Here is a 57,671-nt window from a genome sequence, read left to right as displayed (position 1 = left end):
CCGGCCGCACGACGGGCGACACGGCGTGGCGTCTGCCGGTCGAGGAGGCGTATCAGGAGCAGCTCAAGTCGAACTTCGCCGACATGGCGAACATCGGCGGGCGCCCGGCCGGCAGCGTGACCGCGGCGTGCTTCCTGTCGCGCTTTACCGAGAAGTATGAGTGGGCCCACCTCGACATCGCCGGGACGGCATGGAAGAGCGGTGCGGCCAAGGGGGCGACGGGCCGTCCGGTGCCGTTGCTCACGCAGTTCCTGATCGATCGCGAAGCCCGGTGACGCGCGTCGATTTCCACACGCATGTGGCGAACCGGCTCGAATACGCGTGCCGGTTCGCGCGCAAGGTCTACGGCGCTGGGCAAACGCTCGTGGTCGTCGGTGAGCCCGACGTGCTGCGCGCGTTCGACCAGACGCTCTGGACGTTCTCGCCACTGGAGTTCGTGCCGCATTGCTTCACCCGCGACCCGCTTGCCCCGCAAACGCCCGTCGTGCTCGCCGCCCCCGATGAAGCGGCGCAGCACCACCAGGTGATGCTGAATCTGGCGGGCAGCGTGCCGACGCACTTCGCGCGTTTCGAACGCGTGGTCGAGATCGTGGGCGACACGCCGGAGGCATTGTCCGGCGCCCGCGAACGCTATCGCTTCTACCGCGATCGTGGCTATACCCTGAACAATTACGACCAGAGAGGCGGATCGTGACGAACGAGCCCGAGCGCACCGATCCCGGCATTCCCACGCTGACCGAAGTGCTCGCGCCCGGCGAGGCAACTGCGTTGCCGGATGCCGAACGGGCCGCGTCGGCCGTCGAGCAGGGCGTGCCGGCCGATGTCGCGGTGTTTGCCGAGCGCGTGAGCGCCCGGCTCACCCTGCAACTGGCCGATGAAATCACGACGATGGTGGAGCGCCGCTGTCACGACGCGCTGATCGACCAGACCTCATGGCTGGTGCAACTGATCGGCAAGCAGGTCGCCGATGCCTTGCAAGTGCAATTGCCCGACCGCATCCGGCAGGCGGTGATCGAGGAAGTCGCGAAGCAGGTTCGCTCGCAAGGTTAGGGCCTCGGTGGTGCTGTGACGCCACTGCGCACAGGAAACGCCGGTTGACCGATGCGACCGCTTATCGCGCCATGTCGAGAATCCAGCGTGCCAGACGCATTGCCTCGTCCGGGGCGACCTGGGGGCTGGCGGGCATCGGAATGCTTCCCCACTTGCCATGACTGCCATTCTCAATGGAACGTGCGATGTCGTTGGCAGCACCGGCCTGCCCGGCGTAACGCCTGGCGATATCCCGGTAGGACGGGGCGATCAGCCTACGGTCGGTGGCATGACACGTCATGCAATTGCGCTCGCGGGCGAGCTTCTCGAGCACGCGCGCATCCGAGGCGCCGGCGGGCGACGCGCTCGTCTGCGAGAGCGCGGCACCTGCCGCAACCATGAGCCAAGCACCGATCGTCACCCTGGCTGACTTTCCGGAGAATTCCTTCATTCGATGTTTGCTTTCGCAGAGTGGTTGGGACGTCTGGCCGCAATATAGCACTTGTCTACCCGTCGCCCGGGCACCGCTACCCGCCGCGACGCGGCGAAGCCGACGGACTAGTCGATCGCCCCCGTCGCAAGCGCGAGCGCCGCTGCAGCAGACAGCGCATTGCTGTAACTGTCCGCGTACGCGTTCTTGGCGACCAAGAGTTGATTCTGGGCGAGCAGGGCATCGGTGACCGAGCCGACACCGTGTTTATAGGCGTCGAATGCGGCGTCGTAGGTCGTTTGCGCCGCCGTCAGCAACGCCTTCGCCGCTTCGTTGGCCGTCAAACTGTTCTGAAGTATGTTCTGCGCGCCGACGATCTGTCGCACCGCTTCTTCACGGCTGCGCTCGAGGCGGGTGCTCGCGCTGTCCGCGTCGTTTCTCGCCCGGGCGAGGGCTGCCGAGCGCAGGCCGCCGTCGTAGATCGGGATCGAGACGCCGATGACCACGCTGCCACCGTAGCGGCCGCCGCTCAGGTTGACCGTGGGCAACTGCTGTCCGATGGCGGGCACGGCCGACAGGGAGGAACTGCCGGCGTTGTAGACGCCGGACGCCGACAGAAAGACCTTGGGCTTGAACTCCGACTCCGCGGCCTGAATCTTCGCGAGGTTCGCGCGCTCGGCGGCGTAGGCGCTCAGTACGTCCGGCCGACGTGCAATCGCGGTCGCAACGATCTGCTCGACCGGCTGACGCAGCGTGGGCGCGAGCGCGCGCACCGGCATGTCGGCAATCTTCGGCTTCGAGAGCGGCGAGATGCCCATCGCAGAGATCAGCGTCAGGTAGGTGTTGCGCTGCGCGCCTTGCGCTTGCACCAATGTCAGCCTCGCCTGCGCATAGTTCTGGTTCGCCTGCGCCACTTCGATCACGGTGCCGATGCCACGCCGGTATCGTGACTTGGCGGCATCTACCACAGCGCGCGCATTCTCAAGGCCTTGCTCGGCCGTCGCGACTCGCGCGCGCACCGCCTGATAGGTGTAAAAGGCGACGCTGACGTCGTACACCACTTGCTGATGAGCCGCCGTGAACCCGATATTTGCCATCACGGTTGCCTGCGACGCAGCCTCAACGCGAGCGGCCCGTCCACCGAAGTCGAACAGCAGCCATTGCAGCGCCACCACCGACGTCAATCCATGCGTAGACGCGCTGGCCGACGAATCGCCCAGCACGCTGGATGTCGAATTGTGGGCGGCGGCGTACTGTCCCATCGCGGCCAGCGACAGTTGCGGCAGATAGGCGCTTTTCGCGACGCCTGCCGTCAGCGCAGCGTTGCGCGCCTCGTTCCAGGCGATGCGTGTTGTGGGGTTCGACGCCTGCGCCAGATCGATGAGTTCGGGCAGCGTGTAGGCGTGGTCCGGCGCCAGTGGCGGCGGTGGCGAGACGGTGGCCAGTGCCGGGTTGGCGGGCAGCCGGTAAGTGCCATGGTACTGGCTCGCCAGTACCGATGCGCCGGGCCGGATCGCGCCCGATGCGTCGGTGTCCGGTTGCCACGGACGATCCGGACGCTCAGGCGCCATGTCGAGCGACGACGTTGCGCATCCCGAGAGCACAGTCATCGTCAACACGGCGGTGACGGCCATCACGGGGATCAAGGTGGGCGGATCAAGCCGACGCATGGGGAACACGCTCCTTCGCCGCATCATCCTCGTGCGCGGCATGGTCGAGCTGGATGAGGCGCGCGTCGCCAAGCATCAGCAACGACAGACGCTCCTGATCGGCGGGCGATGAAGCCGGTGCCGTGGGTGCCGTCGCAATCGTACGGCGTGTCGCGATGCTGGCGCGTCGATCGGCGTTGACGTCGAGCCGTTTCAACCAGGCGTCGATGCCCGTGTCAGCGGTATGCCGCTCACTCAGCAGCGTCATCGGAACTTCGAGCACCTCGAGTTCTGCCAACATACGTCGATGTGCCATCTTCCAATCTTGCGAAGGGCTTACCCACGACGGTTCGTAGTGCGTCCACGCAACGTCGTTCTGTAACGCCCGTCGACGGGCCATCGCGCTTGCGGCCTGCGCACGCTGGAGGCGGGTGGATGACATCCCCGTCAGGGCTCGCCAACGTTGCTGCAACTCGACAAGGGCGGCGTCGACTCGCCCGGCGACGCTCACGGGCCACACGCGGGTAAAGATCAGGTAGACGACGACATTGCCCAGCAGGATGCCGATGGTGCGATCCCGCGCAATCGTCAGATCGAACGCAGGTGCCGGGCCCTGCACGACGCAAAGGAAGAAGGCAAACGCCATCTGAAAACCCGCATACGCAATCCGTGGCGACCCAAACGCGATCCACGCCGATAGCCACGCACCGATGGCAACCACGCTCAGCAGACCGGCAATCGTGCTGAGTCCGGGCATCACGAATACGATCATCGCGGTACCTGCCAGCGCGCCGGCGATACACCCGGCGATGCGCAGCGTCAGTTTCTCGACGGTCTCTGCGGTGGTGCCGAGCGACACAATATAGACGGTGATGAAGCAGGTATGAATGCCGGGCCAGTCCAGCAGCGAGTACAGCAGGTAGCAGACCATGGCGGCGACCGTGGTTTTGAGCGCATATCGCATGTGGTCCGGATTGGAGAATGCGTCGGGCAGGAAGAATTGGCCGCGCGCCGATGGTATGGCGTCGGGCGTCGCCGCTGGCGCGACCACAGTCGTGAAGTCTTTGATGGCGTCGCTCAGATGGCCGACGGCGACGCGGGCGAGCGGCGCGAGCGCATCGGATGGCGGCAGCGCCAGATCGGAGGGCGCAATGTCGACCGGATAGCCGCCTGCCTCGAGCATTCGCGCCATGCGTTCGAGTGTGCTCGCCAGTGGCTCGGCAAACGTTGCGGGCAGTTGCGCCGCCGGTTCACGGCCGACCAGATCGGCAGCGACGAGAATGGCAAACGTGGCCGATGTCGCCTGTCGCAGCGCTGCGGCGTCGGCGCGTGCCGACGAGCCTTCGAGCACCGAGCGTTTAAGCCACTTTCCGATTTCCTCATCGCCGGCGCTCAGACAGTCGTCGAGCGCGTCGTGTGGGACATCGGGATCGCGCAGCACGCGGGCGGCAATTCGCAGTCGTCTCGCGAGTTCGTTGCCGGCGAGCTTGCGCGGCGAGGGGCCGATGGCAAGTTGCACGCAGACGGCGGCGCCAATCGGAATCGCGACCATCAGCCAGGCGTACAGCAATGCGCGCGTGGCGACTTCGCCAAGCGGCACGCTACCCAGCTTGTCGAGCGCGAAGCCGACGATCATCGCGATAATCGCGCCTGCGGGGCGGAGCTTGCTGGCGGATGTGATGAAAAGCAGCATTGCCGAGAGTCCGGCGATGGAGGCGACCCGCGCCATGGGGTTGTCGAGCACGAGCGTGGCGACGAACAGCACGAATCCGATGACAAGGCTCACCAGTACGAGCATCGCCAGGCTCGTGACAATGCTCGTGACACGGTCTGGCCGGATGAGGAAAAAGACCACATAGGCCGAGAGCGCCGCCTCGGGCGTGCCATAGGCTATTGCAACGAGTGTCGTTAGCACGCAGATGATGGCGACCCGTGTTGCCGTTGTGGCGCGCCCCGGAAATGGGGCAAGCCAATTCAACAGATCGTCGAACCCCGGACGCTGCGGGTCAGCGGCAGGCCGCGCCATGTCTGATCTCCACGACTGCGCTGGCACCGATTCGGACCAGCGCTTCAGCTGGCTCATGCAGTTCAACGCGCACCGGGAATCGCTGCGCCACGCGTACCCAATTCACCGACGACTGCACAATCGGTAGTGTGCGCGGCAAGGTGATGCGTCCGGCGTCGGAGATGCCGGCGCCGATCCCAACGACCTTGCCCGTAATGGCCTGACTTCGATCGATCATCGAGTAGACCGTTGCGCAATCGCCCACCTGGATATGCGAGAGGGCGCCTTCACGGAAGTTGGCGACGGCAAACCACTCGTCCGCGTGCACCAGTGTGAAAAGCGACTGACTGGGTGCGACGGTTTCCCCCGAGAGTACCGAAAGTCCCGTCACGTAGCCGTTGTGCGGTGCGCGCACGACGGTGTCTTCGAGGTTGTGCTGCGCGAGAGCGACAGCGGCTTCGCGCGCACGAACCGTCGCCAGCGCGCCCGCCTCGTCGCCGACGCTCTGTGCGCTGGCCGCCTTCTGAGCCTTCGCCTGCCTCATCGACAGTTCTGCGTCGCGTTGGGCGACCTGTGCCTGATCGAGCTGTTGTTGCGACACGTAGCCCTTGGCAGCGAGCGGCGTAAGGCGCTCGAGGTTGCGGGTCGTGAGCGCGTAGTTATGCATCGACTTGCTGGTCTGATCATCCGCAATCGAGGCGTTGGCCCGCTCGTTGTAGATGGTCTTCTGCCGGGTGTCGAGCGAGGCGCGCGCCAGTTCGAGATCGGCTCGGGCCTGCGCGAGCACAAGTCGATAGGGGACGGGGTCGATTTCGTAGAGAACCTCGCCCTTGGCGACGCGCTGGTTCTCCTGCACGGCAAGCTTGACGATGCGTCCGCCAACGGGTGTCGCGACGTGGACGACGTCGGCATCGATGGTCGCGTCGTCGGTCGATGGGAATTGCGATGCGCGGTAGCCGGCGTAGCCGGCGACGATGACGCCGATCAGGATGATCGCCAGCGCGATCAGCCGCCCTTTGCGCGGGGCGTTGCTTTTACCAGCCATTTTCATAGCAACTGTCCTGTTCCCACGAGCCAGACGAGTCCGGCCACGGTGACACCGATCGACAGACAGACCGAGAGCTGGAGCGGCAAGATTTGCGACCATCGCATGGCGACGCTGAGGCGGTGCGCCAGCAATGCGCCGACCAGGCCGATGATGCCGGCCAGAAGCCAGAGGGGGAAGTAGGCGCCGAAGATCTCGCGGGAGGGCGCGCCATGCAGTGTGCATCCCTGCAATGGAATGCCGAGGGCCAGCGCCACGGCGTATGTCGCGCGGATGTTGCTCGGCTTCGGGCGGTGCGGTGCGGTCGGCTTATGCGGCATAGGAACACTTCACGTTAGTGAAAATGCGTCAAGCTGCGAAACGACACTCAGGTACGCAGGCGCAAAAACCACGTCACAGACGCGGCCGGCACCCGGCTGACCACGCGCCCGAATGCGCGGATTGTAGCGCGTTCCGCGTGCGCGGGCCATGCGTGAGAAAACGGCACGTCTTTGCCGGCCAGACATGCCGTCATGCGCGGCGCGACCGGAATCAGCCGGTCGTACCCCCCTTGTTCGCCGGCTGCGCCAACGCGGCATACTTGGCCATGACGCCCCGCGTATAACGCGGGGCGGGCGCCTTCCATGCGGCACGACGCCTTGCCAGTTCGTCGTCCGACACATTCAGTTGCAGCAGCAGTTTGTGCGCGTCGATGGTGATAGAGTCGCCCTCGTGCACGAGCGCGATCGTGCCGCCCACGAACGCTTCCGGTGCCACGTGTCCGACCACCATGCCCCACGTTCCGCCCGAAAACCGGCCGTCGGTGATGAAGCCGACTGTTTCGCCGAGTCCTTTGCCGATGATCGCCGACGTGGGCGCGAGCATCTCCGGCATGCCCGGGCCGCCCTTGGGGCCGAGATAGCGCAGCACGAGCACGTCACCGGCCTGGATCTTGTCGGCAAGGATCGCGTCCATCGCACTTTGCTCGTCGTCGAACACGCGCGCCGGGCCGGTGATGACCGGGTGCTTCAGACCGGTGATCTTTGCGACCGCGCCATCTTCGGCCAGATTGCCCTTGAGGATAGCGAGATGGCCTTCCTTGTAGAGCGCGCGGTCGATGGGGAAGATCACGTGCTGGTCGGCACGCGGCACCGAAGGCACGTCCTTCAGTTCTTCTGCAAGCGTCCTGCCGGTGATCGTCATGCAATCCCCGTGCAGCAGACCGGCGTCGAGCAGAATCTTGAGCACTTGCGGAATGCCGCCGGCCTTGTGCAAGTCCGTCGCCACGTACTTGCCCGACGGCTTCAGGTCGCACAGGACCGGCACGCGCTCGCGAATGCGCTCGAAGTCGTCGATGTTCCAGTCGATGTCGGCGGCGTGCGCAATGGCAAGATAGTGCAGCACCGCGTTGGTGGAGCCGCCCGTGGCCATGATGAGCGCCACCGCGTTCTCGATGGATTTGCGTGTGATGATGTCGCGCGGCTTGAGGTCTTTCTTGACCGCTTCGACCAGCACGCGCGCCGATTCAGCCGCCGAGTCGACCTTTTCTTGATCGGGATTGGCCATTGTCGACGAATACAGCAGCGACATGCCCAGCGCCTCGAACGACGAACTCATCGTGTTGGCCGTATACATGCCGCCGCAGGAACCGGTCGACGGACAGGCGTTCTGCTCGATGCCCTTGAAATCGGCCTCCGTCATGCGCCCGGCGGTGAATTCGCCCACGGCCTCGAACGACGAGACGATGGTGAGATCCTTGCCTTTCCAGTGCCCCGGCTTGATGGTGCCGCCATAGACGTAGATACCCGGCACGTTGATGCGCGCCAGCGCGATCATGCCGCCCGGCATGTTCTTGTCGCAGCCGCCGATGACAACCACGCCGTCCATCCACTGGCCCTGCACGGCGGTCTCGATACAGTCGGCAATGACTTCGCGCGAGACGAGCGAATACTTCATGCCCTCCGTCCCCATCGACATACCGTCGGAAATGGTGGGCGTGCCGAACGTCTGCGGATTGGCCTGATGGGTCTTGATGGCGTCGACGGCGGCGTCGGCCAGCCGTTGCAGCCCCGCGTTGCACGGGGTGATCGTCGAATGGCCGTTGGCCACGCCGATCATCGGATTGTCGAAGTCTGCTTCCTTGTAGCCCAGTGCGTAGTACATCGAGCGGTTGGGCGAGCGTGCCACGCCTTGCGTGACATTTCGCGAACGACGATTGAATGCCATGACGGTCTCCTGTGGGGATGCACCACGCCACAGGCGACTGCAGCGTTGCGCACAAGCGTTGTTGTATCACGCTGTCATGCCGGCGGCACATGCGTCATCCGGGCGCGCCGCTCAAGGCCATTGCTGCTTCACTACTGCGTCACTGTACGGCAAGTCCTGCGCGGGAGCGGCCGCACGCGCGGCCACCCCCGTGTTTCACGCCGATCGCTTCGATCGGCCCACTCGTCGCATTATCCGCGTTTGGCCAGCTTCAGTTGCGACAGGTCGCGCACCGCGCCACGGTCGGCCGACGTGGCCAGCGCGGCATACGCTTGCAGCGCCTGCGAGACCACGCGCTCACGATTCACCGGCTGCCACGCCTCGTCGCCACGGGCTTCCATGGCGGTACGACGGCGGGCCAGTTCGTCGTCGGGCACGGCCAGATGCATCTTGCGCTGGGTGATGTCGATCTCGATCACGTCGCCATCTTCCACCAGACCGATGACGCCGCCTTCGGCAGCTTCCGGCGAGGCGTGGCCGATCACCAGACCCGACGAGCCGCCCGAGAAGCGGCCGTCCGTGAACAGGGCGCAGGTTTTGCCCAGGCCCTTCGACTTCAGGTACGACGTCGGGTACAGCATTTCCTGCATGCCCGGGCCGCCCTTCGGGCCTTCGTAGCGGATGACAACCACGTCACCCGCCTGGACCTTGTCGCCCAGGATGCCGTCGACGGCGTCGTCCTGGCTTTCGAACACGCGCGCGCGGCCCGTGAAGACCCACTGCGATTCGTCGACACCGGCGGTCTTCACGATACAGCCCTTCTCGGCGAGGTTGCCATACAACACGGCCAGACCGCCGTCTTTCGTATAGGCGTGCTCCTTGCCGCGAATACACCCGGTCTCACGGTTCAGGTCGAGCGACGGGTAGACCGACGACTGGCTGAACGCGATGGTCGTGGGCACGCCGCCGGGGGCGGCGCTGTAGAACGTGTGCGCCTTGTCGCCCGCGTCGCCGGCCACATCCCACTGGGCGATGGCGTTGCCGAGGGTGCCGCTGTGCACGTTGCCGCACGACGTATCGAGCAGCCCGCCGCGCGCGAGCTCACCCAGAATGCCGATGATGCCGCCCGCGCGGTGCACGTCTTCGATGTGGTACTTGTCGGTCGCGGGGGCTGCTTTGCACAGGCACGGAACCTTGCGCGAGATGCGGTCGATGTCCGACATCTTGAAGTCGACGCCGGCTTCCTGTGCGGCGGCGAGCAAGTGCAGCACGGTGTTGGTCGAGCCGCCCATGGCGACGTCGAGCGCCATGGCGTTTTCGAAGGCGGCCTTGGTCGCGATGTTGCGCGGCAGCACCGAGGCGTCGTCCTCCTGGTAATAGCGACGGCACAGGTCGACCACGAGGCGGCCGGCCTGCTCGAACAGCCCGCGACGCCAGGCGTGCGTGGCGACGATGGTGCCGTTGCCCGGCAACGCGAGACCGATGGCTTCAGTCAGGCAATTCATTGAGTTGGCGGTGAACATGCCCGAGCACGAGCCACACGTCGGGCAGGCGCTGCGCTCGATTTCTGCGACTTCGGCGTCGCTCACCTTGGGGTCGGCCGCCTTGATCATGGCGTCGATCAGGTCGATCTTGGCGATGACCTGGCCGTCGCCCGACTTGACCTTGCCCGCCTCCATCGGCCCCCCCGAGACGAACACGACCGGAATGTTCAGGCGCATGGCGGCCATGAGCATGCCCGGGGTGATCTTGTCGCAGTTCGAGATGCAGACCATGGCGTCGGCGCAGTGCGCGTTGACCATGTATTCCACCGAGTCGGCGATCAGCTCGCGCGACGGCAGCGAGTAGAGCATGCCGCCGTGGCCCATGGCGATGCCGTCGTCCACGGCGATGGTGTTGAATTCCTTGGCCACGCCGCCGGCCGCTTCGATTTCCTTGGCCACCACGGCGCCCAGATCGCGCAAGTGGACGTGACCCGGCACGAACTGCGTGAAGGAGTTCACCACGGCAATGATTGGCTTGCCAAAGTCGTCGTCTTTCATGCCGGTGGCACGCCACAGGGCGCGGGCGCCGGCCATGTTGCGGCCGTGGGTCGAGGTGCGGGAACGGTATTGAGGCATGGTCGTCTCTGGAACGCTGTGCTTGTGGGATAAACGAAAAAGCGGGGCCGCCTGGCCTGATTCGAACTGGACTCGCGCGGTTGCGGGCAACGCCCTCAACGCCACGGGGCACGCCAGTTTCAGCCGGACGTCAAGATTCGTCTTTCCTTGCATGCTTGTCAAATATATTATTTGACTCGGATTGAGTCGAAAAACATATCATGGACCTCCGTCAACTCCGGTACTTCGTTGCCGTGGCCGAAGAGCGGCATTTCGGTCGCGCCGCCCAACGCCTGTCGATGACCCAGCCGCCGCTGTCGCAGCAGATCCGGGCGCTGGAGGCGTCGCTCGGGGCGCCGCTTTTCGTGCGAACCAACCGTTCGGTGGAGCTGACGGCCGTCGGCCGGCAACTGCTGCCCGAGGTACGGCGCATTCTGGCTGACGCCGAAGCGTTGCCGGCGTTCGCACAGGGACTGGCGCACGGGGAGGTGGGCACGCTCTCGCTGGGTTTCGTCTCGACGGCGGACTACGGCATCCTGCCGCCGCTGCTGCGCGAGTTCGGCGAGCGGTACCCGCGCGTGCGCCTGCAACTGCTTGAAGCGACGAGCGACGTGCAGGTCGAGGCGCTCATGGATGGGCGCATCGACGCCGGCCTCTTCATCCCGCCGGTGCCGGCGCGTTACGCCAACGAACTGTCCTACCTGCCGATCGTGCGCGAACCGCTGATGCTGGCGGTGCCGGCCGGACGGGGGATGCGCGCCGGCGCAGACAGCGTTGGCGATACCGGGCCGGGCGACCCGGTGAGTCTGGCCGATTTCGCCGACGAGCCGCTCGTCATCTTTCCGCGTCGGGTGGCACCGGCGTTCTACGACATCATCATGGGCTGCTATGCGGCGCTGGGTCTCACGCCGCGCGTAGGGCAGGAAGCGATCCAGATGCAGACCATCGTGAGCCTGGTGTCGGCAGGCATGGGTGTCGCCTTGGTGCCGCAGTCGCTATGCCATCTGCGGCGCACCGGCGTGGCGTATCGCGCGCTCATCGAGACGAGCACGCTCATCGAGACGGGCTTGCTCTGGCGCACGGCTGAAGTCACGCCGGTGCTCAAAGGCTTTCTCGAAACGGCGCGCGGCGTGGCCCATACGCCACCGGGGGCGACATTGGCCAACTGAACGTAAGAATGGCGACGTCTGCCCGCGCGCCGCGACAGGGGACGCTCGTGGTATCGTGCTGCCCATCCCAAGGCATGCCGGGCCGATTGCCTCGGCGTGCTGTGGCTGGCGCGTCACTCGGCGGTGGCAATGGGTTGCACTGGCCGGTCATTCGCCCTCTGACGGAACTTTTGTTCACGAATCGATTCTTCTGATCCATGCTGATTCATCCTCAATTCGACCCGGTCGCGATTCACCTCGGCCCGCTCGCCATCCGCTGGTACGGCCTGATGTACCTGGTCGGCTTCATTCTGTTCCTGGTCGTGGGGCGCGTGCGCGTGCGCCAGCCGTCCATTGCCGCACAAGGCTGGAAGGTACAGGATCTCGACGACATGCTGTTCTACGGCGTCCTTGGGGTGATTCTTGGCGGACGTCTGGGCTACGTGCTCTTCTATAAGCCATCGTTTTATCTGGCGAATCCGATCGACATCTTCAAGGTGTGGGAAGGCGGCATGTCGTTCCACGGCGGCTTTCTCGGGGTGCTCGTCGCGATGTGGCTGTTCACGCGCCGTCGCGGACACTCGCTGCTCGAAGGCACCGATCTCATCGCACCGATGATCCCGCTGGGGCTTGCCGCCGGACGCCTGGGCAACTTCATCAACGGGGAATTGTGGGGGCGTGTGACGTCCCCCGATTCGCGCTTCGCGATGCTGTTCCCGCAATCGGCGGGCGAAGACATCCAGTGGGCGATGGCGCATCCGCAGGCGATGGCCGATCATGCGATGGCGGCGGTGTTCTCCCAATTCCACGGACTGCCGCGCTATCCGTCGCAGTTGTTCGAATTCGCACTCGAAGGCGTGGCGCTCTTCCTGCTGTTGTGGTTCTTCTCGCGACGCGCGCGTCCGGTGGGCGCGGTGTCTGCCATGTTCCTGGTGGGATATGGCGTATTTCGCTTCCTCGCGGAATTCACGCGCGAACCCGATGCGTTCCTCGGCTTGCTTTCGTTTGGCCTGTCGATGGGGCAATGGCTGTCGATGCCGATGATCGTCGCGGGCGTCATCATGCTCGTGTGGGCCTATCGGCGCCGGCCGGCGGCATCTCGCGCATAAGGCGACGGCAAGCGCCGCGCCACAGCGAGTCAGGCAAACGGGCCGCCGGGGGTATTTCCTCCGGCGGCCCGTTTGCCTGGCGGTCAGGTTCAGCTCGCCTTGCGCTCCAGCGCGCGCAAGGAGGCCATCAGGTCGGCGAAGCGCTCACCCTGCACGGTGACGTGCGCGCGAAGGTGTTCCGATGCGGCGTCGGCGTTGCCCGCCTCGATGGCGCGAAACACGGCGTCATGTTCCGAGAACGAATGTTGCGGCCGGTCGCGCACGCGCAACTGCAAACGCCGGTACACGCGCAGCCGCCGGTGCAGCTGCAATGCCGTCTCCTGAAGGTAGGCGTTGTGACTGGCCTGATAGATCAACGCATGGAAATGCGCGTTGACTTCGTAATACGTGTCGATGTCCCGCGCCTCGGCCGCCGCCCGGCTGGCCTCGTGCGTCGCGCGCAACTCGGCCAGTTCGTCGTCGGTGATGCGACGCGCGGCGAGGCGTCCGCACATCGATTCCAGTTCGGCCATGACTTCGAACATCTCGCATAGCCGTTGCGGATCGATCTGCGCCACCACGGCGCCCCGGCGCGGCCGTATCTCGATCACCCCCGACGACGCCAACTGAATCAACGCCTCGCGCAGGGGCGTGCGCGACACGCCGAACGTGCTCGCCAGTTCGACCTCGTCGAGCCGCATGCCGGGCGGGTACTCGCCCACGGCAATCTTCTCCTCGATCGCCTGGCGCAGCGCTTCCGATCGCTTCGGTTTTACGGTCATGACGCTCTCGCTCGGTCGTGTTTCGGTCCCGTCGCGCGGGGCTCAATGGGATGCATGGTTGCCAAAGTACCGCTTGCCGCCGGCGTTGAAGATCGGGGTATACGCCAGAATTGTATTTTTTCGATGGCTCAATTGTATACACCGTGCTGGATTGACTATAGGATTTCATCCCGAGAGCGGCAACTCGCGCACTCGACACACGCAAAATCAAAGCAGTCATCCGTACATGCAGTGCCGGCGAGCCGGCGGTGCACCCGTTGCGAGTCGTGAGACCTGCAACGGGCGATGTCAGGCACCGGGCTTCGCTGGTTCACCACTGACAGAAGTGACAGGAGACGCCATGGAGACAAATCATTCCCCGCTGCGGCGGCAACTTATGCTCGGTGCCGCATCGGCACTCGTCACCGGCGGTCTGGCCAGCCCATGGGGTAGCGCGTTTGCGCAGTCCGGCCCGCTCAAGATTTCCCATCAATTCCCCGGCGGTACCCTTGCCGAAGGCGATTTCCGCGACCGGTTGTGCCGGAAATTCGCGCAGGAAGTCGAGAAGCGGACCAACGGCGCGCTGAAGTTTCAGGTCTATCCGGGCAGCTCGCTCATGAAGACCAATGCGCAGTTTTCGGCGCTGCGTCGCGGGGCCCTCGATCTCTCGCTGTATCCGCTGCCGTATGCAGGCGGAGAAGTGCGCGAACTCAATATCGGTCTGATGCCGGGGCTGGTGACGTCCTATGCGCAGGGTGCGGCCTGGCGCCATGGTGAGGTTGGCAAGGTGCTCACCGATGTGCTCGCGCAGAAGAACATCGTGATCGTGAGCTGGGTCTGGCAAGCGGGCGGCGTCGCGAGCCGTACCAAGGCGCTCGTCTCGCCGGACGACGCCAAGGGTCTCAAGGTGCGCGGCGGCAGCCGCGAGATGGACATGATGCTCAAGGAGGCCGGCGCGGCCGTCATTTCGCTGCCGTCGAACGAACTCTACGCCGCCATGCAGACAGGCGCGATGGACGCGGCGATGACCTCGTCGACGAGCTTGATGTCATTTCGTCTCGAAGAGGTGTCGAAGCATTTGACCACCGGGCGCAACAAGTCGTACTGGTTCATGCTCGAACCACTGCTGATGTCGAAGCTGGTCTTCGACAAGCTGCCCAAGGATCAGCAGCAGGCGATCCTGCAAGTGGGCGCGGAACTCGAGTCGTTCGGCATGGAAGCGGCCAAGGCCGACGATGCGCAGATCGCGAGCGTCTATACGAAGGCTGGCGCGAAGGTCTACGACCTCGACGAGGCGACGGTGATGAAGTGGCGCGACATCGCACGGCGTACCGCATGGAAGGACTATGCGGGCCGATCCGACACGTGCGCGAAACTGCTCGCGCTTGCCGATAAGGTGCCTGCGTGAGTGGGGCCGTCGTGAGCGCGGAACCGGTGGCGGCGCGCACCCGCCTGCTGCGGCGGCTCGACGCCCTGTTACAGGGCGTGAGCCGTCTGCTCATGGTCGTGTGCATGCTGGCGCTGGTCGGTGCCGCGCTGGTGCTCAGTTACAGCGTGTTCGCACGGCACGTGCTCAAGCTCGCCACCGACTGGCAGGACGAAGCCGCCGTGTTCCTGCTGGTCGGCGCGACCTTCGTCTCTGCCGCGCATGTGCAACATCTGCGCGGGCATATCGGCATCGAGGCCATCACGACACTGCTCTCACCGCGGGTGAACCGAGTGCGGCGCTGGGTCGTCGATATCGTCTCGTTCGCGTTCTGCGGCTTCTTCGCATGGAAGTCGTGGACGCTGTTCTGGGAAGCCTACGTCGAGGGCCAGACGAGCAGTTCGACCTGGGGCCCGCCATTGTCAATCCCGTATGGCCTGATGGCCTTCGGCATGACGTTGCTCACGGTGCAATTGCTGCTGCAAGCGGCGATTGGCGCCTGCGAGATGGGAACGCCGGCGGGCCACGAGGCATCGCTCGCATCGGATCGTACGGGAGGTCACGCATGAGCGAACTCGGCATCGGATTGCTCTACGGTGGCGCGACGCTCGTCGCCATGTTCTCGGGCATGCCCATCGCGTTTGCACTTGGGGCCGTGGCGGTGGCGTTCATGCTCGGCTTCATGCCGGTATCGTCGCTCGATACGATCACGCAGAACGTCTATGAGGAAATGGCCAGCATCACGCTGCTGTCGATTCCGCTTTTCATCCTGAAGGGCGCGGCCATCGGCAAATCGCGCGCGGGGCAGGACCTGTATCTGGCCCTGCACGCGTGGATGCGCCGGATTCCGGGCGGCCTGGGCATCGCCAATGTCTTCGCGTGCGGGCTGTTCGCCGCGATGGCGGGATCGAGTCCGGCGACGTGCTCCGCCATCGGCAGCGCAGGTATTCCGGAGATGCGCCAGCGCGGCTATTCGCCAGGATTCGCCGCCGGGATCATCGCGGCGGGCGGTACGCTGGGCATTCTGCTCCCGCCGTCGATCACGATGATTCTTTACGCGGTCGCGGCGGAGCAGTCGCTGGGGCGACTGTTCCTCGCGGGAATCGTGCCAGCGCTGCTGCTGGTCGGGCTGTTCTCATGCTATGCGGCCTGGCGCTACCGGCGCGAGTACGTCTGTGCGCAAGTGGCGCTCGCCCGCGACGGCACGCCGTCGCCGTTCCCGAGCGAGCCGCCGGCCACGATGCGCGAGAAGCTGGCGCTGCTGCCGCGCGTGCTGCCGTTCGTGACGCTGCTCATCGGCGTGATGGCGGCGCTCTATGGCGGGTACGCCACGCCGTCGGAGACGGCCGGCCTCGGCGGCCTGCTGGCGCTGGGTCTGATCGCCGTGATTTACCGGATGTGGAACCCGCGTCAGCTCGCGCCGATCCTGACCGGCACGTTGCGCGAATCGACCATGCTCATGTTCATCATCGGCATGTCATTGCTCTACTCGTACGTGATGAGCTATCTGCACATCAGCCAGTCGGCGGCGCAATGGATCGTGGGGCTGCATTTATCGCGCTGGGTGCTGCTCACGGCCATCCTGCTGATGGTGGTCGTGCTCGGCTTCTTCCTGCCACCGGTGAGCATCATCCTGATGACCGCGCCGATCATCCTCCCGCCGCTGCGGGCGGCCGGCTTCGATCTGGTGTGGTTCGGCGTGGTGATGACGATCGTCATGGAATTGGGGTTGATTCATCCGCCCGTAGGACTCAACATCTTCGTCATCAAGAACACCGCGCCGGATATCGCGTTGCGCGACATCGTGTGGGGCGTGATGCCGTTTGTGGTGTTGATGGTGCTGGCCGTCGTCCTCATCTGTGCGCTGCCCGGCTTGTCGCTGTGGCTGCCGGATCGACTGATGGGATGAGGCAGGGGGCGTCGATGAACTGCGGCAACGATCACCGAGCGATGCGACACGCCTGTTCAGCCGGTGTTTTTGCCCGTCCGGGGGGCAATGCGAGGAAGCCATGAAGGATGAGCCGATCATGTCAGCCATGTCCGTTTCCGTATCGTTGCGTCCGTCGACGACGGCTGCGTCGTCCACGTCATCGCCCTCGCCCTCACCCGGGCGCGGCGTGCCCGAGCGCGTGGCCGACGTGAGCGCACCGGTACCGTCTCCCAAGCGCTCGCTCGGCGCGCGGCTGGGCCAGTGGTTCGGTCGCGGCGCGGGCAAGTCGGGCGGGCCCGGCGGCGGGCCGAAGGATGGCAAAGATGGCAAAGGGGACGGCAAGGTCGCGCCGGCCCCCCTGTCGCCGCGTGCGCAGAGCGCGCTGCGGCGGCAGTTGACGCAGTGCCTGTCGGCGCGTCTGACGGACTCCGCCGCCAACGACGCCGCGCGCGACTTCATGACGCGCTACGCGGCGGCGTCGCCCGACCTGCAACGGGCATGGCTCGCTGTCGTCGCCGATATCTGTGCGAGCGATGGCAATTCGGGCGCCGAGGCAGGCAAGGACGGCGACGGTGCCAGTGCCAAGCGCGCGGCCAGCGGGTTGGCGGGGGCGCTGGGCAGTGCGCGTGTGCGCTTTCTCAAGCGCTTCAACGCGCTGCCCGACGGCCTGCCGTTTCTCGTGCGCTGGCGCGCGGACATGCTGGAACACCGGGCGGCGTTGCCCGGACTGGCAGCCCTCGAGGAGGATCTTGGCAGTCTCTTTTCGACATGGTTCGACGTCGGCCTGCTGGAGTTGCATCCGATCACGTGGGATTCGCCGGCGTCGCTGCTCGAAAAGCTCATGCGCTACGAAGCGGTGCACGAGATTTCGTCGTGGGCCGACCTGCGCAACCGGCTCGATTCGGACCGTCGGTGCTACGCGTTCTTCCATCCGCGCATGCCGCGCGAGCCGCTGATCTTCGTCGAAGTGGCGTTCGTGCCGGAGATGGCGGCCGACGTGCATTCGCTGCTCGACGAGAAGGCCCCGCTCGAAGACCTGCGTCGCGTGCGCTGGGCCATCTTCTATTCGATCTCGAACACGCAGCCCGGACTGCGCGGCGTGAGCTTCGGCAACTTCCTGCTCAAACGAGTGATCGACGAGTTGCAAGTCGATTTTCCGAAGCTGCGCAATTTTGCGACACTCTCGCCGATCCCGGGTTTCAACGACTGGCTCAAGTCACTGTCGGCGCAGGCGCTTGCGCAAGTGCTCGGCCCGAAGCGGGCGAAGCTGCTGGCGCAGGAGGCATCGCTGGCCCCCGATGTCTCGGGGGCGCAGATGATGGCGTGGTTGCAGGCGGGCGCCGAGCGCAAGGCCGTGCAGGCGTTGCAGCGCAGCCTTGGCGAAGCACTGGCCGCGCACTACCTGGCGCGCGAAACCGCGCGCGGACAGCCGCGCGATCCAGTCGCCCGGTTCCATCTGGGCAACGGCGCGCGCGTGGAGCGCATCAACTGGCATGCCGATCTCTCCAGGAAGGGCGCGAAGCAGTCGTGCGGGATGATGGTCAATTATCTCTACGAACCCGACGAACTCGACGCCAATCTGCAGCGCCTTCTCGATGGCGAACCGGCCCTCGGGCGCGCGGTGGCGCGCCTGGTCTGAACCTGACCATGACGACGCCTCGGTATGCAAACCCCTATCCACGCCTATCAACCCCAGGGAGGGACGCGTGAGTGAAGTTCTGCGCGATGACCGTTCGCTAGACGACGGGTGGGTCACACTGACGCTGTCGAATCCCGGCAAGCTCAACGCGATTTCGGTCGCCATGTGGCGCGCTCTGCGCGCGCATCTGCAAGCGCTCGACGAGGACACGCGCGTGCGCGCCATTGTCATTCGCGGGGCACAAGGCCACTTCGCGGCGGGGGCCGATATCGAGGAGTTTCCGATCGAGCGCGGCAGCTACGACGCGCTGCGTCGCTATCACGGCGAGATCATCGGGCCGACGCTCGACGCGCTGGCGCGTTGTCGGCATCCGAGCGTCGCGCTGATCGAGGGGGTGTGCGTGGGCGGCGGCCTGGAGATCGCGGCGCATTGCGACCTGCGCATTGCCGGTGAGGGCGCTCGCTTCGGTGTGCCGATCAACAAGCTTGGTTTCCCGATGGCGCCAGGCGAACTGCGCGGCGTGCTCGCCTTGGCGGGACGCGCGGCAACGCTCGAAATCCTGCTGGAGGGTCGCGTCTTTGGCGCGGCGGAGGCGCGCGAGAAGGGACTGCTCACGCGCGTGGTCGCCGACGACGCGGTGCAAGAAGAGGGCTACGCGTGCGCGCGACGTCTCGCTGCCGGGGCGCCGCTCGCTGCACAACTGAACAAGTGGCTGATCGCCCGGCTGGCACCGGCCGTGCCGCCGTTGTCCGAGGCCGAATGGCAAAATGCGTTCTCGTACTGGGACTCGCACGATCACCGTGAAGGGGTGGCGGCATTCCTCGAGAAGCGGCCGCCTGACTTCCGGGGGCGCTGAGCGACGCCGCGCGCCTGCCTGGCCTGCTTGATCTTATTCAGTCGACGCATCCACTGTTTCAAATTCCATACTGTTCATGACGCAAGACACCAACCTCTACCGACTTTTTGCCGAGCGCTTTCCCGCCGATAAAGCGGCGTGCGCGATCGAGACCCTCGAAGGACACTATTACAGTTGGGACGACATCGAGCACGCGAGCGCGCGCATGGCGAACCTGCTCGCGAGCCTCGACCTGACGCCGGGCGCACGCGTTGCCGTGCAGGTCGAGAAGTCGCCTGAAGCGCTGTTGCTTTATCTCGCCACCTTGCGCGCGGGGTTCGTCTATCTGCCGCTCAATACCGCCTACCGCGAGGGCGAGATCGCGTACTTCGTCGAGAACGCCGCGCCGGATGTGGTGGTGTGCAGTCCGGCGAACTTCGGCTGGGTCTCGAAGATTGCGTTCACGAACGGCGCGAAGCATGTCTATACCCTGGGCGATGACCGTACCGGCTCGCTGCTGGAGCGCGCGGCGTGGTTCGACGACACTTTCGAGACGGTGCCGCGTGCACCTGACGATCTCGCCGCCATTCTGTACACCTCGGGCACGACGGGTCGCAGCAAGGGCGCCATGCTCTCGCACGGCAACCTCGCGAGCAACGCGCGTGTGCTGCACGAATTCTGGGGCTGGGGCGAGCGCGAGGGGGGCGACGTGCTGCTGCACGCGCTGCCGATTTTCCACGTGCACGGGCTGTTCGTCGCGAGCCATGCGGCGCTGTATTCCGGCAGCAAGATGATCTGGATGGCGAAGTTCGATGCCCGCGACGTGCTGCACCAGCTTCCGCGTGCGACGGTGTTCATGGGCGTGCCGACGTATTACGTCCGGCTGCTGGCGGAGCCGGGGCTCGAGCGCGAGGTGTGTCGCAACATGCGCCTGTTCATCTCGGGCTCGGCGCCGCTGCTGAGCGAGACGTTCGAGGCTTTCCGCGAGCGTACCGGCCATACGATCCTGGAGCGTTACGGCATGTCCGAGACGGTGATGCTCATCTCGAACCCGTATCACGGCGACGCGGCGAGCATGCGCCGCGCGGGCACGGTTGGCGTGCCGCTGCCGGAGGTGACGGTCCGCGTGGTCGATGATGACGCGCAGCCAAGCCGGCCCGGCGAGATCGGCCACATCCAGGTCAAGGGGCCGAACGTGTTTGCCGGCTACTGGCGCATGCCGGAGAAGACCGCCGAAGAGTTCACCGACGACGGCTTCTTCAAGACGGGCGACGTCGGCAAGTTCGATGAGCACGGCTATGTGCACATCGTCGGCCGCTCGAAGGATCTCATCATCTCGGGCGGCTACAACGTCTATCCGAAGGAGATCGAAGGTTTTATCGACGAGATGGACGGCGTGGCCGAGTCGGCCGTGATTGGCGTGCCGCACCCGGATTTCGGCGAGGCGGTGGTGGCCGTCATCGTGCCGCGCGCCGGGGCACAGGCCCCCGACGAGCGCACCGTCATCGACGCGCTCAAGCAACGCATCGCCAATTTCAAAGTCCCCAAGCGCGTGCATCTAGTCGCCGAATTGCCGCGCAACACGATGGGCAAGGTGCAGAAGAACCTGTTGCGTGAGCGCTTCAAGTAAGCGCCTTGCGGCATGACTTTCCCGTCCAGCGCGACGGGGGCAGTTCAGAATGGGGCGGCATTTTCATTGGGCCGGGGACCGGCGTGAGACCCGCGCCCCGGGCGGTGCGGCTTACTTCATCTGCACGGTGCCCGAGACCGTCACGGTCACTTGCGTTTTGCCACCTTCGAGCTGCATTGGCGGCGCGGCGTCGGCGGCGGCGCTCATGGTCATCGCCTTCATCGCATACGGACGCGGCATCATCGGCGCATTCGCGCCAACCTGCACCTGGCGGATCGTGTAGCTGCTGTAGCCGAAGGCCTTTGTGTTGCTCTGCGCCTGATCGCGGAACGCCTGGATGGCCTGCTGTGTCAGCTCGGCCTGCGTCTTTTCCTGCGCTTCACGCGAGAGCGAGAACGACACACCGTCCATCTGCATCTGGTTCGAGATCTGGCTCGCGAGGCGCGATGCGGCCCCAAAGTCCTTCGACGTCATTTGCAGTTCGGTGCGGCCTCGCCACGCGGTGATCTTGCCGTCGCGGTTGGTCGTCGGATAGAGCGAGACGCTGCCGGTCTGCACCTGCACGGCATTCTGGCCCTTGGCCACGGACATCGCGCTGTTGGCCTTTTGCGTGAGGTTGCGCGACACGGTCGCGGCATCCGCGCCTTGCTCCTGCGCGGACATCGTGATGTGCACGGTGTCCTGCTCGACTTCCTTCGTGGCGTGGGCTTCGAGGCCCAGCACACCCGAGACCTGGCGGTTGGCATCGTCACCCGGCTGGGCGTAGGCGGCATTGGCGGCGGTGGCGATCAGCAGCGCCGCGGCGAGGGATTTGCGCATCGTGTTGTCCTTTTTCGAGTGTGTGTTCGCCTGTGCGCGGCGAACGTTTTGACCGGTCGCCCGCACGGCCTTCGCGACATGTCGCCCGCGAAATGGCGGAACGGCATGCCCCAACGGGGGACAGCCTATGCGCGTGTCGGCAACCTGATACTGACGCGATCGCAACAAGGTTGGTTCCCCCGGCACCTTCAGGCCTCAACTAAATGCTGGGTGATGAACTTCCAGTGTTTGGGCGACACGGGGGTGATCGAGAGACGGTTGCCGCGTGCGAGGACCTGCATGCCGTCCAGTTCGGCCATCTGGCGCATTTCCGTGAGCGGCACGAGACGCGTCTTGCGATCCAGCTTGACGTCGACCAGCAGCCAGCGCGGCGATTCAGGCGTTGACTTGGGATCGAAATAGGGACTCTTGGGGTCGAACTGGGTAGGATCGGGATAGGGCGTCGACGCCACCGTCGCGAGTCCGGCGATACCCGGCACCGCACAGCTCGAATGATAGAAGAGCACGCCATCGCCCTCGTGCATCTCGTCGCGCATGAAGTTTCGCGCCTGGTAGTTGCGCACGCCGGTCCATGCCAGGGTCTGGTGCTTCGCGCTGGCGAGATCGTCGATGCTCGCCTCCTCGGGTTCGGATTTCATCAACCAGTAACGTTGTGTCATGCCGTTCTAGCGTCAAAATTAATGTAATGGGGGCAAACATCGCTCAAATTATCCGGAATTCGATGCATTTGTAACGGAAGTTTGCCGTGCTGTGAGTGTTGGCCAAATCCTATACTATGCATTTGTGATCGTCGTGTGGCGTTTGATGTGAATGGCTGGACGCGTCGCCTGTCCGATACCGCAGGGTGCGGCGCGGCACGGGCTCGTCAATCCGCCATTCACACCGGTCGCGCGTCCGTGCCTGAGCGATGCATGTTCAACCCCCCCTATGCCGATAGGAGAGTGTGTCATGGCAGCAGAGCCGTCTGTTCGAACCAATGCGTTCATCTTCTATTCCCTTGCCACGGTGTCGTTCATCGAGACCAGCGTGCCGGAGTTCGTCTCCACGCTCAACCAGATGTATGGCGACGATGATGAGATGAGAACGTGGCTGCGCGATACCTGGCTGCCCGAGGAGGTCGAGCACGGGCGTCTTGCCAAGGACTACATCGCGCGCGTGTGGCCCGAATTCGACTGGGCGCCGGCTTATGACGCCTTTCTGGCACGCTACAAGCCGCGCTGCGACGTGCAGTACATGCGGCCGTCACTGGCGCTCGAGGCGCTCTCACGCTGCGTCACCGAGACGCAAACGGCCATGATCTATCGCTGCCTGGAATCCTATATGCCGGTCGAGGAACTCAAGCAGATGATGCACAAGCTGAGCAACGAGGAGGTCGGCCACTATCGCTATTTCCGCAGGACGTTCGACCGGTACAACGCGGTGGAGCGGCGCGGGGTGATCCGGCGGTTGAGGACCATGGTGGCGCGCAGTGAACTGGTGCGCGACGAGGACATTGCCTTCGCGTTCGAGCCGCTCAATCGATTCTGGCGAACCCCGCCGCCGTTCGAGACGATGACCTGGGGCGCGTTCCTCGCCATGTCGGGGGATGTCATGAAACAGTACATGCCTGTCGAGGCGGCCACGCGCATGATGTTCAAACCGCTGGAAACTGGATCGTGGTGGCGTGACCGCCCGGTCAAGGCGCTGTTGACCTTCATGGTGAGGCGACAATATCCGCAACTGGGCAGCGAGGCCTGACGTTACCCGTCGCCAGGGCAGGGCGGCGGATTCGGTCGCGGCAGGCGAAAAAAAACCCCGCCAAGGCGGGGTTTTCGTAGTCGGTGAACCTTATTACTTGTTCGTGCCGACGACTTCGACTTCCACGCGGCGATCCGGTGCCAGGCACTTGATCAGCTGACCGCGGTTCTTCTGGTTGCAACCGGTCGTGACCGGGTTGCGCTTGCCCTTGCCTTCCGTGTAGACACGGTTGGCTTCGACGCCCTTGCTGACCAGGTAGGCCTTCACAGCTTGAGCGCGACGCAGCGACAGACGGTCGTTGTACTTGTCCGAACCGATACGGTCGGTGTAGCCCGTGGCAACCACGACTTCCAGGTTCAGTGCTCGAACCTTGCCAGCCAGGTCGTCCAGCTTGGCCTTGCCTTCCGGCTTCAGGATGGCCTTGTCGAAATCGAACAGGGCGTCGGCTTGGTACGTCACCTTCTGCGAGACCGGAGCTGCCGGAACCGGAGCCGGTGCCGGAGCCGGTGCCTGGGCGATGATCGAGCCGTCGCACTTGGCATTGGCCGTGGCCGGGGTCCAGTAGGCATCGCGCCAGCACAGTTCATCCGAGCCGTTCTTCCAAACCCACTCGCCGCTGCCGTTAACCCAGTTGTCGTTGACAGCTTGTTTCGAGGCCGCGATCGGACCCGGAGCGGTCTGGACATAATTTTGAGCCATAGCCGAAGCAGCCATCACTGCGGTAGCTGCAACGATCGCGAGCTTAGCGAATTTATTCATATTTCTCCTCTCGAAATGAGATTACCGCAGGGTTACTGCGAGCCTAGACGACGGTACCAAAGTCTTACATCGCTCGAAGTATAACATCGGCAATTGCGCCAAAGCATGACCCATGCACTTCGAATAATGTCTAACTTATGCCACGGCATTTTGCCATAGCGCTTCCGCCACCCGCGAGCAAAACCCCAAGTTTGCCGCCCGTCGTGGCGCAGTTGTGGTTTGAGCGCAACACCTTTTGAGGCCCCTCGCCAACCGTCTCATTCGTCGTTGTCGTCTGTCGTTTTGGCATGCCAGACATGTCTAGTGCGTTGCATCACGCTCGTTTCGGATGCCAATGACGGGCATGTTAGAATCTTATGATCATATCGCCGGCAGCCGCCTATCGCGATTAGGGTTTGATAGACACGAATAATGGATCAGTTCGCCAAAGAAACTCTCCCGATTTCGCTTGAAGAAGAAATGCGGCGGTCGTATCTCGATTACGCCATGAGTGTGATCGTCGGCCGCGCCTTGCCGGACGTTCGCGACGGCCTGAAGCCGGTTCACCGCCGTGCGCTGTTCGCCATGCACGAGTTGAATAACGACTGGAACCGGGCATACAAGAAATCGGCACGTATCGTCGGTGACGTCATCGGTAAGTACCACCCGCACGGCGACGCCTCTGTATACGACACCATCGTCCGTATGGCGCAGCCGTTTTCGCTGCGCTATATGTTGGTCGACGGGCAGGGGAACTTCGGCTCGGTCGACGGCGACAACGCCGCTGCCATGCGGTACACCGAAGTGCGCATGGCCAAGATCGGCCACGAGCTGCTCGCGGACATCGACAAGGAAACCGTCGACTTCGGTCCGAACTACGACGGCAGCGAGAAAGAGCCGCTGATCCTGCCGGCCCGCATCCCGAACCTGCTGCTCAACGGTTCGTCGGGGATTGCCGTCGGCATGGCCACGAACATCCCGCCTCACAATCTCAATGAAGTCGTCGAAGGCTGTCTGCATGTGCTCAAGCACCCGGATGCCACCATCGACGAACTGATCGAGATCATCCCGGCCCCGGACTTCCCGACGGCTGGCATCATCTATGGCATTTCCGGCGTGCGCGAAGGCTATCGCACCGGCCGCGGCCGCGTGGTGATGCGAGCGAAGACTCACTTCGAAGACATCGATCGGGGCCAGCGCGTGGCGATCATCGTCGACGAGCTGCCGTACCAGGTGAACAAGCGCTCACTGCTCGAGCGTATTGCGGAACTGGTCAACGAGAAGCGTCTGGAAGGGATTTCCGACATTCGCGATGAATCCGACAAGAGCGGCATGCGCGTCGTGATCGAACTCAAGCGCGGCGAAGTGCCCGAGGTTGTACTCAACAATCTCTATAAGCACACCCAACTGCAGGACACGTTCGGCATGAACATGGTGGCGCTGGTCGACGGCCAGCCCAAACTGCTGAACCTGCGCGAAATGCTGGTGCACTTCCTGGCGCATCGCCGCGAAGTGATTACTCGCCGCACGGTCTATGAACTGCGTCGCGCCCGTGAGCGTGGCCATGTGCTTGAAGGCCTGGCGGTAGCGCTCGCCAACATCGACGACTTCATCGCGATCATCAAGGCAGCGCCGACGCCGCCGATCGCGAAGGCCGCGTTGATGGAAAAGGCGTGGGATTCCTCGGTCGTGCGCGACATGCTCTCGCGTGCCGAGAGCGATACGCAAGGCGGCTATGCGGCGTACCGTCCGGAAGGGCTCGACGCCGACGTGGGCATGCAGGCCGATGGGCGCTACCGTCTGTCGGAGACGCAGGCACAGGAAATCCTGCAGATGCGTCTGCAGCGCCTGACCGGTCTGGAACAGGACAAGATCGTCTCGGAGTACAAGGACGTGATGGCGCAGATCGCCGACCTGCTCGACATTCTGGCGCGTCCGGCCCGCGTGACGGCGATCATCAGCGACGAACTGACGGCCGTGCGCGCCGAGTTTGGCGACGAGCGTCGTTCGACCATCGAACACAACGCCACCGAACTCGACACGGAAGACCTGATCACGCCGCAGGACATGGTGGTCACGCTGTCGCACTCGGGGTACATCAAGTCGATGCCGTTATCCGAGTATCGTGCGCAGAAGCGCGGCGGGCGTGGCAAGCAGGCTGCGGCGACCAAGGACGACGACTGGATCGACACGCTGTTCATCGCCAATACGCACGACACGATCCTTTGCTTCTCGAACCGCGGCCGTGTGTACTGGATCAAGGTTTATGAAGTGCCGCAGGGGTCGCGGAACGCGCGCGGACGTCCGATCGTCAATATGTTCCCGCTGCAGGACGGCGAGAAGATCAACGTCGTGCTGCCGGTCAAGGAGTACACGGAAGATCGCTTCGTGTTCATGGCAACGAGCCTGGGCACGGTCAAGAAGACGCCGCTGGCGGCCTTCAGCCGTCCGCTCAAGAAGGGCATCATCGCGGTGAATCTCGATGACGGCGACGTGCTGATCGGCGCGGCCATCACCGACGGCGCGCACGATGTCATGTTGTTCTCGGATGCCGGCAAGGCGGTGCGTTTCGACGAGAACGATGTGCGTCCGATGGGCCGTGAAGCGCGGGGTGTGCGCGGCATGCAGCTTGAAGACGGCCAGACGGTCATCGCGCTGCTGGTGGCCGAGAATGAGCAACAGTCGGTGCTTACGGCGACCGAGAACGGCTACGGCAAACGCACGTCGATCACTGAATATACGCGCCACGGCCGTGGCACTAAGGGTATGATTGCGATCCAGACGAGCGAGCGCAACGGCCGGGTGGTCGCGGCGACGCTGGTCGAGCCGGATGACGAGATCATGCTGATCACGACCGGCGGGGTACTGATCCGTACGCGCGTGTCGGAAATTCGCGAAATGGGCCGGGCCACGCAGGGGGTGACACTGATCAGCCTGGACGAAGGCACGACGCTTTCGGGCCTGCAACGCATCGTCGAGACCGATGTCGAAATCGCTGAGAATGGCGGTGACGCGCCGGATGGCGGCGAGACGCCAGAAGCGGATGTCACGGCGTCATGACTGGCGTAACTCGATGTAAGCGGCCGGTGCATTGCCCCAAAAAGTCAGTAGAATCTGGCTCGATGCAGTGAAGTGCCCAGGCGAGGATGCATCTATTTATCGCCGGACAAAGCCGGCGAACTTTGGAGTGACTATTACTATGCAACATAACGTCAAGAAGTGGATGTGGCTGCTGCTCGCAGCGCCGGCAATGGCGATGGCTCAACAGAGCGCCCCGATCGACGCCGACAAGAAGGCCGCCATCAAGGACCTGCTCGACGCCATTGACGCGAACAAGCTCGTCGCCGCCATCGGTGACGGCGCCCAGGCGCAAGCCAAGCAATTGGCCCCGCAAGTGCTCTCGCGTCAACTGGAAGCGAACAAGACGTTGAGCAATGCGCAGAAGCAGGCCATCGTGCCGACGCTGCAAGACCACTCCGTGCCGAAGCTCGTCGAAGGCGCCGGCAAGGTCTTCGTTTCCGACGCGTTCAAGAACGATGCTGTCCAAGCCCAATATGCGGCTTACGGCAAGTACTACACCACCGACGAAATCAAGGGTCTGACGGCGTTCTACAAGAGCGCGGTCGGCCAGAAGTACATCAAGGTGCAGGATCAGGTCGGCCAGGAAGTCGTTGGCGGCTTGATGCAGAAGTACATGCCGCAAGCGATCGACGCGACCAGCAAGCAGGCCGACGCCGAGATCGCCACCGCTGCCAAATCGGCACCGAAGGCACCGGCCAAGAAGTAAATTTCGGCCGGTTCTGCCGAGATTGACCGATAATGGCCGTTTGCGAGTGATCGCAAACGGCCATTTTGCATGGATGGCGTAAATCGGCAGCTTCCGCTCGGAATTTTCCGGTAAAGCCTTCATCCTGCGGCGGAATTGCGGTGGACCCCCGTACGTGGGGGGGCAACTGGCGGTATAGTGGGTCTTTGCTGTCGCCGCGCAACCGAATTCATCGCCAGATGTGAAACGCAAGCCGCACGGGTCCCTGTCCGCCGGCTTGCGTTTCACTTTTAATGCGGCAAAACGATTATGACGCGCGCTTTCAATTTTTCCGCCGGTCCGGCGGCGCTGCCTGCCGAGGTGCTCGCACAGGCTGCCGAGGAAATGCTCGACTGGCACGGGGCCGGCATGGGCGTGATGGAGATGAGCCATCGCGGTCGCGAGTTCATGAGTATTCTGGCGCAGGCGCAGGCCGACCTGCGTGAGCTGCTTGCCGTGCCGGACAACTACCGCATCCTGTTCATGCAGGGCGGCGCGCTTGCCGAGAACGCGCTCATCCCGATGAACCTGCTGGGCGGCGAGCGGGCGGGAGAGCGTCGGACCGCGGACTACGTCGTTACCGGCTCGTGGTCGGTGAAGTCGCAAAAGGAGGCGCGCAAGTATTGCGACGTCAATATCGCCGCGAGCACCGAAGCCGACCGGTTCACCCGATTGCCGACGCTGGACGAGTGGCGGATGTCGAAGGATCCGGCTTACGTGCATATCTGCACGAACGAGACCATTCACGGCGTCGAGTACTTCTGGACGCCCGATCTGGGCGCCGTCGGCCTGCCGAATGTGCCGCTCGTGGCGGACGTCTCGTCGCACATCCTTTCGCGTCCGATGGATGTGTCGAAGTTCGGCGTGATGTATGGCGGTGCGCAGAAGAATATCGGTCCGTCGGGGCTGACGGTGGTCATCGTGCGCGATGACCTGCTCGGCCGCGCGTTGCCGGTCACGCCCAGCGCGTTCGATTGGAAGATCGTCGCCGAGAACGACTCGATGTACAACACGCCGCCGACCTATGCGATCTACATCGCCGGTCTGGTGTTCCAGTGGCTAAAGCGCCAGGGTGGCCTGGCGGCCATGGAGGCGCAGAACAAAGCCAAGGCCGAATGCCTGTATGGCTATCTGGACAGCAGCGGCTTTTACCGCACGCCGGTCGCGAAGGATTGCCGCTCGCGTATGAACGTGCCGTTTTTCCTGCACGACGACGCATTGAATGAGACTTTCCTGGCCGGCGCTCGTGAGCGCGGCCTGCTGCAACTCAAGGGCCACAAGTCCGTGGGCGGCATGCGCGCCTCGATTTACAACGCGATGCCGCTGGCCGGCGTCGAGGCGCTGGTCGACTATCTGCGCGAATTCGAGCGCAGCCACGGCTGACGAAGGCGAACGGCATCGCAATGCCGAGGCGCCCGCCCCTGTCCCACCGTATGAAGACAATACGCTCCATGGAAGACGATCTGAACGCATCGCTGCGCCCCCTGCGGGAGAAAATCGATGACATCGACGCGCAGCTTCTGAAACTGCTCAATCAGCGCGCGGCCATCGCCCTGGAAGTCGGCGAGGTCAAGAAGCGTTTCGGCGCGCCGGTGTTTCGGCCCGAGCGCGAGTTGCAGGTGATTTCGCGCCTGCAACAAACCAACGATGGCCCGCTGTATGGTGACAACCTGGCGTCGATCTGGCGCGAGATCATGTCGGCCAGCCGCGCGCTGGAGAAGGTCATGACCGTCGCCTACCTGGGGCCGGCCGGCACCTATAGCGAACAAGCGGCATTCACCTACTTCGGTCAAAGTGTGAAGGGCTTGCCGTGCCCGTCGCTCGACGAGGTGTTCCGCGCGGTCGAGGCCGGCAGCGCGGACTTTGGTGTCGTGCCGGTGGAAAATTCGACCGAAGGCGTCGTATCGCGCACGCTGGATCTCCTGCTGCAGAGTCCGTTGACCATCAGCGGCGAAGTGGCCTTGCCGATTCATCACAATCTGATGTCGCTGACGGGCACGCTCGATGGTGTGACGCGTATCTGCTCGCATGCGCAGTCGCTCGCCCAATGCCAGCACTGGCTCACGGCGCACTTCCCGCGGCTGGAGCGCCAGGCGGTGTCGAGCAATGCCGAGGCGGCGCGCATGGCCGCGGCCGACCCGACCATTGCCGCGATTGCCGGCGAGTCCGCCGCGACCCAGTACGGACTGCAAGTCGCCTACGCGCATGTACAGGACGATCCGCACAACCGTACGCGTTTCGTCGTCGTCGGCACGCAGGACCCGGCGCCGAGCGGCCACGATCAGACGTCGCTGATTCTCTCGGTGCCGAATCGCGCGGGCGCCGTGGTGGCGCTGCTCGAACCGCTCGCGAACAATGGTGTGTCGATGACACGTTTCGAATCGCGTCCGGCCAAGAGCGGTGCGTGGGAGTACTACTTCTACGTCGATTTCGAAGGCCATCGCGACGACCTCAATGTCGCCAAGGCGCTGGATGCGCTTCGCCAGAACGCGGCCTATTGCAAGGTGCTCGGGTCATACCCGCGCTCCGCATAACGCGGTGGTGGGCGATACACCATGAGTCTGAACAAACTCGTCATCTGCGGCGTTGGCCTGATTGGCGGCTCGCTCTCGCGCGCGCTCAAGGCGGCGGGCGCCGTGAAGGAAGTCGTGGGCGTCGGGCGCAGCGAGGCGTCGCTGGCGCGGGCGTGCGAACTTGGCGTGATCGACCGCGCGGCCGTGTCGATGGCCGAGGCTGTGGCCGGTGCCGATATCGTCGTGCTTGCCGCGCCGGTGGCGCAAACGCCCGCGTTGCTTGCCGCGATGCGTCCGTTTCTTGGCGGCGATACGATCGTGACCGACGCGGGCAGTACCAAGACGGATGCCGTGACCGCCGCCAGGGCGGCGCTGGGCGACGACGTCTGGCGCTTCGTGCCGGGGCACCCCATTGCGGGGGCGGAACTGTCCGGTGTGGATGCCGCGAAAGCCGATTTGTATCGCGACCGTCGCGTGGTGCTTTGTCCGCAGGCAAACAATCGCCAAGTGGACGTCGCACGCGTGCGCGCCATGTGGGAGGCGGCGGGCGCACGCGTGTCGGAAATGTCCGAGACGCAGCACGATCGCGTATTCGCGTCGGTGAGCCACCTGCCACACGTGCTGTCATACGCGCTCATTGCGCAGATTCTCGAAGCCCCTGACGCCGCGTCGAAATTCGGTTTCGCGGGCGGTGGTTTTCGCGATTTCACCCGCATCGCCGCCTCCAATCCGGAAATGTGGCGCGACATTTGTGTGGCCAATCGCGAGGCGCTGCTTGCGGAACTCGATGGCTACGTCGCGACGCTCGGTGCGCTGCGTCAATTGATCGACGCCGGTGACGGCGCCGCTCTCGAGGCCGTGTTCGCGCGCACCAGCCAGGCGCGCACGGACTGGGCCAAGCAACAGGAAAAGTAATGGAAACGCTCGATCTCGGACCGTACCGCCACGCCGAAGGCACGCTGCGCCTGCCTGGCTCGAAAAGTATCTCGAACCGCGTACTGCTGCTTGCCGCGCTATCGCACGGCACAACCCGCGTGCGCGACCTGCTGGCGTCGGACGACACGAAGGTCATGCTCGACGCATTGTCGACGCTTGGCGTCAAATGCACACAGGTGGGCGACTCGCGCGATTTCATCGTCGAGGGCTGCGGCGGTGTGTTTCCCGTCAAGACGGCCAAGCTGTTCATGGGCAACGCCGGTACGGCCATTCGCCCGCTGACGGCGGCGCTCTCGCTGAGCCACGGTGACTACGAAGTCTCTGGCGTGGCGCGCATGCACGAACGCCCGATCGGCGATCTGGTCGACGGCTTGCGTCAACTCGGTGCCCATATCGACTACCTCGGTCAGGCCGGCTATCCCCCGCTGCATATCAAGCCGGCCGACGTGGCCGCCCCTTCCTCGCCCATTCGTGTGCGTGGCGACGTGTCGAGCCAGTTCCTCACGGCGTTGCTGCTCACGTTGCCGCTATTGCCGTCGGCGACGGGCGAAATCGTCGTCGAAGTCGAGGGAGCGCTGATTTCCAAGCCGTATATCGACATCACGCTGCGCCTGCTGCGGCGCTTCGGTATCGACGTGCGGCAGGACGGATGGTCACGCTTCACGTTGCCGGCGGCGGATGCCGGCGGTGCGAAGTATCGGAGTCCGGGCGAGATCCGGGTCGAAGGTGATGCATCGTCGGCGTCTTACTTCCTCGCCGCAGGGGCCATCGGTGGGGGGCCGCTGCGCGTGGAAGGCGTCGGCCGCGACAGCATTCAGGGCGACGTGCGTTTCGTGGAAGCGCTCGAGGCGATGGGCGCGCGCGTTACGCTGCTCGATGATGCCATCGAAGTCCATGGCGTCGACACGCCGAGCGGCAAACTGCGGGCGCTCGACATGGATTTCAATCACATTCCCGATGCGGCAATGACGATTGCCGTGGCCGCGCTCTTCGCGGACGGCACGACCACGCTGCGCAATATCGCAAGCTGGCGCGTCAAGGAGACGGATCGCCTGGCCGCCATGGCGATCGAACTCCGCAAGGTGGGGGCGACGGTGGAAGAGGGCGCGGATTATCTGCGCGTCACGCCGCCGGTCGCGCTGACACCGAACGCGGCCATCGACACCTACGACGATCACCGTATGGCGATGTGCTTCTCGCTCGTGAGCCTGGGCGGCGTGCCGGTGAGGATCAACGATCCGAAGTGCGTTGCCAAGACGTTCCCGACCTACTTCGCCGAGTTCGCGCGCGTCGCTTCGTAGCGCGCGCGGGCAGTTTTTTGCTCACGTGCCGTGGCTCCGCGCGGGCGGAACGGACGGTTGGCGAGCCCATCGTTCCCTGATTATCCGGAACCCCCTCGGGGATCGTTCACGCCGCCCGCTCGCTGAGCCGGGGCCTTGGCGCGTGACCGACCGTCTGTTTCGCCCGATCCTTCTCCAGTCAAGATTGACCCACCTGCCGCTCGGCGTGGGGTAGGTGGGCCGGACACACCGCGTCCCGCCTGACGATCGGCCAACCCGCCAACGCGCCCACGCGGTTCAACGCGACTTCGTCGACGCCGGCTCGCACAGACGCTTCCGGCGCGAGCGGGCCGGGTGTCACTTTTTCCAGCCACCTGGCGGCGCATTTGTGCGGATTCTCGCGCAACCTGCGCGTCGCGACCGGCGGAAACCGTGCTGGATCAAGCCATTGCCTGCGTTGGCGTGGCTGGCATGCGACTTGCATGATGTTCTCCAAACAATCGAATAACGATTATCAGGAGACATGCCATGACATTCACCCTTTCCCACATTCGCTGACGGGCCGGGTCTAACCGGCCCGGTCCCCGGCTGTCGTTTTCCGTTCGCTTCCCACGTAGCAGAACCCTGACCACGTGCGTCATTACGGCTGTCGCCGTGCGGCGTGGACAGGTCTTGATGTCAAAACGATCCAGAGGAGATTTCGATGCACACGCGACTGACCCGTAAAACCGCTACCTCGCTGAAAGTGACTGCCGCCGCGATTGCCTGCGCGTTCGCCAGTCTTGGTGCGCAAGCCGCACCTGCGCCCGCACAGCTCAGTATTGGTACGCTCTATGCAAGCACTGGACCGTTCGCGGTGGCTTCCCAGGGGCAATACGAAGGGCTGACGTTCTGGGCCGACACCGTCAACAAGCAGGGCGGGGTGTTCGTCAAGGCATTCGGCAAGAAGATTCCCGTGAAAATCGTCGCGTACGACGACCAGAGTTCCACCTCGACGGCCACCACGCTGTATAACCAGTTGATCACGCAGGACAAGGTCGACATACTCGTGGCCGACTTCGGCTCGGTGCTGACGTCGGTCGCGGTGCCGCTCGCGGCTGAACACCATATGCTGCTGATCGACCCGACCGGCTCGGGCGCGAACTTCTTCACACAAAAGACCGATTACCTCGCCGACGTGAGTATTCCGTCGTCGACGGTGTGGCCGGTTCCGCTGGCAAACTTCCTCCTCAAGCAGAAGATCAAGCGCGTGGCGATCGTCTACGGAGCGAACGATTTCGATGCGTCGCAAGCCGAAACGATGAAAGCAGAACTGGCGAAGGGGGGCGTGACGCCGGTGTTTTATCACAGCGTGCCCACAACGGAATCGAACTACAACGTGCTGCTGCATACGGCGAAGGCGGCCAATCCGCAGGCGTTGCTCGAGTTCGGCTACCCGCCGAACGACATCGCTTTTCTGCGCGCATTGTCGCAAAGCGGCTTGCATTTCGACATGACGTTCACGATCTTCCCGGGGCAACTGCTGAAATTGCTCACGAAGAACGCGGGCGTCGACGCCCTTGCTTACACCTATACGTACCCCACGCCGCCGCTGGTCAAGTACGACAAGGTCACCTACGGGATGAACACGGCACAGTTTTCACAAGCCTTCCAGGCCGCGCAACACAAGGATCCGACTTTCCTCGACTCTGCCGGCTACAACACGGGGATCGTCATGGAGAAGATGCTCGGCGATGCGCCGACGTTTGCGCAAGGCGCCTTCCACCAGGCATTGATGGACATGTCCGGCAAGACGACGACGTTGCTTGGACCGTTCCAGATCAATGCGAACGGAGCACAGCTTGGACAACCGTTCCCGGTGGCCCAGATGGTGCCGGACGGCAACAAGGGTCTGAAGTTTGTCGTCGTGTATCCCGACGACCATGCGACCGGCAAGCCGGTGTATCCGGCGCCGGCGCACTGACCGCCAGCCGCATCGACTGATCAGGAACCGGCCGGCGCCGTCTGATGGCGCCGGCGACGACATCCTCGCTTGCGAAGGGACGAACGTGGAACTTCTTGCTTATGCCGTCGTGGGCGGCATTCTGTACGGTATTTTCTTCGCGCTGGTCGGCCTGGGACTCAACCTCGTGTTCGGCGTGATGCGAATCATCAATCTCGCCCACGGGCAGTTCATCGTGCTGGGCAGCTATGCCGCATGGTTGGTCTCGCATCATTTCGGCCTGAATCCCTTATGGGCGATTCCGGTTTCGGTGGCCGGGGCAACGATCATCGGATGGCCCATGTATCGGGCCGTCGTGCCGCGACTGCAGCGCAGCGACGACCCGGAAATGCTGTCGTTCATCCTGTTCTTCGGCATTGGCCAGATGCTCGAGGCGTTGACGGTGCTGCTGTTCGGCGCCGACCAACGCTCGCTGCCCGACGATGCCCTCGGCAGTGGCAGTCTGGGCGTGTTTGGCCAGCAGTTTCCCGATAGCTGGTGGTGGGCCGCCGGCATCAGCGTGGCGGCGCTGGTCGTGCTGTGGCTGTACTTCTCGCGCACTCGGTTCGGTTACGCGACCCGTGCGGTGATGGCCAATCGCGACGAGGCCGTTGCCACCGGTATCGACGTGCGCCGCGTGTCGACGATCGCGTTCGTCGCAGGCCTCGCGCTCGCGGGTATTGCGGGCGTGTTCGTGCCGTATCTTCTCGGCTCGGTGTCGCCCGATCTGGGCGACAACCTCACCACGACCGCTTTCGCGATCGTGGTCATCGGTTCGCTCGGCAATCCGCTCGGCACGATCGCCGGCGGGCTCGTGTTCGGCCTCGGCACGATGCTGATGCAAACCTATTATTCGTCGTGGTCGAACGTAGTGCCGTATGTACTGCTGTTGATCATTGTGCTCATTCGTCCCTCGGGCTTGCTCGGAAAGGCGGTGCGTCTTGCTTGATCCCACTCTGAACGCTACCGGACTGGCGGCGCCGCGGCGCTTGCGGGCACCGGCCATCTTGCTCGCCGTCGTTGCCGCGATCTTCCTCGTGGCCCCTCATCTGTATGGCAACCAGTCGCTGCTGTTCACGATCATGACGTTTATCGTGCTGGCACAGGGACTCAACCTGCTGTACGGCTTCACTGGCTATTTGCCATTCGGCTATGTAGGATTTTTCGGCAGCGGTGCCTATGCAACGTCGCTGCTCGTCATGCATACGCACTTGCCCGTACTCGTGTGCGTCGCCGGGGGTGGCCTCGCGGCCGCACTGCTCGGACTGGTGCTTGGGCCGCTGCTGCGCCTCTCGGGCGCGTACTTCTCGATAGCGAATCTGGCCGCATCGCAAATCATCTACTTCGTCGTGTCGAACCCGAACCTGTCCGACATCACCGGCGGCCCCTACGGGCTCAAGATCGAGCAAGTCTACAATCCGGACGCGAGCTACGCCTGCATGCTTGGCGTGCTGCTCATCGCGTGTGCGCTTGCGGCGTACTTCCGGACATCGGGCTTCGGCATGGCGTTACGCGCCGTCAAGCAGGATCCGGTGAGCGCAGCGATGGCGGGCGTCAACGTCGTGCAGGCGCGTCTGGTCGCATGGCTGGTTTCGGCGCTGATCGCCGGACTCGCGGGCGGCACTTACGCATGGGGTATCTCGGTGTTCTATCCGGACGCGGTGTTCACGTTGCAGTTCTCGGTGTTCGCCATTGTGTTCGCGCTGTTCGGCGGTGTCGGCACGGTCATCGGGCCAATCGTCGGCGCGGCCGTGCTCTACGTCCTGTATGCGGCGATCGGCATCTCGACGCCGCAGTACTTCCAGTTCATCTATGGCGGTCTCATTGTGCTGCTCGTGCTGTTTCTGCCGGGTGGCCTCCTGTCGCTGCTGCAACGTCGGGGTATCCATGTCTTCTGAATTGTTGCAACTGGTTGGCGTCCACAAGCGCTTCGGCGCCCAGGTCGTGCTCAACGATGTGAACTTTGCTGTGGTACCCGGCGAGATCGTTGGCCTTGTCGGCCCGAACGGATCCGGCAAGACGACGACCATCAACGTGATCTCAGGATTGCTGCAGGCGGACGAGGGTACGATCGATTTCCTCGGGCACACGATTAACCGCTTACCGATGTACAAGCGTGTGCACCTCGGCGTCAATCGCACGTTCCAGGTGCCGAAGGTGTTTCGCGACATGACGGTGCGCGAGAACGTCGAAGTCGCGGCGCGCAGCGTGCGTCTGGACCCGCGCGAGATCGAGCCGATTCTCGATGACATCGGTCTTGCCAGCGTGGCATCGCGTATGGCGGGATCGCTGACCGTGAATCAGCAGAAGCTCCTCGATCTCGGACGGGCGCTTGCCACGCGGCCGAAGCTGCTGCTCGTCGACGAGATTGGCGCGGGGCTCAACCCCGCCGAATTGGGCGTGATCGCCGAGCTGTTGCAGCGACTGTCGACACGGGGCATTGCGATGATCGTGGTCGAGCACTTGCTCGATTTTCTCAACCGCATCACCGAACGCGTGATCGTGCTCGGCGCCGGGCGCATGCTGTTCGAGGGACCGCTTGCGTCGGCTGCGCGCGACCCCGAGGTGATCGCGGCGTTCATTGGAGCGGCATGATGACGGCATCCCTGGAAATCGAAGGCGTGGAGGCCGGCTATGGCGACATGCAGGTGCTTTGGGGCGTCGATATGCGGGTCGAGCCGGGACAGACCGTGCTGTTGCTCGGCGCGAACAGCGCGGGCAAGACAACGCTGCTGCGCACGCTGATCGGGCTGTTGCCATGCACGGGCGGGCGCATCACGCTCGACGGCGAGCGCATTGACACGCTGCGGCCCGACCAGCGCATTCGGCGCGGCATCGCGTTCATGTCGGAGCTCGGCGTATTTCCGACGCTGTCGATCGACGAGAACATCGCACTCGGCGGCTATTTCATGCCCGAAGCGAGAATTCGCCAGCGCAAGGAAGTATTGTTTGCGCTGTTTCCCGCGCTGGCGGCGAAGCGGCGTGCCGCTGCGGCGAGCCTGTCTGGCGGTCAACGCAAGATGCTCGGCATCGCGAAGGTGCTCATTGCCGAGCCGCGCCTGCTGCTGATGGACGAGCCGTCCTCCGGTCTCGCGCCGGTGTTCGTCAAGCACGTGATCGACGCGCTGCGGACCGCCATTGGCGACGGAACCTCGTTGCTGATCGCCGAGCAGAATATCGCGTTTCTCGATCTCGCCGATCGCGGCTATCTGCTCGATCACGGCAAGGTGCGCGTATCGGGTTCGCGCGCGGAGCTCGAAGCGAGCGACGCCGTGCGCGAGACATACTTCGGGCTATAAGGCTCGTCCCGGCGGCCGCAGCGATCCGCGCCGTTAGAATGATGGCTTCGGAGGAGATGGTGCCATGGGGCGGTGGGCAATAGTCGTTCGGGAACCCTCGGGTCGCGGGCTGGCGGGGTGTCGGTCGTGAAGTTCTTGCGTGCCACGTCGCGTCGCACGCGCGTACTGCTCGCGCTTGTGCTCGCGTTCGTCGTGCTGATGGTGGTGGGGGCGTGGGCGGCCTATCGTTATGCGGAGCGGGTGGAGATCAGCACGCTGCGCGAAACCGCAGCACACCGGCTCGACGGTTACGAGAACGCGCTCACGAGCGAGGTTCGACACTACAGCTATCTGCCGTCGCTCGCGAGCTTGAATACCGACGTGCTTTCGATGTTGCGCCATCCGACCGATCGCGACGTGGTCGCGCGGGTAAACGCTTATCTGCAGACCGTCAACGCCGACGCGGGCTCCAGCGCGTTCTACGTGATGGACAAACAAGGCAACACGCTCGCGTCGAGCAACTGGAACCTGCCGAAGACGTTCGTCGGGTCGAACTTCTCGTTTCGCCCGTACTTTATCGGTGCAATGCGCGACGGCCACGGCCGTTTCTACGGGCTGGGCACCGTGAGCAAGGAGGCCGGCTATTTTCTTGCCGAACGGATCGATGACGACGCGCACCATGTGCTCGGTGTCGTGACGCTCAAGGTCAATCTCGACCGGATCGAATCCGTCTGGCGGCAGGGCGCCGAGCCTGTGTTCGCCGTCGATTCGCATGGCGTGATCATGCTGTCGTCGGTGCCGGGGCTCAAATACCGGACGCTGCGCCCACTGTCGGCGGCCGCACACGCCGAGATCGTTCGCACACATCAGTACGATGCGCCCGGCGCACTCATGCCGGCCGGCGTCACCATCGAGCGCACGCTCGCACCGAACGTGTGGATCGAGTCGGTGGCGCGCGGCAATCCGCTCGCCGCCAGCCTGCCGACGCCACACCCGTTTCCGACCGAGTTCCTGGTCGTTTCCCGTCCGGTGTCGGGCACCGACTGGCATATTGTGGTGTTGTCGAATCTCGCGCCCGCGAGAGCCGTGGCGCGCTCATTGGCGCAATCCGCCGCGCTCGGACTCGCGTTCGTCGCCGTGCTGGCGTTGACCGTGTGGCAGCGGCGGCGCATTGTCGCGCAACGGCTCGCGCTGCGCGAGGCACTGCAGCAGTTGAACGAGGAGCTTGAGCGCAAGGTCGCGCGCCGCACGGCGGCGCTGAGCCGCGCGAACCGCAATCTGGAGCATGAGGTTGCGATGCACAGAGAAACCGAAGCGCAACTCAAGGCCGCATTCGAGGAACTGGTACAGGCGGGCAAGATGGCCGCGCTCGGCCAGATGGCGGCAGGCGTCACGCACGAGCTGAATCAGCCGCTTGCGGCGTTGCGCACACTGTCGGACAACGCGCTGACGTTCCTCGAACGAGGCCGGACGAGTCACGCCGAGTCCAATCTGCGGATGATCGGCGAGTTGACTGAGCGAATGGGCCGGATCACGTCGCAACTGAAACGTTTTGCCCGCAAGGCGCCGACGCAACTGCAGCCGGTCGTTGCCGCAGAGGCCATCAATAACGCGTTGTTTTTGGTCGGGCAGCGGCTGCGCAAGGAAAGCGTCGAACTCACCTTCGATCCGCAATTGGCGAGCGCGCGCGTGCTCGCCGACGCGAATCGGCTCGAACAGGTGCTCGTGAACCTGTTGGCGAATGCGCTCGACGCCATGGCCGATGCCACGGTGCGCCGACTCGTCGTGACGGTCGAGACCGATAGCGATACGACCGTAATTCGCGTGTGCGATACCGGCACGGGGCTTTCCGAGTCTGTGCGCGCGCGGCTCTTCGAACCGTTTTTCACGACGAAGGAGCAGGGCACGGGTCTGGGTCTGGGCCTGGCGATCTCCGACGGCATCGTGCGCGAGTTCAGTGGTTCGCTGAGGGCCGCCGACCGGTCGGAGGGCGGCGCCGAGTTCAGTATTTATCTACGTACCTACAGGGAGGGCAACCCGTGATCCCAGACAGCTTGCGCGTGCTGCTCGTCGAGGACGACGCCGCCGTGAGACTTGGTACCGTCCAGGCGTTGCAGCTCGCCGACATCGAGGTCGACGCGTTTGGGGGTGCCGAGGATGCGCTCGAACACATCGATGGCGATTTCCCGGGCATCGTCGTCAGCGATGTGCGTCTGCCCGGTATGGACGGGCTCGAACTACTCAAACGCGTGAAGGCGATGAGTGCGTCAATGCCGGTCATACTCGTCACCGGCCACGGCGACATCGCGATGGCGGTGCAGGCCATGCGCCTCGGCGCCTACGACTTCGTTGAAAAGCCGTTCGCGTCAGAGCGGATCGTCGAGCTTGCGCGACGTGCGCTCGAGCAACGGCGGCTGACGCTCGAGCTGACGGCGGTGCGCAGGCAGCTCGAGAGCCGCGAGCGTATCGATGCGCGAATCCTCGGGCACTCGCGACCCGTCGAGCGTTTGCGCAAGCTGATCCTCGAACTTGCCAATACCGATGCGAACGTGTTGGTGTTCGGCGAGACCGGCACCGGCAAGGAACTCGTTGCGCGCTGCCTGCACGACTTCGGCCCGCGCCGCGACAAGCCTTTTGCGGCGCTGAACTGCGCGGGCCTTCCCGAATCGCTGTTCGAGAGCGAAGTGTTCGGCCATGAGGCTGGCTCGTTCACAGGGGCGTTGAAACGTCGCATCGGCAAGCTTGAGTATGCGCAGGCCGGGACGCTCTTCCTCGACGAGATCGAGACGATGCAGATGGCGCTTCAGGGGAAGTTCCTGCGTGTGCTTCAGGAGCGCCAGTTCGAGCGGATTGGCTCGAACGAACTGCTGCCGATGCATTGCCGGATCATCGCCGCGACGAAGGCGGACCTGCTCGACCTCGCACGCCAGCAGCGGTTTCGCGACGATCTTTACTACCGGCTCGGCGTGATCGTGCTCGAAATCCCCTCGCTAAGGGAGCGTCGCGAGGATATTCCCCAACTGTTCGAGCACTTCGTGCTTCGGGCGGCGGCGGCGTACGGGCGTCCGGTGCCGGAGATCGGCGCCGAGCGTCTGAATCGGCTGATGGCGCGCCCGTGGCCCGGTAACGTGCGCGAACTGTGCAACGTCGCCGAACGCTATACGCTCGGACTCGGAACCGGAGATCCGGACGACGGCCCCGAGGGGACCCCATGCACGCTTGAAGCGCAGATGAACCTGTTCGAGCGGCGTCTCATCGAGGAGGCATTACGGGCGTCCTCCGGGCGTGCTTCGCTCGCCTGCGAAAAGCTGGGTGTGCCCCGAAAGACCTTGTACGACAAGATGCGGCGCCTCGGTATCGCGTCCGACGATTTCAAATGAACGGGCGCCGGCGAGCAATCGGACCCGGGGGCGGGCCGTTGGCCGGCGTGGGCGCATGGCAGCATTAAGGCAGGTCCTCAGTCGCCAGCCAGGCGCGACGGCTATACTGGTGACGTGAGCGTTGCACGAGGTCGCGTCCGCCGGCCAGGCCGACGCGTGCGGTCAACCGTTGCCGCCACCACCCCATTCAGTTCGACAGCAGGACGACGCGTAGCGGCGTATTCGCATCATCGCCCCTAGTGATCGCCGCAGCCCGGTCGCCCGGCCCCCCCATCACCTACCGTGATGCATGGCGTTCGCGAACGCGAACGCCATGCATTGCGGCGAACGATGTGGTGTGTTGACGTGCCGTTCGGGCAGCGGCCCCCTTCGGACTGCCTAAGGGATAATCGGATAATCTCGGCTTCGCATGGCCGTCGAACGGCCGGACGCTGCCGATAGCGCCTGCTTTCAAATGGTAATCATTACCATTTGTGCGCAAGATTTCATTTTTTGATGGTTTGAACACACAGAGACGAAGGGATGCCTGATTTCACGATGGTGGACGACTCGATTCCGGTCATTACGGTGGATGGCCCGACCGCATCTGGCAAAGGGACGGTGGCACACCGTGTGGCCGATGCGCTGGGCTTTCACTATCTCGACAGCGGGGCGCTGTACCGGCTCACGGCGCTGGCGAGCGCTCGTCACGGGATCGACCCGGACGACGTCGGGGCGCTGGCCGTGCTCGCCGAGACGCTCGATGTGCGTTTCAGGGATCAGCGCATCTGGCTGGCCGGAGAGGACGTCACCGACGCGATCCGGGCAGAAGCGATCGGCAACCGGGCATCCAGCGTTGCCGTGCACAAGGCGGTTCGCCAGGCCCTCATGGCGCTCCAGCGGGCGTTCAAGACCGCGCCAGGCCTCGTTGCGGACGGTCGCGACATGGGGACGGTGATCTTCCCGGAGGCCGAACTGAAGGTGTTTTTGACGGCCACGCCGCAGGCCCGCGCCGAGAGGCGGTATAAGCAATTGATAGAAAAAGGATTTTCTGCTAACATAGACAGTCTGATGCTGGATCTTGAGGCGCGCGATGCACGGGATCGTACCCGTGCCGAAGCACCGCTACGGCCAGCAGAGGGTGCGCGGGTACTCGACACGTCGGGCCTCAACGTCGATCAGGCGGTGGCCCAGGTGCTCGAATGGTTCGCGCAAGTGCAGTATCCGCAAGGCGCCTGACCGGGTGTTTCATGCAGTCACCCGTCGTGGCTTTGTCAACCTTTAACCCAACCGTTGTGCGGTATCGTCACCCCCCCTTTGGGAGACGGACGTCAGCGGCGTAATCCACATTTATGTCCGACCTGCAAACCTCGACTAACGAATCATTCGCGGCGCTCTTCGAAGAGTCGCTCTCCCGTCAAGACATGCGTGCTGGTGAAGTCATCAGCGCAGAAGTCGTTCGGGTTGACCACAACTTCGTGGTCGTCAACGCCGGGCTCAAGTCCGAAGCGTACATCCCCATCGAAGAATTCCTGAATGATCAGGGCGAGGTCGAAGTTCAGGCCGGCGATTTTGTTTCCGTGGCGATCGACGCCCTGGAAAACGGCTACGGCGACACCGTGCTGTCGCGCGACAAGGCCAAGCGTCTGGCCTCGTGGCTGCAACTGGAAAAGGCCCTCGAATCGGGCGAACTCGTCACCGGCACGATCACCGGCAAGGTCAAGGGCGGCCTGACCGTGATGGTCAATGGCATCCGCGCGTTCCTGCCGGGTTCGCTGGTGGACACGCGTCCGGTCAAGGACACGACCCCGTACGAAGGCAAGACCCTCGAATTCCGCGTGATCAAGCTCGATCGCAAGCGCAACAACGTTGTGCTCTCGCGTCGTGCCGTGATCGAAGCCACCCAGGGTGAAGAGCGCGCCAAGCTGCTCGAGACGCTCAAGGAAGGCGCGATCGTCAAGGGCGTGGTCAAGAACATCACCGACTACGGCGCATTCGTCGACCTCGGCGGTATCGATGGCCTGCTGCACATCACCGACATCGCATGGCGTCGTGTGCGTCACCCGAGCGAAGTGCTGTCGGTTGGCCAGGAAGTCACCGCCAAGATCCTCAAGTTCGATCAAGAGAAGGGCCGCGTCTCGCTGGGCGTCAAGCAACTCGGCGAAGATCCGTGGGAAGGCATCGCTCGCCGTTACCCGCAAGGCACCCGCCTGTTCGGCAAGGTCACCAACATCACCGACTACGGCGCGTTCGTCGAAGTGGAATCGGGCATCGAAGGCCTGGTTCACGTGTCGGAAATGGACTGGACCAACAAGAACGTTGCGCCGACCAAGGTTGTCCAGCTGGGCGACGAAGTCGAAGTCATGGTGCTCGAGATCGACGAAGATCGTCGTCGTATCAGCCTCGGCATGAAGCAGTGCAAGCCGAACCCGTGGGATGACTTCTCGCGCAACTTCAAGAAGGGCGACAAGATCAAGGGCGGCATCAAGTCGATCACCGACTTCGGCGTGTTCATTGGTCTGCCGGGCGGCATCGATGGCCTGGTCCACCTGTCGGACCTGTCGTGGAGCGAAACCGGCGAAGACGCCGTGCGCAAGTACAAGAAGGGCGACGAAGTCGAAGCCGTGGTCCTGGGTATCGACGTCGAGAAGGAACGCATCTCGCTGGGTATCAAGCAGCTCGAAGGCGATCCGTTCAACACCTTCGTGGCCATCCACGACAAGGGCTCGATCGTTGACGGCACCATCAAGGCCGTTGACCCGAAGGGTGCCGTCGTGTTGCTGGGCGAAGACGTCGAGGGTTACCTGCGCGCTTCGGAAATCTCGCACGACCGTGTGGAAGATGCCCGTAACGTGCTCAAGGAAGGTGAAGCCGTCAATGCGATGATCGTCAACATCGATCGCAAGTCGCGCAACATCAACCTGTCGATCAAGGCCAAGGATTCGGCTGAACAGCAAGAAGCGATGAGCAAGATGTCGTCGGATAGCTCGGCAGCGAGCGGCACCACGAACCTGGGTGCCCTGCTCAAGGCCAAGCTGGACAGCCAGAATCAGTAAGGTCCAAGGCCTATGACCAAGTCTGAATTGGTCAACCAGTTGGCGGCGCGGTTTCCCCAGTTGGTGCTCAAGGATGCCGATTTCGCGGTGAAGACCATTCTGGATGCGATGGCCGACGCGCTTGCGCGTGGTCATCGAATCGAGATCCGCGGTTTCGGTAGCTTCGGGCTCAACCGTCGGCCACCGCGTGTCGGCCGCAATCCGAAGTCGGGTGAGAAAGTGATGGTGCCGGAGAAATTCGTGCCGCACTTCAAGCCCGGCAAGGAGCTGCGAGAGCGGGTTGATCACAAGGCGTCGGACCAATAAGGCCCTTTGGGATCTACTACGCAAGAAAAGCGCCTTCGGGCGCTTTTTTTGCATCTGGCGCGCCCGGGCGTGCCCGTCGACACAAATGTGAAGCATGCGGCGCTCGCGACGCTTGATAGAACACATCCGGTACAATACGGCCACGCGCCGGCCCGGTGCGTTGGCGGCATCGGCGCCGAAGGCTCGGGGCCGTACACGTTGCAAAACATACGGCAACCCTGCCGCAGGAGCCTTTCGGCATGAAGCTGATTGTTTGGATCGTTCGTCTTATCGTGTTTGTGGTGTTGCTGTGCCTCGCGCTCGCTAACACGGGCGAGGTCACGTTGAACCTGTTCCTGGGGCATACGTGGACGGCACCGCTCATCATGATCGGCCTGGCATTCTTCGTCGTCGGTGGCGTCATCGGCGTGCTCGCCACGCTGCCAAGCCTGATGCGCCAGCGTCTGGAGCTGCGCCGTGCGCGACGCGATCTGGCCCGTGCGCAACGTGACCCCGAGGCGGGCGATCAGCCACCGATGCTGCCGCCGGTCTAAGTCAGGCGACCCAGCGCGACGCTCGCCATTCTCATCGACTGTTTCAACGACAACACGCATTCATGGAATTCGAGGTCTGGTGGCTATTGGCCATCCCCGTGATTTTCGGCTGCGGCTGGGTGGCCGCGCGCCTGGATCTGCGCAGCCTGCTCTCCGAGAGCCGCAATCTGCCGGCGTCCTATTTTCGCGGTCTGAACTTCTTGCTCAACGAGCAGCCCGACAAGGCGATCGACGCCTTCATCGAGGTCGCCAAGCTCGACCCCGAGACCACCGAGCTGCACTTCGCGCTGGGTAGTCTGTTTCGTCGTCGCGGCGAGACGGAGCGCGCCATTCGCGTGCATCAGAACCTGCTCTCGCGTGACGACCTGCCGCAAGCTGATCATGAGCACGCGCTCTACGAGCTCGGCCACGATTTTCTCAAGGCGGGTCTGTTGGACCGAGCTGAAGAGGCGTTCGGCCGACTGCACACGGGGGCTTATGCCAAGGCGGCGCAGCATGCGAAGCTCACGATCTACCAGATCGAGAAGGAATGGCACAAGGCGCTGACCGAGGCTGAGATGTTGAGCGATCTCGACCCCGCGGTGTCGTACCGCAAGGAGATCGCGCAGTTTCACTGCGAACTGGCGCAGGAAGCGCTGCAACGCAAGGACGTCGACGCGGTCACGCAAGCGCTGGATGCTGCGCTCAAGGTCAATCCCGCCAATGTACGCGCCCCGCTGCTGCGCGGCGACATGCTGCTTGCGGCGGGCGACGCCGAAGGCGCGCTGCGCGTGCTTCGCACCATCGAGCAGCAAAATCCGGTGTACCTCGGCCTGGCGGCCAAGCGTCTGATGCGAGCCTACGAGGCATTGGGCCGGGCGCCGGAAGGCCTCGCCGTGCTGAGTGATGCGCTGCGCAAGAATCCGTCGGACGATCTGCTGGAGATCGTCTACGAGAAGACAGTCTCCCTCGAGGGGCCGGAAGCGGCACTCAAGCTCATGCGCGACCAAATGCAACGCGCGCCGAGCGCGCCGGGCATGGTGCGTCTGCTCGAAGCCCACGCTGCCACGGCGCAGGGCGACACGCAGACGGATCTGCAACTCATGGGCAGGCTCATCACGCAGCGTACCAAGTCGTTGCCCCGGTACGTCTGCGACCAGTGCGGCTTCCGCGCGCGATTGTTCTATTGGCAATGCCCCGGCTGTAACGGCTGGGAGACTTATACGCCGCGACGTGTCGACGTGCCGGCGGCCTCCTAATTTCTCTAAGTTCGCGCAATCATGAAAGTCACAATCATCGGTTCCGGATACGTCGGCCTCGTCACTGGGGCTTGCCTGGCGGACGTCGGCAACGACGTATTCTGCCTCGACGTCGATCCGCGCAAAATCGACATCCTGAACAACGGCGGCGTGCCAATCCACGAACCCGGCCTGCAGGAAGTCATCGCACGCAACCGCGCTGCCGGTCGCCTGCAATTCTCGACGGATGTCGAGGCGTCGGTCGCCCATGGCGACGTTCAGTTCATCGCGGTGGGTACGCCCCCCGACGAAGACGGCTCGGCCGACCTCCAGTATGTCGTGGCCGCGGCACGCAACATTGGCCGCTATGCCAAGCGCTTCAAGGTGATCGTCGACAAATCGACGGTGCCGGTCGGCACGGCCGACAAGGTACGTGCCGCAGTGGCCGACGAGCTTGCCAAGCGTGGCGAGGCGGTGCCGTTTTCCGTCGTGTCGAACCCCGAGTTCCTGAAGGAAGGGGCGGCCGTGGACGATTTCATGCGTCCGGATCGCATCGTGATCGGTGTGGACGACGACGCCAATGGCCAAGAGGCGCGGGCCATGATGAAGCGTCTGTATTCGCCGTTCAACCGCAATCACGAGCGCACCCTGTACATGGACGTGCGTTCGGCGGAATTCACCAAATACGCGGCCAACGCCATGCTCGCCACGCGCATCTCGTTCATGAACGAGATGGCCAATCTGGCCGATCGCGTCGGCGTGGATATCGAAGACGTGCGCAAGGGCATCGGTTCGGATCCGCGTATCGGCTACCACTTCCTGTATGCCGGCTGCGGCTACGGCGGCTCATGCTTCCCGAAGGACGTGCAGGCACTCGTGCGCACGGCGGAGGACTATGGTCTTCCGTTGCAGATTCTCAGCGCCGTGGAAGCCGTCAACGAAACGCAGAAGGCGGTGCTGATCGACAAGATCGTGAGCCGCCTCGGCGACGATCTGTCGGACAAGACGTTTGCCCTGTGGGGGCTGGCGTTCAAGCCGAATACGGACGATATGCGCGAGGCCCCGAGCCGCCGCGTCATCGCCGAGCTGGTGCGTCGTGGCGCCCGTGTGCGCGCTTATGATCCGGTGGCGCTGGACGAGGCGCGCCGCGTGGTGGCCCTCGATTTCGCAGACGATGCCCAGGCGCACGCCCGTATCGAATTCTGTGCGACGCAGAACGACACGCTGACGGGCGCCGACGCGCTCGTCATCGTCACGGAATGGAAGGCATTCCGCAGCCCGGACTTCACCCGCGTGAAGGCAGCGCTCTCGCTGCCGCTGATCTTCGACGGTCGGAATCTGTACGATCCGGTCGCCATGCAGGAATTGGGCATCGAGTACCACGGCATCGGCCGCGGGCTGCACGAGCCGGCCTGAGTCACGAGGAGCGACGAATGACTTTGACGGCAACTTCGCTCACGCGCACCGTGCAGGCGCCCGGCGTGCCCACCGTGCCCCGCGCGGCGTTCAGCCGCGCGCGCGTGCTCATCGTCGGTGACGTGATGCTCGATCGCTACTGGTTCGGCGACGTCAATCGCATTTCCCCGGAAGCGCCGGTGCCGGTGGTACACGTCAAGCGCAACGAGGAGCGGCTGGGCGGTGCGGCGAACGTGGCACTCAACGCCGCCTCGCTGGGGGCGCAGGCGGGCCTGCTTTGCGTGCTCGGTGAAGACGAACCGGGCGAACGGGTGGCCGACCTGCTCGACGAGAGCGGTGTGACGGCCTTCGTGACGCGCGACGCCGATCTGGCGACGACGATCAAGCTGCGCATCGTGTCGCGCCAGCAGCAATTGCTGCGCATCGATTTCGAGAATCAGCCGGCGCGGGAAGTGCTGCTGGCGGTGCTCGATCAGTATCGTCAACTGCTCGACAGCTACGACGTCGTGCTGCTGTCCGATTACGCCAAGGGTGGCTTGACGCACGTGCAGCCGATGATCGACGCCGCACGGGCCGCAGGGAAAATGGTGCTCGTCGACCCGAAGGGTAGCGACTATGCGCGCTATCGTGGTGCCACGATCCTGACGCCGAACCGCTCTGAATTGCAGCAGGTCGTTGGCGAATGGCGCTCGGAAGACGACCTGACGGCCCGCGCGCAGAACCTGCGCGAGTCGCTCAGTATCGAGGCGCTGCTGCTCACGCGCTCGGAAGAAGGCATGACCCTCTTCACCGCGGGCGGCGCACTGCACGTGCCGGCACAGGCGCGCGAAGTCTATGATGTTTCGGGCGCGGGCGACACCGTGATTGCCACGCTCGCCGCATCGCTTTCCGCCGGTCTGCCGCTCGCGCAGGCCGTTGTGCTCGCCAATCGTGCGGGCAGCATCGTCGTGGGCAAGCTGGGCACGGCGACCGTCGACTACACCGAACTCTTTCCGAACTGACATGACCATCATCGTGACCGGTGCCGCAGGCTTCATCGGTGCCAACCTCGTCAAAGCCCTCAACGAGCGCGGCGAGACCGACATCGTGGCGGTCGACAATCTCACGCGCGCCGACAAATTCCGCAATTTGGTCGATTGCGAGATCAGCGATTACCTGGACAAGACCGATTTCGTCGCGCGCTTCCAGCGCCGTGAGTTCGGCCGTGTGCGCGCGATTTTCCACGAAGGCGCCTGCTCCGACACCATGGAGACCGACGGCCGCTACATGATGGAGAACAACTTCCGCTACACGCGCGCGTTGTTCGAAGCGTGCCAGGCGCAGACCGTGCCGTTCCTCTATGCCTCGTCCGCGGCGACCTACGGTGCGTCGGAAACCTTCGTGGAGACGCGTGAATTCGAGAAGCCGCTGAACGTCTACGGTTACTCGAAGTTTCTGTTCGACCAGATCGTGCGCCGGGCGATGCGCGAAGCCGGTGGCAAGCTCCCAAGTCAGGTGGCCGGTTTCCGCTACTTCAACGTCTATGGCCCGCGTGAAGCGCACAAGGGCCGCATGGCCTCGGTCGCGTTCCACAACTTCAACGAGTTCCGGGCCAATGGGCGTGTGAAGCTCTTCGGTGAATACAACGGCTACGCTGCCGGAACGCAGAGCCGCGACTTTGTGTCCGTGGAAGACGTAGTGAAGGTGAACCTGCACTTTTTCGATCATCCGGAGCGAAGCGGCATCTTCAACCTGGGCACGGGCCGTGCGCAGCCGTTCAACGATATCGCCGTTGCCGTGATCAACACGCTTCGCGCTGAAGCGGGTGAGCCGTCGCTGACGCTCGACGAACTGGTCAAGCAGGGACTCGTCGAGTACATCCCGTTCCCGGACGCCCTGCGCGGCAAGTACCAATGCTTTACGCAGGCAAACATCGACCATCTCCGCCAATCGGGTGGCTATCAGCAGCCTTTTTACACGGTGGGTGAGGGCGTCTCGCGATACGTGCGCTGGCTGCTCGCGCAGTAAATGGCGATACGCAGCGCCAGACCGACGGGGAGCCAGACGGCTCCCCGTTCTGTTTTGGGCCCAGTGCAGATGATGTCATCCGTAGACGTTCCTGGACGTTAAGGAATAATCGGGGGTATCGAGGGTATCCACGTCATCCTCGATACTTGTCCGAGTGACTTCATAAGGAACACATCATGCTTCGCAAGTTTTTGCTGGCGGTTGTTGCCTTTTTTGCCCTGTGCGGTCTGGCCATGGCCGCCGTCGACATCAATACCGCCGACCAGGCGCAGCTCGAATCGCTCAAGGGCATCGGGCCGGTCAAATCCAAAGCCATCATCGAGGAGCGTAACGCCCACGGCCCTTATAAGGATGCGGCGGACGTTGCCAAACGTGTCAAGGGATTGGGCGCCAAGTCTGTCTCCACACTGGAATCCGCAGGCATGACGATCAACGGGCAAGGCGGCGTTGCCGCCCCTGCGTCACCGGCGGCGCCCAAGCCGATGAAACCGGTGGCGCCCGTACCGTCGGCGGCTACGCAAAAGGCACCCACGCCGCCGCCTGCCGCGGCCTCGACGATGAAGCCGGCTGAGGTCGGAGCCACCGCCATGTCGGCCAAGCCGGCGACACCGGCCCCCGCGGCGGCATCCTCCGCAGGTGCACCGGACGCGAAGGCGGCCAAGTCGAAGCGGTCGAAGCGGTCGAAGCAGTCGAAGGATGCCAAGGATGCCAAGGATGCCAAGGCGGGCAAGGCGGGCAAGGCGGGCAAGGCTGGCGCGGCGCCGTCGGCACCCGAGGCAGTTCCGGCAAAGCCGTCCAAATCCAGGAAGGCCAAGGCCCCGGCGGCGGCCAGCGCCCCGAAGCTCTGACGTCGGGTGGGGTCGGGCATTGGCCATTGCGATGCCCGGCCGACCCCCCACCGTGAGCGCAGTCATGGCCGGTGGATTAGAATGTTTTGATTCCCGACCGAAAAAGCTTAGCGCAATGGCCTATAAGACTATCGAAGACACCATCGGCAATACGCCGCTGGTACAACTGATGCGTTTGCCGGACGACGAAATTCGTCGCCGCAACAACGTGATTCTCGGCAAGCTCGAGGGCAACAATCCGGCGGGATCGGTGAAAGATCGTCCGGCGTTGTCGATGATCAAGCACGCGGAACTGCGGGGTCGCATCAAGCCGGGCGATACGCTCATTGAAGCCACCTCGGGCAACACCGGCATCGCCCTGGCGATGGCCGCGGCCATTCGCGGCTACAAGATGGTCCTCGTCATGCCGGAGGACCTCTCCATCGAGCGCCGTCAGAGCATGGGCGCCTATGGGGCCGAGATCATCCTCACGCCGGTCAAGGGCGGCATGGAGTACGCCCGCGACCTCGCCGAGCAGATGCAGCGCGATGGACGCGGCACCATCCTCGACCAGTTCGCCAACCCGGACAACCCGCTCGCGCACTACGAAGGCACCGGCCCGGAGATCTGGCGCGATACCGAAGGTCGCATCACGCACTTTGTTTCGGCGATGGGCACGACGGGCACAATCATGGGCGTGTCGCAGTATCTGAAAGAGCAGAACGAAGCAGTACAGATCATCGGTGCCGAGCCGGCCGAAGGGTCGCGCATCCCGGGTATCCGGAAGTGGCCGGAAGCCTATTTGCCGAAGATTTTCGACCGCGCGCGTGTGGATCGCACGATCTCCGTGACGCAGGCGGAAGCGGAAATCATGGCGCGCCGTCTTGCGGCGGAAGAGGGTATCTTCTGCGGCGTCTCGGCCGCAGGTGCCTGCCATATCGCGTTGAATCTGGCGCGTGAAGTCGAGAACGCCACCATCGTGTTCGTCGTGTGCGATCGCGGTGATCGCTACTTGTCGACCGGGGTGTTCCCGGCGTGACGCGCAGCGGTGCCCTCGGTGCCGCGCCGGTGACGGGACGTACCATGAACAACGGGACCCAGCGGGTCCCGTTGTTCATGGCGAGCGCCGCGCGGTCTCCCGCGTCACGGCGCGCGTGCGGCCTTGATCGCGTCGGCCAGGTCGTACACCGTCATTGCGTAGAAAAAGCTGCGGTTGTAGCGTGTGAGCACATAGAAGTTGGTCAGGCCCATGCGGTATTGGGTCGCCTGTCCCGGCGTGGGCAGATCGACGATGAGCACCGGCGTGTCGAGTGATGCCCCCACGTCGAGCCGCGGCTCGTTCATCAGCATGCCGGCCTTGATGAAGTCGCCGAGCTTCCAATGCGGCTCGGGTTGCCCGTCGGCGCCGGCTTCGGCCAGCCCCTGGCTGCCGCGATCCCCGGCGATATTCCAGACGATCGGTTGTTTTGCCTGCCAGCCGTGCAGCGTGAGGAAGTTGGCGACGCTGCCGATGGCGTCGGCCACGTCGTTCGTCAGGTTGATCTTGCCATCGCCGGTGTAGTCGACCGCGTAGTTGCGGATCGAGGACGGCATGAACTGCGGAATGCCGATGGCGCCCGCATAAGAGCCATAAATGGAGAACGGATCGACACCGCGCTCGCGTGCGTAGAGCAACAGGTTCTCCAGCTCATTGCGAAACAGCGCCATGCGCTCCGACCGGTTGCGGGCGGGCGGATAGTCGAACGCCAGCGTGGTGAGCGCATCGATGGTGCGGAAGTTGCCCATGTGACGCCCGTAGATGGTCTCGACACCGATGATGGCGACGATGATCTCTTCGGGCACGCCATACTGCTTCGCGGCGCGCGATAGGGCTGCGGCGTTCTGGTTCCAGAAACGTACGCCACCGTTGATGCGCGTGTTGTCGAGAAAATTCCGCTCGTACCGTGCCCAGTTCTTCTGGCCGGGCGTGGCGGGCGGTGCGGCCAGGCGCGCGGCTGTCTGCGAGAACACCACGCGAGAGAAGACTCGCTGCAGCTCGGCGCGATCGAATCCGTCGCGCGCCACGACGTCGTTGATGAACGCGTCGACGTCGGGATTCGCCGCATAGCGTTGCGGCACGACCTCTTCCTCGAACTCCGCCTGCGCGACCGTTTTGGCACGTGCTTGCGCGTGCGCGCCAGCACAGGTCAGCGCGAACGAGCCGGCGCACAGCACAACGCCGAACGTATAGGCGAGCCGCGACAGTCGCGAAAGGAAGGGGGGGGCGGCACGTTTGCGCAAGGCAGCCGCGCGAAGGCGGTCAGTGTCCGGTCGATAGGTCGGGCGCGTGTGCGCCGTCGGGAGCGAATCGTACATCCGTACCGGTAATGTCATGCTGTCTGTCAGGCCTGTATGAAGTCCGTAGGCAACACAGCCACTTGGGCCGCCGTCGCGTTAGTCGCGTTGATGCGTCGGCCGTGCGCATCGGCGTGTTCCGATGCGTGCGGCTGTCTGGCGCGTCAACCATTCATGCCGGTCGCTGCCGTCCCGAATTTCGGGGGATCGGCACTTGCCGGCTGACACGGGTCTGCTGGGAGACTGCTTGGCAGTATAACCGAGTGCACCTGTGATACCTTAAGGCCTGAGCACTGTCCGAGACAGGACTCATGGGGGATGCCGGCCATCGGCACGCGTGTGCCAGTGCAGTGCGGCACCGCATGCCACGCACTCCGCCCGGCCGCTACCGGGTGCGAGGCGCACGGCGCGGCGGGCATCCCCCGCCCGACCCACTATAACGATTCGACGCGATAGGCGACACAACGAATGGCTACCGGGTTTTATACGCACCCCGATTGCATCCGTCACGAAATGGGCGAGTGGCATCCGGAATGTCCCGAACGGCTGCGTGCCATCGAGGACCAATTGATCGCCGGGCGCATCGATGGCCTGCTCGAGCGCCGTGAAGCCCCGGCGGCCGACGAGGCCAGCCTGCGGCTCGTGCACACGCAGGATCACATCGACTTCATTCGCGACAACATCCCCGAGTCGGGCTACTTCCCGATCGATCCCGATACGCTGCTCAATCCGTATTCGTGGCGCGCAGCCACGCGTGCGGCCGGTGCGGCGATCGCGGCGACCGATGCCGTGCTTCGCGGCGAACTCGACAACGCCTTTTGCAGCGTGCGTCCGCCGGGCCATCACGCCACGCCCACGCGCGCCATGGGCTTCTGTCTGTTCAACAACGTGGCGATTGCCGCCGCGCATGCGCTTGAAGTGCATGGGCTCTCGCGGGTGGCGATCGTCGACTTCGACGTGCATCACGGCAATGGCACGGAAGCCGCCTTCGGCAACGATGAACGCGTGCTGATGTGCGGTATTTTCCAGCATCCGTTCTACCCGTTTTCCGGCGCGGTCGATCCGGCCCCCAACATGCTCAACATCCCGCTCGCCGCGCGTACCCCGGGCATGCAGGTGCGTGAGGCGATCGACTACGGCTGGCTGAGCCAGCTCGACGCGTTCCGTCCGGAAATGATCTTCTTCTCGGCGGGCTTCGACGCACACCGCGAAGACGATCTCGGCAATCTTGGCCTGACCGAGGCGGACTTTGCGTGGATCACCGAGCGCGTGAAAGCGGTGGCGGATCGTCATGCGAATGGACGTATCGTGAGCTGCCTGGAAGGCGGCTACAACCTTTCGGCCCTCGGCCGCAGTGTCGTGGCGCATCTGAAGGTGCTCGCCGACGTTTGATATTCCACGCTGGATGACTATGCGATGCCGCGCGGACCGACGCGGTACGGGAGACGACCATGACGGCATCCGACGCGACGACCGCAACGCCTGAGCCGCTGGTCCTCGTCACGCGAGGCGAGGGCAAACTGGCCGGTGTGGTCACGCTGACACTGAATCGCCCGCGGCATTTCAACGCCCTCTCGACAGCGATGCTCGACGCGCTGCAAGGCGCGCTCGACGACACCGCCCGCGATGCCGACGCGCGCGTGGTCGTGCTGGGCGCCGCCGGCCCGGCGTTCTGTGCCGGACACGATCTCAAGGAAATGCGAGCCGATCCGTCGCTCGACGGCTACCGTGCGCTGTTCAATCAATGCACGCGCGTGATGCTGACGATGCAGCGCATGCCGCAGCCGGTCATTGCTCGCGTGCACGGCCTTGCAACGGCGGCGGGGTGTCAGTTGGTCGCGATGTGTGATCTCGCGGTGGCGACGTCGGCGGCGCGCTTCGCTGTCTCCGGCATCAACGTCGGCCTCTTCTGTGCAACGCCGGGCGTGGCACTCTCTCGCAATCTCACACGCAAGCAGGCGATGGAGATGCTGCTCACGGGCGATTTCATCGACGCACAGACGGCCCGCGAGCGCGGTCTCGTCAATCGCGTGGTGGCGATGGAGCGCCTCGACGCGGAAGTGGCGGCGCTATGCGGCTCGATCCTGGCCAAGCCCGCAGCGGCGGTGGCGGCGGGCAAGCAGTTGTTCTACCGTCAGGTCGAGACCGGCATTGAGGCCGCCTACCAGATGGCGGGGCAGACGATGGCCTGCAACATGATGGACGAATGTGCCCTCGAAGGTGTGCAAGCGTTCATCGAGAAGCGCGCCCCCGACTGGGCGAAGCCGTCCGACTGACAGCGGCGACGCCCGAAGCCCGCGACGGGTAAGGGACGTCGAACAGCGCTCCCGATGCTCCCGCACTTTTTACGCATGATCACTGCTTTTCCAACACGAGCGGTCCGGGCATTGCCGTGCGGCTTACGGCGTAGCCCTTGTCGGTGAACCAGGCGCGCGACGCCTTGATCATGTCTGGATTGCCGCAAACCATGATGCGCGACGTGCTCGGGTCAAGCGTCGCCCCCATCGCTTTCTCCAGTTCTCCCGATGCCAGCAGCGACGTCAGACGTCCATGCAGGGCGCCGGGTGTTTGCTCACGCGTCACGCTCACGGCGAAGTGAAGTTTCTCGACCAGTGACGGATCGACGTCGGGGTGCGAGAAGTGCTTCAATTCGTCGTAATAAGCGAGGTCGTGCTCCCAGCGCACGCTGTGCACGACGAAGAGCCGTTTGAAGCGATGCCATACCGCCGGGTCGCGCAGGATCGACATGAAGGGCGCCAGGCCCGTGCCAGTGGCAAGCAGCCAGAGATCCTCGCCGCCGGTGAATCGGTCGAGCGTCAGGAAGCCGTAGGCGGTGTGATCCACGAACAGCGTGTCACCGACCTTGAGCTGCGCCAGGCGCGGCGTGAGCTTCCCTTCGGGAATCGTGATTGCGTAGAATTCCAAGGTATCTTCGGCGGGGGAATTCACCAACGAAAATGGTCGCCAGATCATCTCGGCCCCTTCGCTGTCGTCCTCGGGAAGTCCGACCCGCACGAACTGTCCCGCCGTAAATTGCAAGCCGGGCGGTCGGGTGGTCTTGATACTGAAGATCGTCGGCGTCCAGAAATGCATGCCGGTGACCGTTTGCGGCGAGTATTTCGTCTGCGCTTGCATGCCTGAGGCTCCTCGCGGTTCCACACGTGTTCAGTGTAGCGCGCAGCGACGGCGCGCGTGGCGAGACCCTGTTCGCATACAGGGTTCCGGGTGTTTGGCTGGAAGCGGGCGCGAGTGCCCAGGCGCTCAGGCGCTGTCGTGCGTGCCAAATGCGGCTTGGGTCGGCTGTGCCGATGGCGGCGCGGGCAGGTGTTGCAACAGCCATTGCGTCAGTTCGTCGATGACCTTCTCGCGGCCGAAATCGTTGAGCGTTTCGTGAAAGTGTCCGGGGTAGAGGCGCAGTGTCTTGTCCAGCGAGCCGGCGTTGCTGTGGAATTGCTCGCTTGCCCACGGGGCGGTGAGCCGGTCGGCCGTGCCATGGAAGATGTAAAGGGGCAGATGCAGCGCGTCGGCATTGGCGTGAATGCGCGCCATCGCGTCGAGCAGCTCGGCGGCGGTGCGCGCCGGCGTGCCGCGATAGGTGTTGAGCGGATCCTGCTTCGCTGCGGCTACCACGGCCTTGTCGCGCGCGATCATCGCCGGATCGAGCTTGAAGACGGGCACCTTGGGAAGCCACCGCGACACCCAGCGCCCGACCTTCAACATCCATGGCGCAACGGGCTCTCCTGGCGCGAGCGCGGGGCTGCTCAGCATCAGTGCGCGCACGCTCGCCGGTGCCCGGGTAATGGTGTACAGCGCCGCGATAGTGCCCCCCATGCTGTGGCCGAGCAGGAACAGCGGCGTCGGGCCGAACTGCGCTCGCACGTGGGTGAGGAAGATTTCGGTGTCGTCGAGGTACTCGTCGAAATGCTTCACGAAGATGCGCGCACCGCCCGAGCGACCGTGCCCGCGAAGGTCGTAGCTGACGGTGGCCAGGCCGTGCGTGGCGAAATGTTCGGCCAGCCGCGCATAACGCCCGCCATGCTCGCCCATCCCGTGGACGATGGCTACCACTGCGCGTGATCGTTCTCCGCCGGTATCGGGCAACCAGCAATGGACGTGAAGGGAAAGGCCGTCGCTGGCTTGCAGACGCGATTCGGCATACATAGTCATGTCTCCTCCTGGCGCGTTGGCCGGGTGGCCGTCGCGCGTGCGATGGCACAGCGAATGTGGGGTGCGCCATTCGATCATAGGCGCCCGGGCGGCGGGGTGATTTCTCTAGAGGAAATGCACCACACGGGGGCTGGCCGCACGTCGCGTTTTACATAAAAATAGCACGATCGTTCGGGGCTGGGTGGCTGCGTGAAAGCGCGCGCCAGCCGCGTTCCGGCACAGCTATCTGAAGAATCGCGCATGGGCGTCAAATCCGCGGGACATGACGAGTTGATGCCTCAAAATGCGGCAAATTGGCAATAAATGCGTCGTTCGCTGTGTGGTTATAATGACAGTGGATTGACGTTAACGTAACTTTGGAGCGAGTTCATGAAGATCCTGGTACCGGTCAAACGGGTAGTGGATTACAACGTAAAGGTTCGCGTGAAGAGCGACGGCAGTGGCGTCGATATTGCGAACGTGAA

At 63.9% G+C, this 57,671-nt stretch carries 51 protein-coding genes and 1 pseudogene (1 of these 52 running past the window's edge); 38 read left to right on the top strand and 14 right to left on the bottom strand.

Going from position 1 to position 57,671, the window contains the following annotated elements:
- The 3 genes in view from PTE31013_RS22920 to PTE31013_RS22910 are tightly spaced (each overlapping or abutting the next) and all read left to right on the top strand, a layout consistent with a single transcriptional unit that may run on beyond the window.
- Positions 1 to 275 carry the 3' portion of a leucyl aminopeptidase gene (locus PTE31013_RS22920; RefSeq protein ID WP_150614948.1) on the top strand. Its footprint begins 1,237 nt before the window's first position, so the window shows 275 of its 1,512 coding nt (coding positions 1,238–1,512); its start codon lies beyond the left edge, outside the window; it ends in the stop codon at positions 273 to 275.
- Positions 272 to 694, top strand: a complete 423-nt coding sequence (locus tag PTE31013_RS22915; RefSeq protein ID WP_150614947.1) for a DNA polymerase III subunit chi — start codon at positions 272 to 274, stop codon at positions 692 to 694. The genes PTE31013_RS22920 and PTE31013_RS22915 overlap by 4 nt, the downstream gene beginning before the upstream one ends.
- Complete coding sequence (locus PTE31013_RS22910; RefSeq protein ID WP_174978686.1) at positions 691 to 1,050, top strand: DUF2486 family protein; 360 nt, start codon at positions 691 to 693, stop codon at positions 1,048 to 1,050. Before PTE31013_RS22915 ends, PTE31013_RS22910 begins: the two co-directional genes overlap by 4 nt.
- 61 nt (positions 1,051 to 1,111) lie before the next feature.
- Here PTE31013_RS22910 and PTE31013_RS22905 read toward each other — a convergent pair whose 3' ends face one another.
- From PTE31013_RS22905 to ilvD (PTE31013_RS22875), 7 genes are all read right to left on the bottom strand, one after another.
- Positions 1,112 to 1,480, bottom strand: a complete 369-nt coding sequence (locus PTE31013_RS22905; protein ID WP_246174859.1) for a c-type cytochrome — start codon at positions 1,478 to 1,480, stop codon at positions 1,112 to 1,114.
- A 107-nt stretch (positions 1,481 to 1,587) separates the two neighbouring features.
- Positions 1,588 to 3,129, bottom strand: a complete 1,542-nt coding sequence (locus tag PTE31013_RS22900; protein WP_150614945.1) for a TolC family protein — start codon at positions 3,127 to 3,129, stop codon at positions 1,588 to 1,590.
- Positions 3,116 to 5,134 carry an FUSC family protein gene (locus tag PTE31013_RS22895; protein ID WP_150614944.1) on the bottom strand — a complete coding sequence of 673 codons (2,019 nt, stop codon included), beginning with the start codon at positions 5,132 to 5,134 and terminating at the stop codon, positions 3,116 to 3,118. Before PTE31013_RS22895 ends, PTE31013_RS22900 begins: the two co-directional genes overlap by 14 nt.
- Positions 5,115 to 6,164, bottom strand: a complete 1,050-nt coding sequence (gene mdtN / locus PTE31013_RS22890; RefSeq protein ID WP_150614943.1) for a multidrug transporter subunit MdtN — start codon at positions 6,162 to 6,164, stop codon at positions 5,115 to 5,117. Before mdtN ends, PTE31013_RS22895 begins: the two co-directional genes overlap by 20 nt.
- Positions 6,161 to 6,478 (bottom strand): hypothetical protein, encoded by a 318-nt coding sequence (locus PTE31013_RS22885; protein ID WP_246174857.1) that lies wholly within the window; start codon positions 6,476 to 6,478, stop codon positions 6,161 to 6,163. The genes mdtN and PTE31013_RS22885 overlap by 4 nt, the downstream gene beginning before the upstream one ends.
- Before the next feature lie 211 nt (positions 6,479 to 6,689).
- Positions 6,690 to 8,363: a dihydroxy-acid dehydratase gene (gene ilvD / locus PTE31013_RS22880; RefSeq protein ID WP_150614942.1), complete on the bottom strand. Its 1,674-nt coding sequence runs from the start codon at positions 8,361 to 8,363 to the stop codon at positions 6,690 to 6,692.
- Positions 8,364 to 8,593: 230 nt separating this feature from the next.
- Positions 8,594 to 10,462 (bottom strand): dihydroxy-acid dehydratase, encoded by a 1,869-nt coding sequence (ilvD, locus tag PTE31013_RS22875; RefSeq protein ID WP_150614941.1) that lies wholly within the window; start codon positions 10,460 to 10,462, stop codon positions 8,594 to 8,596.
- 200 nt (positions 10,463 to 10,662) lie between these two features.
- On the opposite strand from ilvD (PTE31013_RS22875), the gene PTE31013_RS22870 reads away from it, so the two are divergent.
- A complete protein-coding gene (locus PTE31013_RS22870) occupies positions 10,663 to 11,610 on the top strand; it encodes a LysR family transcriptional regulator (RefSeq protein ID WP_150614940.1) in 948 nt (315 codons plus the stop codon).
- Positions 11,611 to 11,807: 197 nt separating this feature from the next.
- On the top strand, positions 11,808 to 12,698 hold the full coding sequence (gene lgt, locus PTE31013_RS22865) for a prolipoprotein diacylglyceryl transferase (protein ID WP_150614939.1): 891 nt from the start codon (positions 11,808 to 11,810) through the stop codon (positions 12,696 to 12,698).
- An 89-nt stretch (positions 12,699 to 12,787) separates the two neighbouring features.
- Here lgt and PTE31013_RS22860 read toward each other — a convergent pair whose 3' ends face one another.
- On the bottom strand, positions 12,788 to 13,459 hold the full coding sequence (locus PTE31013_RS22860) for a GntR family transcriptional regulator (protein ID WP_150614938.1): 672 nt from the start codon (positions 13,457 to 13,459) through the stop codon (positions 12,788 to 12,790).
- A 340-nt stretch (positions 13,460 to 13,799) separates the two neighbouring features.
- Here PTE31013_RS22860 and dctP point away from each other — a divergent pair, with 340 nt between their 5' ends.
- The 6 genes from dctP to PTE31013_RS22830 all read left to right on the top strand — a co-directional run bounded on the left by dctP (position 13,800) and on the right by PTE31013_RS22830 (position 20,898).
- Positions 13,800 to 14,846 (top strand): TRAP transporter substrate-binding protein DctP, encoded by a 1,047-nt coding sequence (gene dctP, locus PTE31013_RS22855; RefSeq protein ID WP_425495590.1) that lies wholly within the window; start codon positions 13,800 to 13,802, stop codon positions 14,844 to 14,846.
- Positions 14,843 to 15,433, top strand: a complete 591-nt coding sequence (locus PTE31013_RS22850; protein WP_150614937.1) for a TRAP transporter small permease — start codon at positions 14,843 to 14,845, stop codon at positions 15,431 to 15,433. Before dctP ends, PTE31013_RS22850 begins: the two co-directional genes overlap by 4 nt.
- Entirely contained in the window at positions 15,430 to 16,773 is a 1,344-nt protein-coding gene (locus tag PTE31013_RS22845) for a TRAP transporter large permease (RefSeq protein WP_150614936.1), read from the top strand. Before PTE31013_RS22850 ends, PTE31013_RS22845 begins: the two co-directional genes overlap by 4 nt.
- 118 nt (positions 16,774 to 16,891) lie before the next feature.
- Positions 16,892 to 18,433: a malonyl-CoA decarboxylase domain-containing protein gene (locus PTE31013_RS22840; protein WP_246174854.1), complete on the top strand. Its 1,542-nt coding sequence runs from the start codon at positions 16,892 to 16,894 to the stop codon at positions 18,431 to 18,433.
- Positions 18,434 to 18,500: 67 nt separating this feature from the next.
- A complete protein-coding gene (locus tag PTE31013_RS22835; RefSeq protein ID WP_246174849.1) occupies positions 18,501 to 19,289 on the top strand; it encodes an enoyl-CoA hydratase/isomerase family protein in 789 nt (262 codons plus the stop codon).
- A 76-nt stretch (positions 19,290 to 19,365) separates the two neighbouring features.
- Positions 19,366 to 20,898 (top strand): malonate--CoA ligase, encoded by a 1,533-nt coding sequence (locus PTE31013_RS22830; RefSeq protein ID WP_150614935.1) that lies wholly within the window; start codon positions 19,366 to 19,368, stop codon positions 20,896 to 20,898.
- Positions 20,899 to 21,009: 111 nt separating this feature from the next.
- Here the strand turns inward: PTE31013_RS22830 and PTE31013_RS22825 are convergent, their stop codons facing one another.
- Positions 21,010 to 21,717: an SIMPL domain-containing protein gene (locus PTE31013_RS22825; protein WP_150614934.1), complete on the bottom strand. Its 708-nt coding sequence runs from the start codon at positions 21,715 to 21,717 to the stop codon at positions 21,010 to 21,012.
- 188 nt (positions 21,718 to 21,905) lie between these two features.
- Entirely contained in the window at positions 21,906 to 22,376 is a 471-nt protein-coding gene (locus tag PTE31013_RS22820) for an EVE domain-containing protein (protein WP_150614933.1), read from the bottom strand.
- A 289-nt stretch (positions 22,377 to 22,665) separates the two neighbouring features.
- Between PTE31013_RS22820 and PTE31013_RS22815 the strand changes: the two genes are divergently transcribed.
- Positions 22,666 to 23,454: a hypothetical protein gene (locus tag PTE31013_RS22815; RefSeq protein ID WP_150614932.1), complete on the top strand. Its 789-nt coding sequence runs from the start codon at positions 22,666 to 22,668 to the stop codon at positions 23,452 to 23,454.
- Between the two features lie 93 nt (positions 23,455 to 23,547).
- On the opposite strand, the gene ompA is transcribed toward PTE31013_RS22815, so the two are convergent.
- On the bottom strand, positions 23,548 to 24,213 hold the full coding sequence (gene ompA, locus PTE31013_RS22810; RefSeq protein WP_150614931.1) for an outer membrane protein OmpA: 666 nt from the start codon (positions 24,211 to 24,213) through the stop codon (positions 23,548 to 23,550).
- Positions 24,214 to 24,624: 411 nt separating this feature from the next.
- Between ompA and gyrA the strand changes: the two genes are divergently transcribed.
- The 23 genes from gyrA to cysM all read left to right on the top strand — a co-directional run bounded on the left by gyrA (position 24,625) and on the right by cysM (position 51,745).
- Entirely contained in the window at positions 24,625 to 27,252 is a 2,628-nt protein-coding gene (gene gyrA, locus PTE31013_RS22805) for a DNA gyrase subunit A (protein ID WP_150614930.1), read from the top strand.
- A gap of 139 nt (positions 27,253 to 27,391) precedes the next feature.
- Positions 27,392 to 27,979, top strand: coding sequence for a DUF2059 domain-containing protein (locus PTE31013_RS22800; protein WP_150614929.1), 588 nt, complete (start codon positions 27,392 to 27,394; stop codon positions 27,977 to 27,979).
- Between the two features lie 288 nt (positions 27,980 to 28,267).
- On the top strand, positions 28,268 to 29,380 hold the full coding sequence (gene serC, locus PTE31013_RS22795) for a 3-phosphoserine/phosphohydroxythreonine transaminase (RefSeq protein WP_150614928.1): 1,113 nt from the start codon (positions 28,268 to 28,270) through the stop codon (positions 29,378 to 29,380).
- A gap of 68 nt (positions 29,381 to 29,448) precedes the next feature.
- Entirely contained in the window at positions 29,449 to 30,531 is a 1,083-nt protein-coding gene (pheA, locus tag PTE31013_RS22790) for a prephenate dehydratase (protein WP_150614927.1), read from the top strand.
- 21 nt (positions 30,532 to 30,552) lie between these two features.
- Positions 30,553 to 31,425: a prephenate dehydrogenase gene (locus PTE31013_RS22785; RefSeq protein WP_150614926.1), complete on the top strand. Its 873-nt coding sequence runs from the start codon at positions 30,553 to 30,555 to the stop codon at positions 31,423 to 31,425.
- Positions 31,425 to 32,747, top strand: a complete 1,323-nt coding sequence (gene aroA, locus PTE31013_RS22780; protein WP_150614925.1) for a 3-phosphoshikimate 1-carboxyvinyltransferase — start codon at positions 31,425 to 31,427, stop codon at positions 32,745 to 32,747. Before PTE31013_RS22785 ends, aroA begins: the two co-directional genes overlap by 1 nt.
- 682 nt (positions 32,748 to 33,429) lie before the next feature.
- Positions 33,430 to 34,689 carry an amino acid ABC transporter substrate-binding protein gene (locus PTE31013_RS22775; RefSeq protein ID WP_150614924.1) on the top strand — a complete coding sequence of 420 codons (1,260 nt, stop codon included), beginning with the start codon at positions 33,430 to 33,432 and terminating at the stop codon, positions 34,687 to 34,689.
- An 85-nt stretch (positions 34,690 to 34,774) separates the two neighbouring features.
- Positions 34,775 to 35,656 (top strand): branched-chain amino acid ABC transporter permease, encoded by an 882-nt coding sequence (locus PTE31013_RS22770; protein WP_150614923.1) that lies wholly within the window; start codon positions 34,775 to 34,777, stop codon positions 35,654 to 35,656.
- The gene (locus PTE31013_RS22765) at positions 35,649 to 36,605 is read left to right on the top strand and encodes a branched-chain amino acid ABC transporter permease (RefSeq protein WP_246174848.1); all 957 of its coding nucleotides are present in this window, start codon (positions 35,649 to 35,651) and stop codon (positions 36,603 to 36,605) included. The genes PTE31013_RS22770 and PTE31013_RS22765 overlap by 8 nt, the downstream gene beginning before the upstream one ends.
- Positions 36,595 to 37,302 (top strand): ABC transporter ATP-binding protein, encoded by a 708-nt coding sequence (locus PTE31013_RS22760; protein WP_150614922.1) that lies wholly within the window; start codon positions 36,595 to 36,597, stop codon positions 37,300 to 37,302. Before PTE31013_RS22765 ends, PTE31013_RS22760 begins: the two co-directional genes overlap by 11 nt.
- Entirely contained in the window at positions 37,299 to 38,006 is a 708-nt protein-coding gene (locus PTE31013_RS22755; protein WP_246174846.1) for an ABC transporter ATP-binding protein, read from the top strand. The genes PTE31013_RS22760 and PTE31013_RS22755 overlap by 4 nt, the downstream gene beginning before the upstream one ends.
- Before the next feature lie 126 nt (positions 38,007 to 38,132).
- Complete coding sequence (locus PTE31013_RS22750; protein WP_150614921.1) at positions 38,133 to 40,028, top strand: sensor histidine kinase; 1,896 nt, start codon at positions 38,133 to 38,135, stop codon at positions 40,026 to 40,028.
- Positions 40,028 to 41,365: a sigma-54-dependent transcriptional regulator gene (locus tag PTE31013_RS22745; RefSeq protein ID WP_217426259.1), complete on the top strand. Its 1,338-nt coding sequence runs from the start codon at positions 40,028 to 40,030 to the stop codon at positions 41,363 to 41,365. The genes PTE31013_RS22750 and PTE31013_RS22745 overlap by 1 nt, the downstream gene beginning before the upstream one ends.
- Positions 41,366 to 41,887: 522 nt before the next feature.
- On the top strand, positions 41,888 to 42,583 hold the full coding sequence (gene cmk, locus PTE31013_RS22740) for a (d)CMP kinase (protein ID WP_150614919.1): 696 nt from the start codon (positions 41,888 to 41,890) through the stop codon (positions 42,581 to 42,583).
- Between the two features lie 113 nt (positions 42,584 to 42,696).
- Entirely contained in the window at positions 42,697 to 44,400 is a 1,704-nt protein-coding gene (rpsA, locus tag PTE31013_RS22735) for a 30S ribosomal protein S1 (RefSeq protein WP_150614918.1), read from the top strand.
- Between the two features lie 12 nt (positions 44,401 to 44,412).
- Positions 44,413 to 44,706 (top strand): integration host factor subunit beta, encoded by a 294-nt coding sequence (locus PTE31013_RS22730; RefSeq protein ID WP_017232087.1) that lies wholly within the window; start codon positions 44,413 to 44,415, stop codon positions 44,704 to 44,706.
- 239 nt (positions 44,707 to 44,945) lie between these two features.
- The gene (locus PTE31013_RS22725; RefSeq protein WP_150552065.1) at positions 44,946 to 45,239 is read left to right on the top strand and encodes a LapA family protein; all 294 of its coding nucleotides are present in this window, start codon (positions 44,946 to 44,948) and stop codon (positions 45,237 to 45,239) included.
- 62 nt (positions 45,240 to 45,301) lie between these two features.
- Positions 45,302 to 46,477, top strand: a complete 1,176-nt coding sequence (lapB, locus tag PTE31013_RS22720; RefSeq protein ID WP_150614917.1) for a lipopolysaccharide assembly protein LapB — start codon at positions 45,302 to 45,304, stop codon at positions 46,475 to 46,477.
- A 21-nt stretch (positions 46,478 to 46,498) separates the two neighbouring features.
- Positions 46,499 to 47,872: a UDP-glucose dehydrogenase family protein gene (locus PTE31013_RS22715; RefSeq protein WP_150614916.1), complete on the top strand. Its 1,374-nt coding sequence runs from the start codon at positions 46,499 to 46,501 to the stop codon at positions 47,870 to 47,872.
- 17 nt (positions 47,873 to 47,889) lie between these two features.
- Complete coding sequence (rfaE1, locus tag PTE31013_RS22710) at positions 47,890 to 48,873, top strand: D-glycero-beta-D-manno-heptose-7-phosphate kinase (protein WP_150614915.1); 984 nt, start codon at positions 47,890 to 47,892, stop codon at positions 48,871 to 48,873.
- Between the two features lies 1 nt (position 48,874).
- Positions 48,875 to 49,879, top strand: coding sequence for an ADP-glyceromanno-heptose 6-epimerase (rfaD, locus tag PTE31013_RS22705; protein ID WP_150614914.1), 1,005 nt, complete (start codon positions 48,875 to 48,877; stop codon positions 49,877 to 49,879).
- Between the two features lie 176 nt (positions 49,880 to 50,055).
- Entirely contained in the window at positions 50,056 to 50,727 is a 672-nt protein-coding gene (locus PTE31013_RS22700; protein WP_150614913.1) for a ComEA family DNA-binding protein, read from the top strand.
- Positions 50,728 to 50,842: 115 nt separating this feature from the next.
- Complete coding sequence (gene cysM, locus PTE31013_RS22695) at positions 50,843 to 51,745, top strand: cysteine synthase CysM (protein ID WP_150614912.1); 903 nt, start codon at positions 50,843 to 50,845, stop codon at positions 51,743 to 51,745.
- 104 nt (positions 51,746 to 51,849) lie between these two features.
- Here the strand turns inward: cysM and mltB are convergent, their stop codons facing one another.
- Complete coding sequence (gene mltB / locus PTE31013_RS22690) at positions 51,850 to 53,079, bottom strand: lytic murein transglycosylase B (RefSeq protein ID WP_246174845.1); 1,230 nt, start codon at positions 53,077 to 53,079, stop codon at positions 51,850 to 51,852.
- Between the two features lie 429 nt (positions 53,080 to 53,508).
- Here mltB and PTE31013_RS22685 point away from each other — a divergent pair, with 429 nt between their 5' ends.
- Both PTE31013_RS22685 and PTE31013_RS22680 read left to right on the top strand, forming a co-directional pair.
- On the top strand, positions 53,509 to 54,432 hold the full coding sequence (locus PTE31013_RS22685) for a histone deacetylase family protein (protein ID WP_150614911.1): 924 nt from the start codon (positions 53,509 to 53,511) through the stop codon (positions 54,430 to 54,432).
- 59 nt (positions 54,433 to 54,491) lie between these two features.
- Entirely contained in the window at positions 54,492 to 55,316 is an 825-nt protein-coding gene (locus tag PTE31013_RS22680) for an enoyl-CoA hydratase (protein ID WP_150614910.1), read from the top strand.
- A gap of 79 nt (positions 55,317 to 55,395) precedes the next feature.
- Here the strand turns inward: PTE31013_RS22680 and PTE31013_RS22675 are convergent, their stop codons facing one another.
- The gene (locus tag PTE31013_RS22675; protein ID WP_150614909.1) at positions 55,396 to 56,175 is read right to left on the bottom strand and encodes a ferredoxin--NADP reductase; all 780 of its coding nucleotides are present in this window, start codon (positions 56,173 to 56,175) and stop codon (positions 55,396 to 55,398) included.
- Between the two features lie 126 nt (positions 56,176 to 56,301).
- Positions 56,302 to 57,207, bottom strand: coding sequence for an alpha/beta hydrolase (locus PTE31013_RS22670; RefSeq protein ID WP_174978685.1), 906 nt, complete (start codon positions 57,205 to 57,207; stop codon positions 56,302 to 56,304).
- A gap of 369 nt (positions 57,208 to 57,576) precedes the next feature.
- Between PTE31013_RS22670 and PTE31013_RS22665 the strand changes: the two are divergent.
- Positions 57,577 to 57,671 (top strand): annotated as a pseudogene (locus PTE31013_RS22665) (electron transfer flavoprotein subunit beta/FixA family protein); the annotation flags it as partial.

Source organism: Pandoraea terrigena (genome assembly GCF_902459705.1).
Taxonomy (GTDB): Bacteria; Pseudomonadota; Gammaproteobacteria; order Burkholderiales; family Burkholderiaceae; genus Pandoraea; species Pandoraea terrigena.
The sequence above is the reverse complement of the archived record's forward strand: the minus strand, read 5'-3'. Positions and strand labels throughout refer to the sequence as shown.

Coding starts and splice junctions, on each gene's coding strand:
- PTE31013_RS22905 (WP_246174859.1), bottom strand. CDS start 1,480: ATGAAGGAATTCTCCGGAAAGTCAGCCAGGGTGACGATCGGTGCTTGG.
- PTE31013_RS22900 (WP_150614945.1), bottom strand. CDS start 3,129: ATGCGTCGGCTTGATCCGCCCACCTTGATCCCCGTGATGGCCGTCACC.
- PTE31013_RS22895 (WP_150614944.1), bottom strand. CDS start 5,134: ATGGCGCGGCCTGCCGCTGACCCGCAGCGTCCGGGGTTCGACGATCTG.
- mdtN (WP_150614943.1), bottom strand. CDS start 6,164: ATGAAAATGGCTGGTAAAAGCAACGCCCCGCGCAAAGGGCGGCTGATC.
- PTE31013_RS22885 (WP_246174857.1), bottom strand. CDS start 6,478: ATGCCGCATAAGCCGACCGCACCGCACCGCCCGAAGCCGAGCAACATC.
- ilvD (WP_150614942.1), bottom strand. CDS start 8,363: ATGGCATTCAATCGTCGTTCGCGAAATGTCACGCAAGGCGTGGCACGC.
- ilvD (WP_150614941.1), bottom strand. CDS start 10,462: ATGCCTCAATACCGTTCCCGCACCTCGACCCACGGCCGCAACATGGCC.
- PTE31013_RS22870 (WP_150614940.1), top strand. CDS start 10,663: ATGGACCTCCGTCAACTCCGGTACTTCGTTGCCGTGGCCGAAGAGCGG.
- lgt (WP_150614939.1), top strand. CDS start 11,808: ATGCTGATTCATCCTCAATTCGACCCGGTCGCGATTCACCTCGGCCCG.
- PTE31013_RS22860 (WP_150614938.1), bottom strand. CDS start 13,459: ATGACCGTAAAACCGAAGCGATCGGAAGCGCTGCGCCAGGCGATCGAG.
- dctP (WP_425495590.1), top strand. CDS start 13,800: ATGGAGACAAATCATTCCCCGCTGCGGCGGCAACTTATGCTCGGTGCC.
- PTE31013_RS22845 (WP_150614936.1), top strand. CDS start 15,430: ATGAGCGAACTCGGCATCGGATTGCTCTACGGTGGCGCGACGCTCGTC.
- PTE31013_RS22840 (WP_246174854.1), top strand. CDS start 16,892: ATGTCAGCCATGTCCGTTTCCGTATCGTTGCGTCCGTCGACGACGGCT.
- PTE31013_RS22830 (WP_150614935.1), top strand. CDS start 19,366: ATGACGCAAGACACCAACCTCTACCGACTTTTTGCCGAGCGCTTTCCC.
- PTE31013_RS22825 (WP_150614934.1), bottom strand. CDS start 21,717: ATGCGCAAATCCCTCGCCGCGGCGCTGCTGATCGCCACCGCCGCCAAT.
- PTE31013_RS22820 (WP_150614933.1), bottom strand. CDS start 22,376: ATGACACAACGTTACTGGTTGATGAAATCCGAACCCGAGGAGGCGAGC.
- PTE31013_RS22815 (WP_150614932.1), top strand. CDS start 22,666: ATGGCAGCAGAGCCGTCTGTTCGAACCAATGCGTTCATCTTCTATTCC.
- ompA (WP_150614931.1), bottom strand. CDS start 24,213: ATGAATAAATTCGCTAAGCTCGCGATCGTTGCAGCTACCGCAGTGATG.
- gyrA (WP_150614930.1), top strand. CDS start 24,625: ATGGATCAGTTCGCCAAAGAAACTCTCCCGATTTCGCTTGAAGAAGAA.
- PTE31013_RS22800 (WP_150614929.1), top strand. CDS start 27,392: ATGCAACATAACGTCAAGAAGTGGATGTGGCTGCTGCTCGCAGCGCCG.
- serC (WP_150614928.1), top strand. CDS start 28,268: ATGACGCGCGCTTTCAATTTTTCCGCCGGTCCGGCGGCGCTGCCTGCC.
- pheA (WP_150614927.1), top strand. CDS start 29,449: ATGGAAGACGATCTGAACGCATCGCTGCGCCCCCTGCGGGAGAAAATC.
- PTE31013_RS22785 (WP_150614926.1), top strand. CDS start 30,553: ATGAGTCTGAACAAACTCGTCATCTGCGGCGTTGGCCTGATTGGCGGC.
- aroA (WP_150614925.1), top strand. CDS start 31,425: ATGGAAACGCTCGATCTCGGACCGTACCGCCACGCCGAAGGCACGCTG.
- PTE31013_RS22775 (WP_150614924.1), top strand. CDS start 33,430: ATGCACACGCGACTGACCCGTAAAACCGCTACCTCGCTGAAAGTGACT.
- PTE31013_RS22760 (WP_150614922.1), top strand. CDS start 36,595: ATGTCTTCTGAATTGTTGCAACTGGTTGGCGTCCACAAGCGCTTCGGC.
- PTE31013_RS22755 (WP_246174846.1), top strand. CDS start 37,299: ATGATGACGGCATCCCTGGAAATCGAAGGCGTGGAGGCCGGCTATGGC.
- cmk (WP_150614919.1), top strand. CDS start 41,888: ATGCCTGATTTCACGATGGTGGACGACTCGATTCCGGTCATTACGGTG.
- rpsA (WP_150614918.1), top strand. CDS start 42,697: ATGTCCGACCTGCAAACCTCGACTAACGAATCATTCGCGGCGCTCTTC.
- PTE31013_RS22730 (WP_017232087.1), top strand. CDS start 44,413: ATGACCAAGTCTGAATTGGTCAACCAGTTGGCGGCGCGGTTTCCCCAG.
- PTE31013_RS22725 (WP_150552065.1), top strand. CDS start 44,946: ATGAAGCTGATTGTTTGGATCGTTCGTCTTATCGTGTTTGTGGTGTTG.
- lapB (WP_150614917.1), top strand. CDS start 45,302: ATGGAATTCGAGGTCTGGTGGCTATTGGCCATCCCCGTGATTTTCGGC.
- PTE31013_RS22715 (WP_150614916.1), top strand. CDS start 46,499: ATGAAAGTCACAATCATCGGTTCCGGATACGTCGGCCTCGTCACTGGG.
- rfaE1 (WP_150614915.1), top strand. CDS start 47,890: ATGACTTTGACGGCAACTTCGCTCACGCGCACCGTGCAGGCGCCCGGC.
- rfaD (WP_150614914.1), top strand. CDS start 48,875: ATGACCATCATCGTGACCGGTGCCGCAGGCTTCATCGGTGCCAACCTC.
- PTE31013_RS22700 (WP_150614913.1), top strand. CDS start 50,056: ATGCTTCGCAAGTTTTTGCTGGCGGTTGTTGCCTTTTTTGCCCTGTGC.
- cysM (WP_150614912.1), top strand. CDS start 50,843: ATGGCCTATAAGACTATCGAAGACACCATCGGCAATACGCCGCTGGTA.
- mltB (WP_246174845.1), bottom strand. CDS start 53,079: ATGACATTACCGGTACGGATGTACGATTCGCTCCCGACGGCGCACACG.
- PTE31013_RS22685 (WP_150614911.1), top strand. CDS start 53,509: ATGGCTACCGGGTTTTATACGCACCCCGATTGCATCCGTCACGAAATG.
- PTE31013_RS22680 (WP_150614910.1), top strand. CDS start 54,492: ATGACGGCATCCGACGCGACGACCGCAACGCCTGAGCCGCTGGTCCTC.
- PTE31013_RS22675 (WP_150614909.1), bottom strand. CDS start 56,175: ATGCAAGCGCAGACGAAATACTCGCCGCAAACGGTCACCGGCATGCAT.
- PTE31013_RS22670 (WP_174978685.1), bottom strand. CDS start 57,207: ATGACTATGTATGCCGAATCGCGTCTGCAAGCCAGCGACGGCCTTTCC.